This window comes from Niabella pedocola (assembly GCF_021044425.1).
GTDB classification, from domain to species: domain Bacteria; phylum Bacteroidota; class Bacteroidia; order Chitinophagales; family Chitinophagaceae; genus Niabella; species Niabella pedocola.
In genome coordinates, this window is the sequence record NZ_JAJNEC010000001.1 from 115,343 (window position 1) to 173,013 (window position 57,671).

Below are 57,671 nucleotides of genomic sequence, written 5' to 3' on the forward strand. Positions count from 1 at the left end.
CGATCTCATCAAGGAAGAGCGTGCCGTTATGAGCTTCCTCCAGCAAACCGGCCTGGTCTTTTACGGCGCCGGTAAAGGAGCCGGCCCGGTGACCAAAAAGTTCGCCTTCCAGCAGTTCGCGGCTGAACGCAGCACAGTTGATGGCCACAAAGCTTTTGTTCCGGCGGTCGCTGGCCTCATGTATGGCTCTTGCAAAAACCTCTTTGCCGGTACCGGTTTCTCCGGTAATCAACACGGTGGCATCGGTAGGGGCTACTTTTTTACCGAAAAGCATGGCTTGCTGAATGACTTCAGATGTGCCGATGACGGTGTCGAAGGAATATTTGTTGCCCAGTTGCTGCTCCAGTTGCTGTACTCTTTTGTGAAGGGTTACTTTTTCTATGGCCCGGTTCAGCAGCGGGATGATCCGGTTATTGTCATCGCCTTTTGTAATATAATCGAACGCCCCGTTTTTTATAGCCTGTACACCGTCGGGAATATTGCCATAGGCGGTAAGCAGGATCACTTCCGTTTGCGGAGCCCGGGCTTTTATTTTTTTTACCAGCTCCACACCGTTTTCGTCCGGCAGTTTTACATCGCAGAGCACGACATCCGCCGCGGTTTTCTCCAGTTGTTTCAGTCCGGAGCGGGCGTCTCCCGCCTGGAATACCTCAAACCCTTCGAGGGTAATGATCCTGGAAAGGAGCTGTCTTAATTTTTCCTCGTCGTCGATGATCAGTACGCTGTGCTTCATGCTATCAAACTTGAAGCAAAAGTAGTGGAATAATTTATGGGTTGTTTTTTAGAAAAAATAATAGGTTTGCGGTGTAACGCACTTCAGGAGCAACTATAAAATAATTGTTTTATCTTTAAGTTTTGCATATATTAGAATTGTGAGCGAGTCAATACCAACAATAAAGGAGATCGCCAGGCGGCTGAACGTTTCTGTATCGACGGTGTCGAGAGCGTTGAGCGATCATCCGCGGATCAGTACAAAGACAAAAGAAGCGGTAAAAGAGCTGGCCAAGGCGCTGAATTATGAGCCCAATTCCAAAGCGATCTTTTTTAAGCAGAAACGGAGCTTTGTGATCGGGGTGATCGTACCGCATATTTATGAAGACTTTTTTTCCAAAGGGATCAGTGGTATTGAGGATGTGGCATTGGAAAACGGCTATACGATCTTATTTGGCCAGAGCCACGACCGGATTGATAAGGAGCGCCAGGTAGTAGATGCGATGAAGAACCAGCGGGTAGACGGGCTGATCATTTCTTTGTCAAAGGAAACCAATAAAAGCGACCATCTGAAAACGCTGGATGCATATAATATACCGGTGGTGTATTTTGACCGGGTGCCCTCCCTGGCCGGTGTAAACAAGGTATTTTGCAATTTGTTTGAAGGTACGGTAGACATGATCGAATGGCTGTTCAAGCAGGACCGGAAACGCATTGCATTCATCAATGGTCCGGGTGCGATCATTGCCTCCAAGGAACGGCTGGATGGGTATATAGAAGGAATCTCCCGGCGAAAGCTGAAGGTAGATATGCAGATGGTAGAACAAACCGACTTTTCAGAAGAGGGTACGCACAAGGCTGTGGCCCGGTTATTGGCGCTCAAAAAGCCACCGGATGCCATTATCAGTTTCAACGACTATGTGCATATGGACGCCGTGAAATATGCACTTAAGGAACATGTAAAAATCAATGAAGATATTCTGTTTGCCAGCTATGCCAATATCTCTGTGAACAAACACACCGCTTACCCGCCCGTTGTTTCCGTGGACCAGTTCCCGTACAGCCAGGGTGAGGCCGCTATGAAAATGCTCATGGATATTTTACAGCACAAAACCGATGAGGATACCGCTGCGAAGGCGTTCCTGCACAAGGAAATTCCCGTTGCGCTGGTTTACAACTCATAAAATCGCTTACAGGGCAAACGTTTGCACCGGGTTTTGAAAAAAAACTTACACTTTATTTTATACATTTATCCCTTTAAACCAAATTATGGATAAAGTACTTGCCGGTTATGGATTGACGGCGGATCATTGTTCGGTAAAGCCTTTTGGCAGCGGGTTGATCAATCATACATGGGAGCTTCGTAACGGAGAAGGACGATATATTTTACAGAAAGTAAATCAGAACGTATTCCGGGAACCGGAGGCCATTGCATGGAACCTGGAGTTTATTAATACGTACCTGGAGCAGCAGGACGGGGCCTATTTTTTTGTAGCGCCTGTTAAAACGGTTTCCGGGGGTACAATGTTGCATATTGCGGATGATGGATATTACCGGATGTTTCCTTTTGTAAAAGGCAGCCATTCGATAGACGTGGTTGAGGAACCCCGGCAGGCCTATGAGGCGGCAAAACAATTCGGAATGTTTACGAGGAAGCTGTCCGGCATTAACGTAGAGGAGCTGAAGATTACGCTGCCGTCGTTTCATGACCTGGTATTGCGGTACGAACAATTCCTTGAAGCGCTGGAAAGGGGTAATGCTGAGCGCGCGGCTGAGGCAGAAACGGTGATCCTTGAATTAAAGGCGCATGCCGGCATTGTAGACCGCTTCCGGGAAATATTAAAGAACCCTGATTTTAAACGGCGGGTAACCCATCATGATACAAAGATCAGCAATGTGCTGTTTGACGACCATAATAAGGGACTTTGTGTGATTGACCTGGATACGGTAATGCCGGGGTATTTTATCAGCGATGTGGGCGATATGATGCGCACCTATCTTTGCCCGGTAAGCGAGGAGGAGCAGGATTTTAGCAAGATTGTGGTGCGCGAGGATTACTACAGGGCTATTGTGGAAGGTTACCTGGAGGAGATGCAGGATGAGCTGACGGCTGCAGAAAAAGCGCATTTCTTCTATTCCGGCTTATTTATGATCTATATGCAGGCCCTGCGGTTTTTAACCGATCATTTAAATGATGACCGCTATTACGGTGCAAAATATGAGGGGCATAATTTTATGAGAGCCCAGAACCAGCTTACCTTATTAAGGCGGTTACTGGAGAAGCAGGAAGTATTGGGAAAATAGTTTTTTTCTTTCCGGAGTTTTATTTTTCTTTTTTATAAAATTTTCCTTACTTTTGCACCCGCTTAGTTTATAAGCACCGGGAAGTAGCGCAGGCCGGTAGCGCACCTGGTTTGGGACCAGGGGGTCGCAGGTTCGAATCCTGTCTTCCCGACATTCAAAAGCCACTGATTGATTTCAGTGGCTTTTTTATTTTTGATAGAAGTGGAATCATTACTCAGGGCGGTATAGAATAGCGCATGGTGCTTGTGGTACCATCTTGCCTACGTTAAAGGTTCTAAAGTGCCGAGACCATTGTAAATAAAAAATTTACAAGGTTTTTCATTTCCCCATTATCAATATTGAAAAGTAAAGTGTCTTTTGAAACCGTATATGCAATGCTGGGACACATGCTGAAGTAAATGAGGAAACAATCCTGGAGGATATTTCACAGGAGGAAGAGCGTTTGGAGATATTTCAGTTAAATCAACCTGATGAAATACGAAGATCCGCGTGAGGACTGCCCAGGTTTAAGCAGCAGATAGAAGCTTAAGCTGATTATCCTTTCAGGGCGACTTAATTATTATCGGGATGGAAATGATTCAGTCGCCTGGCATTCGGACAAGGACACTATACCCGGCTTGAAAACGGAAATCGCTTCAGTGAGCCTTGGCCAGGAACGAAACTTCGATTTTCGGAATAAGGATGATCATAAGCAGCAATATTCTATTAAGTCGGAGCACGGCTCCTTGCTACTTATGAAACCGGATTTGCAGAAGTATTGGGAGCACCGTATTGCAAAATCAGCAAGGCCAATGCAGGCACGGATCAATCTGACTTTCAGGAAAGTGATTGTCTGAATAGTCTCCCGTGATACAGCATTGTCAGAATAGGAGACCATAACGCCTATGTATCTGAATTTGATGAGCCTGAAATTCTGTTTACTGCCTTTAAACGACTCATATAATATGGCTGGCAATACAATTGTATTAATCGCAATTTTTCATTCAAGGCCAGTCCTGATCGTAAGGGATGATTTTAAAAGGATCGAAGAATGGTCCAAACCTTGCAACAAAAGAATTATGCTATCTCTATCTCAAGCTCCTGTTTGAGAGATTGTAAGAAAAAGATGTTGTAATTAGTTGGTACTGTACCGAAGAAAGAAGAGATTCTGTTGGCACATAAATTGGTCGGCGTCATTATTGTAAGCCCGGTATTTTCTAATCGATGTTTGTAGTACCGTAAGAAGATTATGCAAGCGCAACTTTTGATTGATATCCGAAAAGTCCAAAAGCAACGTGATGTGATCGTGAATTCAAAAAAACACTTGAAGAAAAGTATGCACAGACGAGCCGTTCCTTCCAAAAACTTTAAAGGTCGAGCCGCTCTCAATCCGAGGCAAAGATCTTCCCGCCTTCAGCAGGTATGGGTATACCTGTTAAACAGTTTTTGTATGTTTAAAAAAATAAATAATTTTTTTTAATTTATATAAAACAAATACATTACTTTTACATGACGTAACACTTTTCAAAAACACTGCTTGAAACGCTGCTACAAATCAATGAAAACAAATTAGACACTTATGGCCCCCGCTTACCACTCTCAACTACACAGATGCGTTGTATCGATAAGATATGATTTCAATACCTGTTAACTCAAACTAGAAATATTTTAAGAGAATACCGTTTTTGCTCCATTGCTCAATGGAGCTGATGGGGTATGGCGATGGATAATGAATCCTTTATCGCTGTATAATCTTATGTTTTTTGCCATTTAACTTATGACTTGATATATAATGTCAAGCAGATAATTATATAGACTGTTAACAAACTATTCTAGCATTTATGAAAAGGACTTGCAACCGACTATTGTTACTATTATTGAGTCTAACTTTGACTGAAATCCTTTCTGCTCAAGCGGGCAAAGAGTTAGGAAAAATAACTATCTCATCGCCAACCGCAGCATCACTTGGGAAATATGCTGATATTCCTGTGAACAAAAATACCGGAATTCCAGAGATTTCTGTGCCATTGTATACGGTAACGTCCGGACCACTGTCGCTACCGCTTACACTAAGCTATCACGCGTCTGGACTAAAAGTTCAGGAAGTTTCTGGTTGGACCGGAGCAGGATTTGCAATGCAGGCTGGAGGTGCTATTACCAGGACTGTTCGTGGTTTGCCAGATGATCGTTCAAGTGTAGTGAACCAGACAAAAGCGCACTACGTTGATTACGGGTACAGCAATTATTTATATAGAAGCGGCAGTGATAGTTTGGTTGCGGATGTGGATTTTGCCAATGGCGTGCTGGACGGAGAACCAGACCTGTACTTTTTCAACTTTAACGGCTATGCGGGGAAGTTTTATTTTAATGATGACCGAACCCCGGTTTTAGTACCGGAACAGGATCTTAAAATCGAGGTTGGGATGCAGGAAAGCATTGGAACCATCGAAGGGTTTACTATAACTACGCCTGATGGTACAAAATATTATTTTGGAAAGAATGGCAATACCGGTACGGTAATACCAATTGAAAAAACCTCAGTCTATTCGGCCAAAGGCGGTATTGTAAGCGGGAAGCCTGTCTCCAGTTGGTTCTTAAATAAAGTGTCATCCGCAGACGGGTTGTTTTCTATTAATTTAAGCTATCAGCCCGAAAGATACAGTTATTACACCTTCTCGACGGAACAGGTTGCTGGAACTGTTATACCTCCTGACTTCCCGTCTGGTGTAAGAGACGCTTATCTGGTGAAAAACAGTGTAGAGGGAGTACGGTTAAGTCAGATCAGCTTTCCGAATGGTACAGTTGACTTCATACCATCTTCCATACCACGAGAGGATCTTGCCGGTTATGATGCAAACGATATAAGGGAGTATGCCAATACAGAAGCCAAAGCCTTGCAGGAAGTGCGGATTGCAAATGCCAATGGGTTCTGTAAAAAGTATGTATTTCACTACAATTACTTCACCTCGCTAACCAGTTCTCCACCAGTGGTTCAAAGGGAGAATATAACCGTTACTTCGGATACAAAGCACTTACGATTAGACTCTTTACAAGAGCAATCCTGTGATCTATCCGTCAAATCGGGAATGTATAAATTTGAGTATTTTAATGAAGGAGTACCGAGGTCATTGAGCTTCGGACAAGACTATTGGGGCTTTAACAATGGGTACGCTAATTCGACTATTATTCCAGCCATTACTGAAAATGCACAAACAATACCAGGCGCTGACAGGAAGCCTAGATGGCCGGAAATGAGAGCAGGAACATTGAAAACAATAACCTACCCTACGGGCGGCACAAGTATCTTTGAGTTCGAACCACACACAACCTATGCCAGTTATATAAATTATCGGATTGCCTGGCAAGGTATTAGTCTTGGTGGAGATGGAAATATTTTTCGCTCTGTACCGGATAGCCTAATTTTTGTAAGTAATGGTGATGGCGTTTTTGTAGAGATGAACAATCAATCTACTGTTAATGATGGTCATGTTAATATTTATGATGCAAATGGTGTATTAAGCGGAGCGGGTATGGAATGTCCTAAAGGACAATCGCGGAGCGGATACTTTAATTTAGCGGCAGGCACTTATATTGTTAAACTCGATTTTCTTCAAGCTGGCGGCAACCCGGCTGGACAGCCGCTCACTGTTTCCGTGGGAAAACCTTATGCAGAGCCAATCAACGAAAACGCTATGGTTGGAGGCCTTCGAATTAAGACGATAACCTCAAGCGCATCACCAACAGCAACTCCGATGGTTACGTCCTTCACTTATAATAAATCCGACGGTAAGTCATCGGGTGAATTGTATAACAGGCCCACCTTTGCAATGGTTAAACGAAATGACTTACTAAAACTGGTTAAGGATGATACACCGCTTCAGGCGGACTATTCTCCTCCGTTCTGCAACGAGAATGGATGCAGTGCTTGTAGTTTTAGCTCCTCTCAACCATATGTGAAATCTGGCGGTGATCTGCGTCCGATGGCATCTGCCCAGGGACAGCATATGGGCTATACCGAAGTAAAAGTAAGCCAGGAGGAGAACGGCTATTCTATATATAACTATTATTGGTCAAAATTTTTACAATACCCATATCTGCAAGGCCCCCCAGGTGCAATCGCCAACGTTCGTGTTGTTACAAACTCTTGTGACGCCAATTTGCCCAATTATCCCACTACACCGTTACCATTTGAATACCAGAAAGGACTTCCGCAATTTGAGGGCCATTTCGATCAGAGCGGTAATCCGATTAAAAGCATCCAGTATAATTATTTATTTCAGGAAAACCCGTTTACAACACCTGGGTACATCGTTGTTAATGATCAGTATCTCTGGGGGTCATTTTATACGCTTAATACGGGGAGAAAACTGGAGGAGCAAGCAATTGAAGTTACCTACTCAGCTGCAGCAAACGATACAATTTATAGGGGCTCGATTTATGGTAGTCCCTATCATAATCAGCCGACGAAAACGTCAATGCTTTCTTCTAAGGGAGATTCTATCATTAGCAAATTGCGATATTCCTTTGACTATCGCGTTCCTGCTTGTGAAGCTATTGGAAGTGGCGTGAGCACGTATTTAGAAAAGGAAGTTCAAGCCAAAAATGATTTAGATCAGGCGATTCTGCGCGCCGATCAGTTTAACCAGGGTAACCGCTGGATCGCTGTTCAACGGTATAAACGTGCTTTGGCCAACGCAAGGGCCGAGTTTATTAGCTATCGAAGAACTAATTTCTCAAATGCGACCAATAACTTTAATACGGCTCATAATGCAGCAAAAGCATCAGCAGGAACGACTTGGAAACCAATTCTGCAAATGCAGGATAATTTCCAAAATCAGCCTGTGGAAGTGACCGACTGGAAGGGTGGAAAACTTGTAGGGGCTGCTTATACATCATATTTAATCAGTGGTACGACTACGGTATATCCCAATAGTAGCGATCTTCTTGGACTTGTCGTTCCTTCGCCGACATTTGATAGCTCGAAAGTTTCTGGAAGTGACATTAGCCGGGATCTCCGATACCGATTTGACAATAGTATTACCTTTGGCGATGGCAATATTGTAGAAACAAAAGTTAAGAAGTTTGCCCCAACTGCCTATCTATGGGGATATAATGGACAGTATCCTGTAGCCAAGATCGTAGGCAGCAGTTATGCAAACGCGAGCGCTGTGGTAACACAAGCACAGATTAATGCAGCGGTTACAAACGATGCGACTTTGCGAACACTACTTCAAACACTTAGGACAGATAGCAGAACAAAGGCAGCCCTTACCTCATCTTTTACATATAACCCCCTCGTTGGCATCACATCAGAAACCGACCCGAGTGGAAAAGTGATTTTTAGTGAATACGATAACTTAGGGAGAATGATTACTCAGAAGGATGAGAGAGGCAATATCACTACTAAGATCTGTTACAATTATGTCGGCCAAATAGTTAACTGCAATACAGGTGAGGTAATTGATCCAGCGCCAAACTGGAATCCAACTGGCAACGTTCGATGTGCTAAAGATGGTGCCGATAACAATACGGGAAACCAAGAAAGGGAGGAGCGCGACATTAACGCAAACAGCCCAACTTATAATCAGTTTAGGTGGGTGGACATTGGTCAAAACTTGTCGAGTTGTCCACTGCCAGTACCATCGGTGAATGTCACATTGAAGAAAACATCTTCTGGCGCGGCAGACGGCAATCTTCTAAATAAAAGCACTGGTCAAAGCTTTAGTATATCAGCAATTAGCTCAGCTGCAGCTGGTTCGCCAAACGGATACATTATTTCAGGTGTTCCTAAAGGCTCATATACACTAAGCATCTCGCCAATTCTCAGTTCAGTGCCGCCGGGAAAAAGTTTTATATTTAATATAAACGGTGATATTAGACAATCAAATAGTCCTTTTAGTGTAGACGTTTCAATTCAAAATAATTTCACAATTACGATGTCAATTAGTCCGTAAAGAGAGCGATTTTGTGTATTTCGGAAATCATAAAATATGTTAGCCATCGTATAATATAACTAATAGCACTATGCAAATCTCAAATCAACCTACCCTGCCGATAACCTATAGATTTATCTTGCTTTCGGTATTATTTGTTCTGCCGCTTACAATGCTTAGAGCACAGATAACACCATCTAATGATCAGAACTTTATTTATACACGGAAGATCATAAAAGAGGGCGTGAAAACTGCAGCAGACCTCTCGGCTTTGCCAGTGGATAGTATGCGGGCAGAGATTCAGTATCTCGATGGGCTGGGGCGGTCGCTGCAAAGCGTGGCTGTGCGTAGTTCCCCGGATAAGAAAGATATAGTTATCCCTGTTGCGTATGATGCCGTCGGCAGGCAGAACAAAGTCTATTTGCCATATGAGGCAACTAGCAACAATGGCATCTATCAAATCGCAGATGTGACATCGCAGGCGTTGTTTTATAATAGTGCTGGCGCAGGCTCGATTTCCAAAATAGCTGCCAACCCTTTCACCCAAACTTTATTTGAACCTTCCCCATTAAGTCGCGTACACGAGGTAGCCAACCCTGGCGCCAGTTGGAAATTAGGTAATGGACATACGACACGTATAGATTATGGTGTGAACGGGGCGAATGAAATAAGACGATGGGAAGTGACAATTCTCGGGACGAGTTATATTGGGGCAACAAGCCCAAGCTACTATGGAGCAGGTCAGTTGTCTAAAACTACAACCTGGGACGAAAACAGAAATCGGGTGATAGAATACAAGGATAAAGAGGGAATGCTTGTTTGCAAAATGGTCCAGGATGGTGGTGACACCTTGTCAGCACCGACCTTTACGGTTACTCAATATATATACGATGATTTTGATCAACTAGCATATGTACTTCCCCCTGCTTTGCAGGCAACTACTAGCTTTACTGAAACAAGTACTGATTTTTTAAACTATATATTCGCATATCACTTTGATAGTCGGCGTCGTATTATAGAGAAGAAGATGCCTGGCAAAGGATGGGAATACACAGTGTATAACGCTAACGATCAGCCCGTTCTCAAACAGGATAGCATTCAGCGGGAGAGAGGCGTTTGGGTTTTCATGAAATATGACACTTTGGGACGACTGATAATGACTGGAGAAACAGCAAATGCGGATTCCCGGGGTAACCTTCAGGCCAACGCCGATGCCAGGACTGTATTGTTTGAGGTAAGGGACAATACTTTGTTTTGGGGGTATTCCAACCGAGCAATCCCCACTACCATATCTAAAATTCACACCGTAAACTTTTACGACGATTACAGTTTCCTTAGTAGTACTGTTAATCAAAATCCTATACAGCAGTTATTAAAAGTGCCAGCTGGAACGGATACAGAGACTAATAGGACACACGGGCTTCCTACAATAACCATCACTAATGTGCTCGACAGTAACAAGTATCTCTATGCTGGTACCTATTACGATGAAAAGGGCCGCATTACAAAAGTGGTAAGTCAACATTTGTTAAATGGGGCGGACGTAATATCAAACGCATTGAATTTTGCGGGGGAAATAACATCAACTACAAGGGCACACTATAAGGATAATTTTGCGTCACCTGCTTTATCTGTAGTAAGAACCCAACAGTATGACCACGCGGGTAGAATAGTCCGAGCAATCGAAACGATAAACGGACAACCGGCTGATACCATTACATACACCTTTAATCAGATTGGCCAACTTGCTCAGAAAAAGGTTGGTAACCAGATAATTAAGATGTTTTATAATGAAAGGGGGTGGGTAAAGAAGCAGGAATCACCGCTGTTTACAATGGATTTAAAGTATGATAGTGCTGCAGTCGGCAATAAGCAGTTCAATGGAAACATTGGTCAGCAGCTGTGGAAGAGTGGAAGTGGAGTTCAGGTGCAGCACACATACAGCTACAATTATGATAGAGCAAACAGAATCATAAGTGGAGTAAGTGATGAGGGATATAACGAACAGGATATTACGTATGATAATATGGGGAACATTAAAACTCTGACACGTTCCAAGGACAGTCCTATTGCGATCAGTTATGATTATGGCACAAAAGGCAATCAACTTCAAGCAGTTACGGGAGGTTACACGAGATCTTACGTTTATAATGGCAACGGAAGCGTGTCGACAATTGCAGGTACTCAGCCTTTGACAATGATTTATAATGAATTAAATCTACCCAAGCAGATAAGCGGTAGTACAACCGTCGATTATGTTTATGACGCAAAGGGTAGTAAATTAAAAAAAATTACTCCATCAGAGACACGGTGGTACGTTGACGGGATAGAGTATTTGTCGAATACATCATCGCCATCACCAACAATTGACCTTTTGAATACAACGGAAGGGGTCGCGCGCAGGAGCGGTGGTGTTTATAATTATGAATACTTTTTAAAGGATCATTTAGGTAATACGCGTATTGTGTTCGATAAACTAGACGCAGTTTTACAACAAACTGATTATTATCCGTTTGGTATTTCGATTTTAAGAAAAGTTTACAACCAGAACAAATACCTCTTTAATGGGAAAGAGCAACAGCAGGAGTTGGGCGGCGGAGACAAGGGACAGTATGACTTTGGCGCACGTTTCTACGACCCAGTAATCGGAAGGTGGCAGGTTATAGATCCGCTGGCCGACTTGAGCAAAAAATGGAGTCCTTATAGTTACGCATATGATAACCCACTGCGTTTTGTAGATCCCGATGGAATGGCCGCTGAAGATACTGTTATTACAGTTACCAAATCAGAAGTGACCTTAGACAAAGTGTCAAGCAGCTATGTACCAGACAAAACAAAAAAAGGCAAGACTGCGCCAACCGGAAATGATGTTGTTACGGAAGAGACTACAAGAAAGGAAGAGGCTACCGTAGAAGTCTTCGATGATGAAGGTAAATTAGAAAAGTCCTTTAAGGTTAAATATACGAAACATACAACTACGACGGTTGTCGTAAATAGGGACGGAGAAGTCGTCTCAGTCTCTCAAAAAGAGACCGAGATACTGAATTCTCCAGGTAAAGTCGATAGAAATACTACTGAAAAATCATTTAGTGAGAATAATTTGATTGGAACTCTAAAAGATGCCGTAAATTACGTCAAACAAGTAAAAAAAGAGACCGGATACAGTCCTAGTCAGTTGAGGGGAGAACGTGAGAAGGAGATTATAGGATTTTTTGGATTGCCTGACTTAACATTGGGTGGAGCCGCTCAATTAGGGCGTAAACAGGTAGAAAGGGCATTGGGTTCGTTTGTTGGTAGGGCATTAGGCCGAACGTTTTGGATAGTTGGCGCCGCTGCGACAATAGCGACGGCGACGGGAGACTTCACCGGTCGAACAATTTGGTACAAAAGAATGATAAATGGATGGGATAGGAAATAGAATTGTTTAAATCTAATCAAGGCTTTTTATTCTATGTTTAAGAAAAAAGTATCAGGAAGTGATCTGTTAATGGTATTGTCTTTGGTTTTTCTGCTGTTCTTCTCCGTTGCCTTCGCTCTCGAATATAGACAATACCACAAGCCATTTAGTAGTCTTTCGCTTACGTTAGCGCTTATATCCTATATCTCTGCGTTTGGAGCTAATATTTTGCAGATATTGAAGGGACAAAGGAAACTCAAATTTACCATTAAACGTTTTCATCTTGTTCTCACCGGGATTGTCTTAATAATTATAGAAAACAACGCTGATAGCTGGTTTATTATGTCGAAGGTTGGACTTGCCATTGCAATAATTATAACAGCCATTCTAACGCCAGATAACAGGCCTACTTAAGGATGAATTGCGGCGTGGAAGGGAGAAGCAACTCTAATATTTATATTACATGGTTTTTTCTGAAGCCTCTGCGATATTTCATGTGAACATATCGGGCTGTGTACTACTAGGACGTATAAAGTCGTTTACCAGTTTCAAGGAGTACAGAGCATGCCTCATCCGAATTTTAGTTCGAATCCGCAAGGTTCTCCGCAACTTCGTGACTTTGGGTGTTTGATTAATGTAGAAAAGAAGGCGCGGTGATACTTTGCACGCCCTCAATGGAAAAGCCGGTCCGGGAGATGATAGCCGCGACTGACAATACCCAGGCAAGCGGCGTCCATCCCGTATTCGAGTTCTTCAATGGTCGCAAGATATTGAGGGACCCGCACCATCGAATTGATCTTTTTGAAGGTGCCAAACAGTCACGCGCAGGGATTATCCTTTCTGTATCTGCCGGAAGAAAAGCTCATTTATGAAGGTGATCTGCTGTCCATGCCGGAAGATGGAACTATTACACCTGCTTTTCAGGTATCACGTGAATTTTATCAATTTATCCAAAAGCACCAGATCACCTACAGACAGATCATAGGACATCATGGACTGGCGAGGATTACACCGGAAACTTTTCAACAGACAATTGGTTTGGCCGATACGATCAATCAGAAATAGGAAGCACTCAACGAACTTCCTAAAGCTAATTTAGAATCTGCGCAACACAGTAGTGGAAGGAGCATTAATTGTTAGCCAGGTATTGAGCGAAAAGTTTGAAGAAGCTGGCGTAATTTTACTTTGAGATAATTTGAGTAAATTTGTAATAGTTCTTAGAAAAGTGTACCATTGAAGTAAGCGGTGAGTTAATCCGTGAGTTTTTTCGGCGTTACGCTATAAAGAATTGATATGCATTACAATACAAGGGTTGTTCGAATCCTGTCTTCCCGACATTCAAAAAGGCTCTGATGATTCAGGGCCTTTTTTTATGGATGGTTATCAACGATGTTGTATCCATTGAAAGGGAATCGATGACGCAGCGCTTAGAGTACCATCTTTCCGGCTTTTCAGGATTTAAAATCCAATAAGACCCTCACCATATTTTGATTTGTAAGGAACCGCATTGAACCCGGCGTGGCGTACATCGGTTACTTATATAATGATAGATGGTTACTCAAAACTGTATAGTCGTATAAAACAGGAGGCCGTCTTAAAGCTACCTCCTGTTTTAGTTCCTGATACGTAAATTGCGATGATTTTCTGTTTCCGGGGCAGATCGGTTTTCTGATTGCCACCAGATAATCTATTTAGTTCTTGTTGAATCTGTTTGCAAATATTGATACCCGCACCATCTATCGTTGAAATCACGGGTATGGTTTGCATTTCGAAAGCGCAGGATAAATACGCTTCCCACAATAAAACCCACCAGGATCAATATGGATGCAATTTTAGTAAGCGTTACTAACAGGGGTTTTGTTGAAAAATTTCCAAATACATAACCCAGGATTAAAACAAGGCATGCAATGATTATGATCCTGGAAATGATAAATATTAACACTGGCATAAGAATAATTTTAGCGTTTATAATTTGACTGACGTTTACTTGATTTGTTTTAAAAGGTTTTCTACTTCTGTTTTTCCCCAGTGCGGTGCGATGTTTGCGTCGGTTTCCTGCTCTAATAACTGGCTTGCTTGCACGAGTAATTCTTTCGCTTTCGTTTTATTACCTCCCCAGATTTTAGGTGTTGCAAATTTTTGCCAGCCGGCCAGGTATAATGCTCTTGGATTTTGCGGATTTGCAGCCTGGGCCATCTGTATATACCGGAATGCCGCAGGGCCGAACTTTGCTCCATATGTTTGCGGGTTGATGAACACTTTGTCCTGGTTTACCATCGCCATAATGCAGTAAATTTCAGAGAGCTCCTTCTTTTGACTGGCGGTGTCGATCAGGGATAAAGCCTTGTTGATCTGCTGCTCGGCTGTATTGGCGAAGGGCTCTATTTTTTCTCCATCCCGTTGATACATCCATCCTGTTTGTGCATTACAAAAAGCCGCGTAATACCAGGTTAACCAGTTGTTGCTGTCAGTTGCTGTTAGTTGCAGAAAATCCTGAGACAGGATTTCGTAGTCTTTTGCTGCGCTTGCATTGTCCAATTTTGCAACGGTAGCTTCAATACCGCCGGAGTTTGTTTGCGCACTGGTCACCTGCAGCGTGGCTGCCAGGAACGTCATTGATACGATTAACTTTTTCATTGTTGTTTTTTTAATTGTTATAGATTCTGATTGATAATATCATCTCTTCTGTCTGTGCCAAGGCTCATAAAAAAGCCGATATAATAAAATCGTGTGGCAGGAAGCGTTACCGGAGTTTTATTATTACCATCGTAGCTGAAGTTGTACCCGAATACCTGTTTTGTGCCCAGCACATTGTTCATTCCAAAGCCTATCCCAGAGAAATCCTTCCATTTTTTTGAGATGTTGAACAGGTAGGCGAAACTTACGTTCAGACTCTGATAATTTTTCGTAGTACCTGAATATTGGATAACCGGACGCCCATCGCTTTCTGTCTTTATATTATAATAGGGCCTTCCGGTAGTAAACCAGTAAGCGGCATTGGCCATAAAATTCAGGGCAGGAAAGAATCGTTTAACAGCCAGCGAAAAAGTATGAGGTGTTGCATACGTCGGGTTTAGTTGATAGGGATAATTCATGAATTTTCTTTTGGTATCCAGATAGCTGTAACTTACCCAATAATCCAGATCCCTGACGGAGCGTTTGTCTCTAAAGAAAAGTTCAAAACCTTTAGCATACCCATCACCGTTGTTTCCTATTGCGGAATCAGTACTAATAAGATTTTTATAGGCTTTGTAGAAGAGCTCTGCCCGCAAAAAACGGTTAGAAGCATTACGCTGGTAATTGATAATATAATGTGTTGCCTTACTGAAATTGAGACGTTTATTTTGCAGGAGGTATTCGCTGAGAGGTTTTTGGTAAAAGATGCCGTAAGCCAAACTTAGTTGGTTTTTTTCCGAAAGTTTATAGGCGACGCTTACCCTTGGGGTGATATTTATTTGTTGCAACAGGCTTGATTGCTCCGATCGCAGCCCAATTCTCGCAGCCAGTTTCCTGTTTAACTGGAGATCTGTTTCCGCAAACATAGCAGTTGCATCTTCGATATAGGCGCTTCGGCCTTCTACATTGGGTTCCGATAAGCTGTTTGTAACATCCTGGTGGATATACTCTGCGCCAAATCTAAGCGTTTGTCTTCCTTTAAACCGTTTACTCAATACAACCTTGCTGTTTAAGAAATTATGTTTGCTGGTATAGGAGCCGTTCTTTTCACTAAAAGGGTATCGATTGATCAAAATTTTTTCATTTTCAGCATTGTGCAGGCTTTTTTCAATATCCTGGCTGCTGTAATTATAGCTGACGGCGGCATCTATTTTCCAGTTATTCCGAAGCGATTCTCTGTAAGAAAGATTTGAATAAAGATTATTTCCTTTGGTTTGGAAGGAGGACTCAAGATCGATGCTGTCAATATCCGCCTGACCTAACCCGGTATTATTATAACCATAGTTGGCATAAAATTTCAGGATGCCTGTTTTACTTGTCTTAACTCTGAAATTGAAGTCGCTGCTGATATATTCAGGGCCATGAAAATAGCCGGCTGCCTGCTTCACTATTTTATTATAAAAAATACCGGCATTGCTATAATTTAAAGTAACTCCCATACTGGTTTGTTTATTTTTCGCAAGATGCTGAAAGCCCAATCCCTGGCTTGTTGGGAATAAGTGCAGACTGGCTTCAGATTTCTCCGGCAGGTCAACCGTTTCAAGTATCAAGGCACTGCTTAATGCATCACCATATAACGCGGAATAGCCTCCTGTATTAAATAGAATTCCCTTAAATAAAAAAGGGTTTACCCTTGCCGGCTGCATGATCCCCGGTACCGATGCATAGTTTGGGTTTGGGAATGCCACTCCATCAATGAATTGTTTTGCCTCATCGCTGGTGCCGCCCCTTACAAACAAACCTTCGGATTCGCCAACCTGTTGCACACCTGGCAACGCCCGCATTGAATTGGCAACATCGCCACCCGTACCTGCAACGGTAACCGCATCCATCGGTGTTAGCGATGCTCCTTTAGCCTTATCGCTTGCGATAAATGTGCCAGCACTCATAACCACCACGTCGCCCAATACTTTTGCTTCATCCCGTAATATGATCACTATTTGTAATGCAGCGTCCTCCGGATGCACCAAAACACTTTTCGGTTCGTAGCCAACACAGGAAATGATTAATGATTTTGAGCCTTTTTCAGGTACGATGATCTTGAAATTCCCGGCGCTATCGGTGGTGGTTCCGGTACCGGATTCTTTAATATGAATGCTTGCCGATTGAAGCGGTTCTTTTTTCTGATTGCTGACTTTCCCGGTAATCATCGTTTGGCCCTGCGCTATAGCTGCCATAAAAGTGATAAGGATCGTTGCTAAAAACAGTTTCATAACCATTGTATTTAGATTGACAATCCAAAGCTATGGAGCGATGAAAGCGTTGGCCGGAAAGAATAGACAAAGAGGGCATATGAGTAGAGCAAAGCGGCGTTTACTTCAGGGCAGGTTCATAAACGGCGGTTGTTTATCTGAAAAACAGCAAATAGAATGTCAAAGCAAGAATTTGAAAAGCAGCAGAAAGGAGTAATAGCCTGTTGCTTTAATAAAGCTGCGGTCAAAATGCCGCCAGCCCAATGAAAAAGTTAGCAACTGGTCCTTCCGCAGTTATTTTGTGCTGTACATTGGCTTCAATAAGGCTTTGCACTTCCTTTGCCCGGATGGAATGATTATTGTAAGATGCTTCATGGAGCTCTTTAACGAGGATACATATTTGACAAGGTTTAAATTGCCCTGCTGCAAAGTCTGTTTATACAACATCCGGCGACTGAACTTAAATGAACGTTGATGAATCAGATTTATTTCAGAAAATTATACTGGTGAAGCAGTTGGCAGGATATTTATTTTATTCTTCACTAAATAAATAAAAATCATGAAGCTCAGTACACTTTTAAGCATCGCCTCCGTTTATATGGTTTTAGCCGGGCTTGGATTTATTTTATTTCCGCAGGCATTTGGCCGGGGAGCGGTACCCTCAGATGCTTCCCCGGCTTTGATTGCCTATCTGCGGCTCATAGGAAGCCCTATGCTAGGGATTTCAGTTCTTAATTGGATGTCCAGAAAGGAAGGTCCATCTACAGCCCGTAATGCAATAATAATAGGTAATACCGTTGGCTTCGCAGTAATCGCCGCCCTGGATATTTGGGGACTGTTTAATGATGCAAGGCCCGCTACTAAAGTATTTGTGGTTATACACCTGCTCTTCACGCTTGCCTTTCTCATCCTGGGCCGAAAGAACATCTTAAAGGGATAAGCGATACAAGAGCAGCACGAAGATGCCCGTATGGGTTTATGCCGCTGATTTTAAGGCTTCTTACGGTGTTTTATATAAGGCCGAAAAATAAAAGGTGCCGTTTTTTAAAAAGAAATCATCTTTAGCAGTCCCGTTTTAAAGTTGTCGCTCAGCGGCAATTCAATAGCGCCAAGATTAACAAGGTCTCTTTTTACAGACGCTATTTTGTCTACTGCTACAATGTAGGATTTGTGTATCCGTACAAAACGGTAGGGCAATAATTTGTCTTCTATATGGCGCATGCTCATTTTAGTAATTACAGGCTTTGCCGTTGATATTAAGAATATTTTGATATAGTCTTTCATACCCTCGATATAAAGAATGTCTGCAATCGTAATTTTTACCTGTTTGTATTCTACATATACAAAAAAGTACCCCGCCAGCTCTTCCTTGTAGATGGCTTTTTGTTGCAGGGCGAAAATATCCTGCGCTTTGTTACATGCTTTTAAGAAACGTTCGAACGAGACGGGTTTTAGCAAATAGTCAATCGCATTCAGCTCAAAGCCTTCGAGCGCATGCTCTTTATAAGCAGTTATGAAAATGACCATCGGGGGCGCTTTTAATGTTTGCACAAATTGTAAACCGTTCAATCCCGGCATTTGAATATCAAGAAAAATCAGGTCTATATTTTCTTTATGCAGGATATCGGCGGCTTCCATCGCGTTTTTACACCGGGCTGCCAGCTTCAGAAAAGGTACCTGCTGAATATTGTCTACCAACAGATCCAGGACTAGCTTCTCATCGTCTACGGCTATACAGTTTATCATATAAGGGTGAGTTTTAAATGAACAGCGAAGATATGCCCGCTGTCGGTAATCACGAGTTCATGCCTGGCCGGGTATAAAAGTTGTAACCTGTTTTTTACATTGGTTAATCCTATACCGGAATTTTTATCCTTGCTGCCGCTATTTTCAGAATAATTGTTAGCGATGTCAAATGTTAAAGCATTTTCTATTTCAGTAAGTTGAATCGAAATAAAAGCATCCTCAACCAGGCCGATACCATGTTTAAAGGCATTTTCCACGAAGGGAATCAATAGCATCGGCTCAATCTGCCTGTCCGTATTATTGACATTGATCGCTACATTTATTTTCACATCATTGTCAAACCGCAGCCTTTGCAATGCAATGTAATTGTGGAGATGATCCGCTTCATTTGGTATGGATATCCGGCTGTTTTGAGAATCATACAGCATATAGCGCAGTAGGTCTGATAACCTGATCAGGGATGGCTCCAGTATATCCGATTTTTGCCGTGCCAGTGCAACCATATTCGTCATCATGTTAAATAGAAAATGAGGGCTCATCTGAGACCGCAGAAACTTCAGTTCCGATGATAATTGCTGTGCCCGGGCTTCTTTTTCCAGCCGTTCAAATTTTACCCGATCGCTGATGAGCCTGAATAAAATACCGGTTAGCAAAAAAGGGATTACGGCAAAAAATATAATCCGCCGGTTTTCTTCTGTCAATAAAAAAGCAGGATTCTGCTGAAGAAATAGCAGTTTAACCTGGTAGGAAATAATGACAGTGGCAAAGACACAAACTATATACAGCCACCAGCGTTTTCGCGTAAGCAAATAAGGATACAGAACATATACATTCAGGTAGAAAATGCCGATATGAAAAAGATTGCTTATTGGGAAATACCCTCTGGGCAGCCCGCCAAAGGGTTCTCCCGCTATGGTAATAAAGGGGATAATGTAAAGTACCGTCCACACCAACAGGTGCATGCCGGGTACAAAATATTTTTGTGCTCTTAAGTTCATGGTGCCTGCACTAAGTTACTGCAAGATAGGCAATAGAATATTTTGGCAGCAAGAGTGTAGACGAAGGAAGTAAATGAGAAGACAAAATAATTGAATAGTTCCGGTTGTAAAGGTTTGTGTAAAACCGTTTTCGGGTGGTGCGGATTGGTAGCACCCGCACGAACCCGATATGGCTTACATTGAAATACGACGCGAAAGAATATCGGTGTGCGATTCATTGAGTAGAAATATTAGGTCTTTGTAACGCCTGATAAAGAACATGTTGGATAGGATGTTCGAATCCCGGGGAGTATGCAGGCGGCGGATGTTCAATGGCAACATCACTGGTATGAGCTGGCGGGGCCAAAACAACAGTGCCCCGATCCGGCGGTACGGCCATTTCTCCTTTCGGTGATTCGGCAGCCAAAGAAGGCAAAAATACCATAAGCAGATCGGAGCCCTGGTTGAACGACCGTATACCTCAAAAGCCCTGTGTTGCGGTAGGGGGCTTTTTAAGAGCTGATTTCAAGCTTATAGCCTTTGCCACGTACAACAACGATCTTGATGTTCGGATCAAATTCCAGTTTTTTTCTAAGTTTGGATATGAACATATCCAGGCTGCGCCCCACAATAACACCTTCGTCTTCCCATATCTCTTTTTGCAGCCGGCTTCGTTCTATAACCTGGTTGGGAGCCAGCGCGAAAATATGTAGTACACGGGTCTCAGTTCTGGTCAGCTCTATGGCTTTTCCATTTGACATGAGTTTACGAGCCTCCGCATCGAACGAAAGGGACCCCAACGGGAGCGCACCAACAGGCTGACTGTCGGGCAAGGCCTTCCGCGGCTTAACAGATCTCAGAAAAATAAACCCCACAAATGCCAAACCCAACAGGGAGCCTAAAAAATATTTATTCGTTACCGTACCTATACCCGTTGGCTTAAACTTAATATTTATCATATAACATGCTAAGGGTTGCTTTCTTCCTAAACAGGCTACAATATCATCTTTCTTATTTTTTGATATAGCATATCCATAAGCCACTTTGGCGTTGGTACAATTCAATACGTTAACAACATAATCACTGGCAAGCGGGTCTTTGGATAACAAACGCTGGGTAGTATGCACCAGGGAGTCGGGCTGAAAACTAAAAGCCTTCTCAAAACTGATCTGGTATTCATTTTCGGTAAGCTTTTTTACAGGAAGCACCCTTGAGGTGCTGTCGCCCGACTGCAGGAGCGTTTCATGTCCGATCTGGCGGAGTAAAACTTCCCTCCGGGCAACGTCATAATCATCATTTCCGGTCATGCTGAAAGCCACACAGATGATGGAGGTAAACGAGAGCAATACCAACGCGAACAGGTACTTACGTTTCCCTGAGAGGAGATTTTGGCTATCAGACATACGATTTACAATTTATTTACAAAGGTTACATTTTTATTTACAATCCAAATTTCCAGGCTGAAAAACTGGAGGATAATTTCGCTGCATCCACTTTGATAGGATAGGTAAACAACGAAAATGCCTTAGTGTTTACTAAAAAATGAAAGAAACTTCATTGACCGCTATTGGAATCGTATCTCTTTTACCCAAAAAATAAAAAATGATGAAAAAAGTTATGTATTTGCTGATCTTACTGCTGGTGGTGGTAAGCGGACTGGTATTTGCTAATCGCGAAATTAAAAGTGAACCTTCTAAAAAACCGGCTCCCAAGCCACCCACTGCTGCCGAAATGAACGCCGGATTGAAACAATGGGAGGCTACTCCTGAGGGTATAAAGTTCAAAAAATGGGAAGCCGCTCCGGAAGGAAAAAAAGTGCTTGACGGTGCAGCTAAAATACGCAGGCAAATAAATGCGGTGACCAATATGGAGGCGGTGGTGACCGCTCTTTCGCTTCCGCCCGGCTCACGATTGGGTTTCGGAGTGATGGTCCGGATTGATGGTGACGATTATATACTCAGTTTTGGGCTGGAAACAGCGAATGAATTTCAGCAATTGCGTAGCCTGAAAGTTAACGACAAACTAATTATCAGAAGCCATAGCGTATCGTACGCGCCCAAGTATGCATATCCAATTGTACAGGGCGACTATGTGGAACGCGATCGTAAAATAATGTATAAACGTGCCCCTCGCAAAGGCGGTTGCTAAGTAAACAATGCAATATTGAAATCATACCGATGGCGGATAGCAGCAATGATCCACGTACCAGGTTTTTTGGGGCATTAAAGCCGATACCGGACCAATGTTACACCGGATGAGAATTTTTCCATTTCCATCAATTCGAGCTTGTGGCGGTGCTCAATGTTTTGGAAAAGGGGCGTTCCCTTCCCCAAAATCACCGGATGGATTGCAAGTCTCAGTTCGTCAACCAGGTTCAGATTGAGGAGCGTGCCAGCAATTTTTGCTCCTCCGTAAAGCCAGATATTTTTTCCCGGCTGCTGCTTTATGTGGTGTACCTGCTCCTGAATATTTGAGTTGATAAAAATCGCATCCGTTCCGTCGCCCTTAACGGTCTTTGAGAAAACATATTTGGTCATGCTGTTCAGCAAATGGAAAGCCCGGCGGAGTTTTTCATTTGCATTTTTCTCCGGCTGCTGGTTGCCCCACTTTTCGTAGGCGACCCTGCCATAGAATATCGTGTCTTTATCGCTCAGGATATCCATCAAAATATCGGCATAGTCGAACGCGTCGTCTTTTACAAGCCAATCAAGCTCCCCGTTTGGTCCTTCGATGAACCCATCAAAACTGATGGCAAGGTTTAAAATGATTTTTTTCATGGGTATCGGTTGAATTACCATAACAAATACAAAGGATTCCCGTGCTGTTTCGCTGACAACCAAACCAGCACACCTGTTGCTTATTTTAGTTACAAACACCCCGCCAATCTTTCAACGAATGCAGTTGATCATACCAAATACAAAGGTGTTCTCACAATTTTGAGACGGTCTTTCTGGTTACGCCGAAGACAGGTTACTGTATACAGCGGAAATATATCAGAAAATACTTTAGGCCGGATAGGGGAAATTGCTCTTAGCAACGTACTTATAGTAAGATACGTTTAATGAAATGATAGCGATCTGTAAACCGGTTGCTGAATTGGAAGCTGCTCTTTTCCAGCTTCCGGTTTCATCCCGGTATAGCATTAACTAAATGCAGAAAGGAGCGTTCGGCTGCTTATCAGCGCTATTCATTTATGAAAACGCAGATCAATTTAAACCTTAAAAAAACGGTATATGAGAGCTAAAACCTATCTGTTAGTGGTGTTACTTTATGCTGCGCTTGGCAGTTATGCGCAAACGGTAGCCGGTGTCAGTGATATCGGAACCGGGTATTACAACGGCCATATTTTTGCTACGTTTAACAACATTACGGGAACACCGCCCGTACTTACCGGAAGTTTGGGCAGTAATCCCTTTACGATTAATTTTTCAGGCAATACACATCCCCTGTTATTTCTATCGGGTAATTATGGGCCTAACCGTCCTTCAAACAGCGGAGATTTCTCTGTACCCACCGTTGAGCTGGACTATTCACAAGTGCCGGCAACAAGCACCATTACGTTTACAAATACGCTTCAGCCGCTCGATCAAATGACGGTAATAGATATCGATAATGAAGAAAGTGTAGTATTTGAGTTTTTAAACGCAGCCGGTAATCCTGTACCCGTTGCCGGTAATGTGCGGGCCTTATCCATTTCAAGCATGTCGCCCAGTTCTTCGCTCAATTTTCCTGATGCCACCAGCATTGCCGTTAATACCGATCCCGGCAAATCAAACGATAACCTGGCCGACCAGGGATTTGCATTTGTAATGCTTACGAACGTAGTTAAAACGATCCGGTTTACACAAACTGCACCCTCTGTTTCCGGTTCATGGAATTTTACATTTTCAAAAGGTACCCCTGATTTCGGAGATGCGCCGGTCTCTTATGGCAACGCCATGCACCTGCCCTTAGCGGCTATGCTTAAAATGGGGGCCAATGGTCCCGATGCGGAAGCCACCTCAAGCGCTAATGCAACCGCTTCGGGTGATGATGTGGTTTCCGGCTCCACTGTAATTGATGATGAAGATGGGGTAACAAGCATTCCGGCAATAATCAATACCGGCCTGAAGGGACAGGTGATACCCACATATACAATTACCACTACGGTTACAAACAATACCGGTATGAGCGCCAATGTGGTTGCCTGGATCGATTGGAACGGGAACGGAACATTTGAGGCCTCGGAAGCGGCTACCGTAAGTAGTGTGCCCACAGGCAGTAACAATGTGTCCCGTACCTTCACCTGGAGTAATCAAATCCTTACGGGAGCTACAGGGGCCACAAGAACCTATTTACGAATAAGAACAACAACAAACGCGTTGACATCCGGTATGCCCACCGGTTTTGCAACGGATGGAGAAGTAGAAGATTATGCCATTCCTTTTACTATTGCGCTTCCGGTTCAATTCGGGGATCTTTCCGCCGTTAGTAAAAACCATTCCCTTTCTGTAAACTGGAGTACATTAACGGAGTCCAATACCGATCATTTTGAAATAGAAGGTTCGAAAGATGGGGTTCATTTTAAAAAAATAGCAACGGTAGGCAGCAAGGCTGCCGGCGGCAATGCTTCCGGAAAATTAACGTATGCCTATGAAACTGATTTCGATACGGCCACTGCTGTACTGTTTGGCTTTCCGGCGCTGCTGGCGTTAAGTCTGATCAGTATGAGAAGGCGGTATAAAATATTCGTTACCTCCCTGCTTATCGGTTGTATTACGATCGTTCACGGTTGCAGCGATAAGGAAATTGCTGATATCGATAATAGTGATCTTTTTATAAGAATCGTGCAGGTTGATAAAGACGGGGGGCGAACAACCTCAAATGTGGTTAAAGTGGTAAAAGAGTAATCCGGAACCATTCGGAAAATATTTAAGATTTTTAAAATAGCGCAAGATGCAACAGCACGTTTATTCGTGCTGTTTTTTTTGCTGCCTACCTGTTGGAAACCGTATCCTTTTATAGCATAATGTTAAATCCGAAAGAATGTATTGTCGTTTCCCGGAAACCACTGGTTGTGTATCAGGTCATTGACTATTCCTCCGGGTGGAGCCGTTCATAAATTCATACAGCCGGTTTACGGGTTCCTGTTAATTTATGTATCTTTCATTAGTAAACAATTTAATACGAATGATTGATGGGCTAATTTATGTACGGTAAAATAATACAACACACAAATCTGGTATTGGCGTTATGCCTGTTTGGGTGCGCGGGTTCATCTGTTTCAAGGAAAACCAATGTGCTGGGGAACGGCAGTGGGGATCAACGCAAGGAGGCCGGTCACCCGGAGCAATCAGGCCAAACAGCTGCTCAAACCCCGGTTCCGCAGGGCTCCGCAACGGTGAATAAGCAAACAGTATCCTATAAACCCTTTATTTCTAAAAATACCAACTGGACTGCTGAACGTCTTGTTTATGGAAAGCCACAATATTATTTGTATAAAACAGATAGTCTTCAGAAGGCATATGCGCGCAGGATCTATGCTGAAAACATTAACAAGATCATCGACCAGATCTCCGGGACCCCGGATGATCAAAAGAATCCTGCGGTAAATGCCGATAACTGGTATGCCGCTATTGATTTTAATATCCGGAAGCCCCAGTTTATCATCTTACATCATACATCCCAGCAGAGCGTGGAGCAAACGCTGTTCACGTTTTCTGTCCGTAAAACCGACGAAACAAGCGCACACTATGTAATTGGCCGGAACGGGACGGTGTACCAGATGTTGAACGATTATGTACGGTCTTATCATGCGGGTGCGGGAAAATGGGGCAATATCGTGGATATGAACTCCTGCAGCCTTGGTATTGAAATAGACAATGATGGAGAAAAAGAAAAGTTTACCCCGGAGCAGATCGATGCGCTCCTGAAACTTCTTTCATATCTTAAAGAAAAATACAGCATCCCCACCGGTAATATTATTGGGCACTCCGATTTTGCCGTGGGAAGAAAAGATGATCCAAGCGTGCTTTTCCCCTGGGCGCAGCTGGCGGCAGCGGGATTCGGATTTTGGTATGATAAAAATCATTTAAAAGAGCCTCCTGCTAATTTTGATCCGGTTTTGGCCCTGCGGATCATCGGTTATAATATCGACGATGAGGGAAGGGCCATTGCCGCTTTTAAACATCATTTTATACAAACGGATGAATCCCAAAATTTAACGGCTGCTGATAAAAGGATCCTTTACAATGTAATGCTTCATTACCGGTAGCAGTGTTGGTTGCTCATCCGGGATAAAAGGGCATGAGCTGCTGGTACATGCCCGGTGATGCACAACGGTTTTTTGTCAAAGATAAATTTGTTCATAATCCTGGTAAACGAATTTACATTTTTGAAACGGGCCGGAAAATCTTCATTTTAATACAGGGGAAATAGGGCCGTAACCTGCTGCGGCCGTATTTCACATCGCAGTTTCCATTATATTTGAAATGCTGTTTCCCAAAACGGTGGTTGCCCTTTTGTTACCGGTACTTGTCAAAGGTTCCATCGGGTGCAGTTATTTCAAACAGAAAAAAACAGGCATGCAGGATCATCATAAAATTTCCCGTCGCAACTTTATCAGTCAGAGTAGCCTGGCCGGGGCCGGACTAGCCCTTACAGTAACCACACCGGCCTGGGCCGGCGTACTGCAACCCGGCAACGGCGTTCAAAATACCGGCCCCGCAGGTACCACGTGGATCCGGTCTTTATATGAGCGCGCCACCGTGACCACCTATCTTAAATCAAAGAATGAATTAACATACATCGGGATGTCGGTGGGGGGGATCAATGCCGGCGGATTGTACCTGGGCGGCGATGGAAAACTCTGGCTCTGGGATATCTTTAACCTGAACCAGGAGGGGATCAATCCCCTGGATGTGCCCTGGAAGGACCCGGTACATGAGGGCCAGAAGATACGTTCGCGCGACGGGGGCAGTTATGTGGCACCGCCCAGAGCCGGCGATGTCCGGTTATTGGAACAAGGCTTTGCGTTGAAACTGGAGTATGCAGATAAAACGGTTATCCGGAAGCTTGATGAAAAGGATTGGGAGGAAGTGCGGTTTGAGGCCACCTACCCGGTGGCTACGATTACGTATACAGACCATGCATTACCGGTGGATGTGGTGATGCAGGCGTTTAGTCCGTTCATTCCGCTGGATACGGACCGTTCCGGTATTCCTGCTACCATTTTCAATATTGAAATCCGCAACAAGGAAACACAGCCGGTAAAGGCAAGCCTTGCCGGATGGCTGGAAAATAAAGTAGCGCCCTATACCGGGATGATGAACCGGGTGCAGCGAAAAAGCACCGCATTTAAAGAAGGAAGCGCCACCGGCGTCTATTATACCCTGGAGAAAACCGCTTTTGGAAATCAACAGGCGGAAAAGAGTTTTGATTGCGGCACACTTTGCCTGGCCACACTCGGCAGCAACGCTACGGTAAATGTAGCGGTGGACGACGTGGAGGGGGCTGCCTTATTTGTTGCCGGTGAGGCATCTGAAACCGTAAAGGCGGCCCAGCAAAAATTGGTGGGCACTGTGCTTTCGGTAGCTGAGGTAAGCGCGGGCCAATCTGTAACCCTGCCCTATATCCTCAGCTGGCATTCGCCCAACCTGGCAATCGATAGCGGGAATGTATTGCCGGCCGCCGATCGTGGCCGTTATTATGATAACCAGTTCCGCAATGCGAGAGAAGTGGCCACCTATGTGGCCGCAAATTTTAAAGAGCTGTCGGAGCTTACCCTGCTTTGGAAAAACACCTGGTATGATTCCACATTGCCCTATTGGTTCCTCGACCGCACATTTGTCAATATCGCCGCGCTGGCTTCCACTACATCGCACCGGTTTAAATCGGGCCGGTACTGGGCATGGGAGGGCGTAGGCGCCTGCCAGGGAAACTGCACGCATGTATGGCAATATGCACAGGGTACGGCACGGCTGTTTCCGGCAATGGAACGGGATAACCGGGAGCGGGTAGACCTGGGTATTTCGCTGCAGGAGGATGGAGGCATCTGGTTTCGCGGGGAATATGATAAGCGTCCGGCCATTGACGGACAGGCCGGACGGGTGCTGGGTTGCTACCGCGAGCACCAGATGAGTACGGACGACCGGTTCCTCCGGCAGAACTGGGATAAAATAAAACGGGCGACGCAGTTTATCATCAACCAGGATAAGAATAAGGATGGGATGGTAGACACGCCGCTTGAAAATACACTGGATGCGATCTGGGACGGAGAGATCGCCTGGATCGTGGGTTTATGCATTGCCGCCGTTAAAGCAGGGCAGCTGATGGCCGAAGAAATGAAGGATGCTGCCTTTGCGGCCACCTGCCGGGAATATGTACAAAAGGGAAGCCGCAACATGCAGGACCACCTTTTCAACGGCGAGTATTTTATCCATCGCCCGGATCCTGTAAAGGGCCGTAAAAATGTTGGCTCCTATAATACCTGTCATATTGATCAGGTGTTTGGACAAAGCTGGGCCTTCCAGGTGGGGCTGGGCCGGGTCATTGATCAAAAGCAAAGCCTGTCTGCATTGCGGGCATTGTGGAAGTACAATTTTGTAAAAGATATGGGCCGGTATGCCGAAACACATAAGGGCGGCAGGCCCTATGCCCTGTACGGAGAATCGGGTATGGTGATGAACACCAATCCAAAAAATGAGCCGAAGCCTTATGGCGATAGTGCCACCTGGCAGATGGGGTATTTTCATGAATGCATGAGTGGCTTTGAGCACCAGGTAGCCAGTCATATGATGGCCGAAGGCATGACCGATGAAGCGTTGGTGCTTACACGGGCCATACACGACCGCTATCATGCATCCAGGCGCAACCCGTTCAACGAAATCGAGTGCAGCGATCATTATGGGCGCGCTATGGCCAGCTATGGTACGTTTATTACCGCCTGCGGGTTCGAATATCATGGGCCCAAAGGCGATATCCGTTTTGCACCCAAATGGCACCAGGAAAACTTTAAAGCGCCTTTTACCGCCGCAGAAGGCTGGGGGAGTTATACACAAAAAAAGAACCAGGGCCGGCAGGAAGCGATCCTGGAAGTGAAATACGGGAAGCTGCTGCTGAACAGCATTGGCCTGCAAGCGATACCGGGCGTAAAGCCCCGGAGTATTTCGGTTATGGCCGGCAATGAAAAGCTGGTTGTAAAAGCCGAAACCAGCGTAGGTACGCTGCGGATCCGTTTCAGCAAACCGGTAACGCTTTTGCCCGGGGCGCCTTTAACGATCGTGCTGGGCGCCTGATAGACGGACCTTTATAAATAATAAATCATGTTCCAATTGTATCTCCGGCAGTTTTTATTGCTGATCATGGTAGCGTTGTCCGCTGGTGTACGGGCACAGCATAACGTTCCCGGAAAGCGGCCCAATATCCTTTTTATCTTTACCGATGATCAGCGGAGAGTAGGCACCTTCCTTTCCCCGGATCTGCTCAAAACCCCGGTGCTCGACAGCCTGGCACACAGCGGCATCTCCTTTCAAAATTCCTATATCATGGGTGGTACCAGCGGAGCTGTTTGTGCGCCCAGCCGCGGAAGCATGTTTACCGGGCGCAGTGTGTTTGAGATGCGGGGCAACTATGGCCAGGTGATTCCGGATTCCCTGATCTTATTGCCGCAGTACCTGAAAGCAAACGGGTACTATACCTGGATGACGGGGAAATGGCACAACGAATATGCGCCTTTTGTAAGAAGTTTTAGCGGTGGTGCGTCGATCTTTTTCTCCGGGATGGGGCCACAGTATGCGTTCCGGGTAAATGATTTCCGTGCGGATGGCCAATATACCCAGGGAAACAGCCGGCCGGCTCCGGAGGGCGTACATGCCACGGATCTGTTTGCAGATGAAGCCATCCGTTTTTTAGAAAGCTATAAAGAGGATGATCCGTTCTTTGCCTATGTAGCATTCAAAACGCCGCACGATCCGCGAACCGTGGCGCTGGCCTTTCAGCATCTGTACGATCCGGCAACCACAAAGCTTCCACCCAATTTTTTACCGGAGCATCCTTTTGACAATGGCGATCTGCGGATCCGGGATGAGCAACTGGCCGCATTCCCGCGCGATAGCACGGAGATCCGGAAGCATATTGCCGATTATTATGCCATGATCACCCATATTGATCAGCGCATCGGCGACATCCTGAACGTGCTGAAGCGTAAGGGCCTCGATAAAAATACCCTGGTGATCTTTGCATCGGATAACGGACTGGCCGTAGGCCAGCACGGGCTCATGGGCAAACAAAATCTCTATGAACATAGTGTAGGAGTACCCCTCATCTTTTCAGGGCCCGGTGTATGGCCGCATCAATCGGGGAAGGCGCTGACCTATCTTACGGATATTTTCCCCACCCTGTGCAATTACCTGGGGCTGCCTGTACCGGCAAAGGAGCAAATGATGGGCGAAAGCCTGTTGCCGGCATTGCAGGGAAAGGTTTTTTCCGGCAGAACTTCACAGTATTATATTTACGCCAACTATCAGCGGGCCCTGCGCAAAGGACCGTATAAACTGATCGAGTACCTTGTTAAAGGCACCCGGCATACCCAGCTGTTTAACCTGGATACGGATCCCTGGGAAACCCGTGATATTGCCGGCGCAAAAAATATGCAGCCGGTTATCCGGCAATTGCGTGCGGAAATGCAGCGGTGGCATCAGCGGACCCATGATCCAATGCCGGTGTTTTACGGAACGGCCGTTTCAAAGTAACAGATCGTAAGGTGCCGGATGAACGGTTGCTGTTCAGGCGCCGGCCATGGAAAGATGCAGGCATCTTCCTCCCAAACGGATTCCGTTTTAAATAGATTTAAAAAAAGATGCGTACCGTTTAGGGGATTTATATCCGGTACTGACTCCTATGAATAAGGGGGTACCGGACCGGCCCCGGAAAGGAGGATTCAGAACTGAAGTGCAAAGTTTCCTGCCGGTTGGGCTTTTGCCACTTATGCGTTTAATGATTGCAAGGCTTGGAACAGGATATAAAAATACAGTTATTGGTGGAGCAGATCGCCGTGCTGGACGACAGCAAGGCATTTGAAAAGCTGTTTTATTTGTATTACAAACGGCTGCTCCGTTTTGCCGATGCCATTGTAAAAGATGCACAAGCTGCAGAAGAGGTGGTTTCGGATGTGTTTTTGAATCTATGGCGTAACCGGAGCAAATTGCTGGAGATCGAAAACCTCAACAGCTATCTGTATGTGGCCACAAAAAACCTCGCCATAAGAAGCCGTACCCGGTTACAGAACCGCAAGCCGTTAAATATAGAGGAGATCGAAATAGAGCCGGAGCATTTTACAAATCCTGAAGAAATTTTATTAAACAATGAACTGGTAAAACGGTACGAAGCGGCTGTGAGCAGGCTTCCTTCCAGGTGCCAGACCATTTACCGGCTTGCCCGCCAGGACGGATTGCGGTATAAGGAAATTGCCGCCATTCTGAATGTATCCGTAAAAACGGTGGATGCACAAATGGCCATCGCTTTAAAACGGATCACCCAGGTGGTGCGGTTTATATATGATGAGAAACGGTTGTAACACACACTATGGAAAATAATATCAACAACAGGTTTATGCACCATGCAAGAATATACCAGCTAAGTGCGCGTAAATTAACGCAGGATGCAACGCTTGAGGAGCTGCAGGAACTGGAGCAGTTGCTCCGCGAACATCCCGAGCTGGCATCGCAACTGGAAATGCACGGGCGCTTTTTTAATATAGAAGCAACGCAGGAGGCTGCAGATGCAGAAACCGGCGAAGCCTGGGAACGGCAGGAAGCCCTTATGCGCGCCCGGTTTCCGGAGGTCTTTGGTAACAGGCTCGGGCATACAAAGAAAGGCGCGCTGTTAAAAAAGATCGGGTGGAGTATTGCTGCCGCCTGTATGATCCTGGCGCTTACATTGGGCTATTTTTTTAACAGCCGGAATAATGCAGTTATAAACCCGGCACCGCCTACGGCCGCCGCTGCTATTGAAGCCACCAGCAGTAAACATGAGGTTACGCTGCCGGACGGATCCCGGGCCATCTTGAATAAAAACAGCCATCTGTATTTAAGCGAAGGCTTCGGAAGCGTTAACCGCAATATCCGCCTGGAAGGCGAGGCCTTTTTTGATGTGGTCCATAACGGGCAATTACCGTTTACGGTTCAGGCCGCTACGGTACAGGTAAAAGTATTGGGCACCGCATTTAATGTGCGGGCTTATAAGGATGAGCGGGAAGTAGAAACCTCCCTGATCAGGGGCGCGGTGGAGATCACCGATAAGGTGAACAAGGAACTGAAGATCTTAATGAAGCCCAATGAAAAGGTAACCATCCAGCTCGATGAAAAAAACCTTCCTGATATTTCCCGGGAGGTACGGATGCTGTATAAGATGGAGGAACTGAAAAAAGAAGAGGTGAGTGGTATGATTTCAGAAACGGCATGGGTGCAGGATAAGCTGGTTTTTAACAGCGCCCCTTTATTGGAAGTGGTCCGGAAACTGGAAAAATGGTATAACGTATCCATACGAATCGAAAACGATGCATTGAAAGAAGAACGGTTTACGGGTGTGTTTGAAAAGGAAACGATCAACGAAGCATTGACGGCCCTGCAGCTCACTTATCCGTTCTATTTCGAAATTGCCCCCGGAGGCAATCTTGTCATTATAAAATAAGCGGTTGCCTGGCCGGCACTGCAAACAGCAACGCGGCTGCTATATATGGTACAAACGACTTACAAAAAAAGGAGATGCGGGAACATCTCCTTCGGAGTAACAACAGATAAACCATTATTACTCACTTTAACCAGTATGCAAGTTATGCAAAAATCAAAACCTAAAAAAAGCAGGATTTCATGGCGGGCCTGCGCAAAATTGTTTTTAATTATGAAAATTGCTGTGGTGTTGTTAACGGCTGTGTGCCTGCAGGCGGCTGCTACCGGGCATTCCCAGGAAACGATTACCCTGTCTTTAAAGGATGCCAGTTTTTACGAGGTGCTTACAAACATTCAAAAGCAAACGGCCTACCGGTTTATTTATCATGACAATGTCCGGCTTAAAAAAGAAACGGTAAACATTCATGTAGTCAATGCATCGCTGGCTTATGTGATGGATGCACTGATGCGGAACTCAGGGTTTTCCTATTCCGTGCTCAACAACGGGCTGGTTGCCATAACGGCCACCGAAGCGCAGGCGCGGATCATTACCGGTAAGATCACCAATATTAAAGGTGAACCGCTGGCCGGAGTATCCGTACAGCTCAAAAGCGGCAAGGCCGGAACGGCAACAGATGTTGCCGGGCAGTTTACGCTGAATGTGCCGGATGGAGCCGTTTTGGTGATTTCGGCCGTAGGGTACCAGACCAAAGAGGTGGTGGTAGGAGCAGATAACAATATCGACATCTTACTGGAAGCCATCGAAACCAAACTGGATGAAGTAGTGGTAGTGGCGTATGGTGCAGAATCGCGGCAAACGCAAACCTCGGCGGTTGCCAGTATAAAAGCATCCGATATCCGCAATATTCCTACAGCGGCCCTGTCTACAAGTCTTGCGGGCAGGTTACCAGGCGCCATCATTATACAGAATTCGGGTTTTGTAGGCGCCAATGCCTCCATTGCTGTCCGGGGATCGAGAACGGCCGCGCTCTATGTAATCGATAATGTGGTGAGCGATAAATCGCAGTTTGATGTGCTGGACCCGGGCGAAATTGAATCCATCAGTATATTAAAAGATGCCGCCGCCGCCGCCATCTATGGGGCACGCGCTTCCGGTGGCGTTGTGGTTGTTAAGACAAGATCGGGTAAAAAGGGAAAGACCGCTTTTAATTATCGTGGCATGCTTTCCACCAACCGTACCATGTATCCCCTGCAGAACTGGACGGCGGAGCAGGAGCTCATCTTCCGTAATGGAGTGGCCACCAATCAAAACCGGTTAAGCGCCAGCCCCAATCCCAATTTTCAGGTACCGTTTAACCAGGAGGCGCTGGATTATGCAAAGACCCTGAACTACCAGAGTCTTAATGATATTTTATGGCGAAATCCTTCTTCCCAGCAGCATAGTATCGATGCTTCCGGCGGCAGCGACAATGTAACCTATTTCTTCTCGGCCAACTATAACAGCAATAAAGGGAGTTACGACAATACCAATTTTGATAAATATACCCTTCGGGCAAAGGTAGATGCCAATGTGTCTAAGAACCTCAAGATAGGGACCAATATCAGTTACAACCGGCGTTATACCGATCGTTTTTACTGGCCTTATGACGGTGATAACGGCGAAGGCTTTACGGTGGCGGATTTTTACCGTCCTACGTTTAATTTATCCCGCTTATATCCTTTTTATTCAAAAGCAGATGGCTCGGCCACCACTGCAGATGATCCGGCCCGCATCGCCACTATTATGCCGGGATGGGGTTTTAACCCGGCTCAAACGGTAAACTCCGTAAACTACCGGCATATCCTTTATAATACGTTTAATGCTATTGTAACGGGTGAATTAAAAATACCGCAGATCAAAGGGTTGTCATTAAGGGTACTGGGCGATTACCGCCAGGATAATTTTTTCAGGAAGGATTTTGTAGGAGAATTTAACGTAAGCTACCGGGTACAGCCTGCGGGTGCTTCCGGCATCAACCTGTTAAAGCTGACCCCGCTGAAATTTGATGCGGCCAGTACCGTGGTGAATAACTATGGTAAGTCCTATACAAGTATCGATCAGTTCATGTATATGGATGAGCGCTATCAAACCAACGGCTTCCTGGATTATACCAGGAGTTTTGGCCGGCACAATATCAGTGCTTTTGCCGGTTTTGAGCAATACCAGTTTATGCGCAAAGCCATGAACGGTACCGCGCAGGATCTGCTTACCTCAAATATCGACCAGATCCTGGTGGCCAATACAGATGCAGCGCGTCGCGGCTTTGGCGGTTCGGAGCTCAACCAATCCCGCCTGTCCTATTTCGGCCGTGCTAAATATGATTACGATGCCCGGTATATTGCCGAATTCTCTTTCAGGGAGGATGGTTCTTATATCTTTCCCCAGGGAAAACAGTTTGGTTTCTTTCCCTCGGTATCGGCAGGTTGGGTAATCAGCAGGGAACGGTTCTTTACCATAAAACCCATCAGTACCTTAAAACTAAGAGCCTCCTATGGTACCACGGGGTATGATGGTGTAGATGGTACCACCACCAATATTGCGCCGTTCCAGTTTCAGAACAATTATAGCGTAACAGGCGGCTATCTCTTTGCCGGAGGCAATATGCCGGGGCTGGCGCCGCAGAGTGTATTGCCCAATCCGAATATCACCTGGCAGATCAATAAAACGATGAATGGCGGTATTGATATGGGTTTTCTGGATGATGCCCTCAGCATGAGCTTTGATTACTTTGTTACCAACAAATCGCATGTACTGGCATCAACCGTTGATCTGATCCCCGGCACGCTGGGTACCGGGTTGCCCACCACCAATATCGGAAAATTAAGATCAAACGGGTTTGAACTGGTGCTGGGGTATGGTAAAAGTAAAGGCGCCTTCAGCTATAACGTGGGCTTTAATATCAACTATGCTATTGAAAAGTACATCAGCTGGCCACAGTTATCTACATTGGCCGATTTTCAAAAACTGATCGGACGGCCTACCAATGGTATTGTTACCGGTTATCTGTCTCAAGGGATCGTAAAAGACCAGGCGGTTATTGATGCACTGCCGGCAGGCTTTAAGCAATTTGGACGGCCGGTGATACTGGGCTCGGTATTATTAAAAGATATCAACGGCGCCGGTTATGCACCCGGGCCCGATGGTAAGGTGGATAACAATGATGTAGCCATACTATCCACAAATGCGGTGCCCAGGACTACGTTTGGGGTACCCGTAGACCTGCGCTGGAAGAACCTTTCGCTGAACATGCTTTTCCAGGGCGTGGGCAAATATGATAAGTTCGTTCAAACCATTAACGGCATCGGTGCCTTCCAGCAGGCAGACCGTCCCTACTTCGAACTCTGGACGGATGCTTATTCCCCGGATCTGAATCCGGGTGGCAAATATCCCATGGCCAGCGGCTCCTTTAGTGATCCTGACCTGATGGGCGGTTCTTCTTCCTTCTGGGTACGGAACGGCGCCTATGCAAGGCTTAAGAATGTAACACTGGGTTACTCCCTGCCCAAAAAATGGATCAGCCAGGTGGGCTTTACCGGCGTGCAGCTGAGTTTTAATGCAACCAACCTGTTTACGATCACCAGGTTTAAGGAATATGATCCGGAGCAGTCGAGTATCGATTCTTATCCCTTGTTCCGTACCTATGCCTTTGGTTTAAACATATCCTTATAAAACTCATAATTCATATAGCTATGCAGCTTCACATACATAAAAAATATTTATTGCTTCCAGCCCTGGTGGCGCTGATGCTTTCCTGTAATAGAAATGTACTGGATGTAAAAAATTTAAATGCGGTGGAACCGAAACTTACCTGGACGGATCCCAAGCTGGCCAATGCCTTCCTGGCCAACCTCTACAACCGGGTGATGCCCAACGGATGGCCGGCACGAAGTGCGGCACTATACGGCGGCTTGCCGGTGGATGAAAAAAGAGGGGTCATCAACAGTACCACCATACAAACTACGTCGCATCCCTGGTCGGGTTCCTTTGAAGACAGCTATGCCGATATCCGCCAGGTCAATATCCTGCTGAAAGAGATCGAATCCGGTACCCTGGATGCAGCAACAAAAGACAAGATCGTGGGGCAGGCGCTGTTCCTGCGGGCGTACAGCTATTTTCTGATGGTAAGGGTTTACGGAGGGGTGCCTCTGCTGCTGGAACCGCAGAATTTAACCGATAGTTTAAAGGTGCCAAGGGCCAGTACCGCGGAGGTTTTTAACGCCATCAATACAGACCTGGATAAAAGCATCCAGCTATTACAGGGGCAGCCCTTTGTAGATGGCGATAAAGGCCGCATCGGGCTGGGCGCAGTGCTGGCATTAAAAGGAAGGGTGGCCCTGTACAAGGCAAGCCCCTTGTTTAATCCGGCGCATCCTTATGACAATGCTTACTGGCAGGATGCATACAACGCCAATGTTACCGCCAAAACACAACTGGATGCGATGGGCTTTGGATTGAATGCAGATTATGCCGGCATCTGGTCAACCGGTAATGAGGGAAACAAGGAAGCCGTTTTAACCGTTAAGTTTACAGCGCCTACCAAAACAGACGGCCGGAATGAACAGGGCGCAAGGCCGCTTTCGCAAACAGCCAATGCAACGGGTGCAGACAACCCCGTATGGTCTATGGTAAAAGCCTATACCATGAAGGACGGTTATCCGGCCGGCAGCAGTCCCAACTATGCATACAGCGATCAAACGTTCTGGCAAAACCGCGATCCCCGCTTTAATGCGTCCATTGTATGGAATGGCTCCATTTATGAAACCGGGGGTATTGCCGGAAGAAGGCAGTATACGGATGACATACTGGCCACAGCCACCGATTCGTATTCTCCCAATCCCTCCACCAGTAACTGGAGCTTTACCGGCCTGTATGCCCGTAAAGGCTTACAGCCGGAGCTGAAAGCAGCAGAGGTAGCACAAAATTCGGTAGACTGGATCGAGATCCGCTATGCGGAAGTGTTGCTGAATTTAGCTGAGGCCGCCAATGAAACCGGTCACACTGCCGATGCCATAACGCTGCTGAGGCAGCTCCGGCAGCGCGCCGGTATTGAGGCGGGTGCCGATAACAGCTATGGCATTACCACCACCAACCGGGATGCAGTGCGGGGCCTTATCTACAACGAGCGCTTTGTGGAGTTTATTTTTGAAGGGCAGCGGTTCTGGGATCTGAAACGGGCGCGTACACTTTTAAGCCTGAACGGTACGGTGCAGCAGGGGGTGGCTTCCACGCTCAAACCTTCGAACCTGCCGGTGGATAATGCCAAAAAGAATGCATATGGATATGTATCGGAAGATTTTAATTATACCATCAATACGCTTTACCGGACCACGGTGGATAATGTAACCTTTACCTTAACCGATAATGTATACTTTGCGCCCATTCCTTTAGCCCAGATCCAGAAAAACCCCAATTTAAAACAAACCCTGGGCTGGGGCGATGGAACCTTTAACCCAACACTGGAGTAGTTCCAATAAAAATTTCCAAAGCAAGGTTGTCAGGTCGCTGCGAAGATTTGCCGGCCTTGCTTTCCTGTTCTGTATTGCATAAAAAACGCAGGATGGTAAACCGTGCGCTTGCAGGCAGCCATTGTAATACGGTTTCATCCGGCTAAAAAATAAACAGATGCGCTATAAAATTTTATCAGCGGTATGGATCTTTCTTTGGTGTAGTATGGCTTCTTTTGCCGCCACACCGGAAACCGCTGCTTACGGACTTATCAAACGGATGGTACCGCAGATCGCCGGTCATTTTTTGGTGGAAACCATCGCCGGCGAAGGGCAGAAAGATGTGTTTGAAATAGCATCGGCGGGTAACAAAATTGTTTTACGTGGAAACAATGCCGTTGCAATCGCCAGTGCCTTTCATTGGTATTTGAAGTATTACTGCAAGGCACATTTTTCATGGAACGGTAAGCAGCTCAACTATCCCCGGGTATTGCCACCGGTAAAACAGCAGCTGCGGAAGGTGATCCAGCCGGACTACAGGGTTTACATGAACTACTGCACCCTTAGCTACAGCGCCGCCTGGTGGAATTGGGAGCGCTGGCAATGGGAAATCGATTATATGGCGATGAACGGCATCAATATGCCGCTGGCCGCTGTAGGCCTCGAAGGTGTTTGGTACCACAGCCTGCTGAAGATCGGTCTTACAGATAAGGAAGCGCGATCCTTCCTGGTAGGGCCGGCTTATTTTGCCTGGCAATGGATGACCAATATTGAAAGCTTTGGCGGCCCCTTACCAAAGCGCTGGATTGATGCACATATTGTGCTGGGAAAAAAGATCATCGATCGCGAGGTGGAGCTGGGGATGAAGCCCATCCAGCAGGGCTTTTCCGGGTTTGTGCCGCGTCTGTTTATGCAAAAATTTCCGGGTGCAAAAATAAAACGGACCAATGGATGGGCGCAGTCCTTTAGCGGAGTGGCCCAGCTCGATCCGCTCGACCCGCTTTTTGCAACATTCGGCCGCATCTTTTTAGAAGAGCAGCGGCGATTGTTTGGCGCCCATGGCTATTATGCGGCCGATCCGTTTCACGAGGGCGCACCACCACAAACCGATGAAGCCTATCTCCGTTCTGTAGGCGAACAGATCAATAAGCTCTTTATGGATTTTGATGCACACTCCAAATGGGTGATGCAGGCCTGGTCCATACGAAAGCCCATCGCCACCGCCGTACCTAAGGACCGGTTGCTGGTACTGGATCTGAACGGCGGACGGCACAAAGGCCTCGAAGGATTTTGGGGATATGATTTTGTGGTAGGCAACCTGCATAATTTTGGAGGCCGTATCAATATGCATGGCGATCTGCAATTGGTAGCCGCAAACCAGTATCAGCAAGTCCGGAAAAATTATCCCAATGCAGTGGGGTACGGACTGTTTATGGAAGGCATTACGCAAAATCCGGTGTATTACGATCTTGCTTTTGAAATGCCTTTTCACAGCGATAAAGTGGCATTGAACAACTGGCTGCATGATTATGCCCTCCGCCGGTATGGAGGTGCTGATAGGGATATAGATACCGCCTGGCAACTGCTTTTAAACGGACCCTACCGGCCCGGCACCAATGGCGTGGAAGCCAGCTCCATACTGGCCGCCCGGCCGGCATTGGATGTAAAAAAATCGGGGCCCAATGCCGGTTTTATTATGCCCTATGAACCGCTTGCGTTGCAAAAAGTATTAACCCTGATGCTGAAACAGCAACGCAGGTTTGCTGCATCAGACGCTTATTTGTTTGACATCGTGGATATCGAGCGGCAACTGTTGTCGAACCTGGGACAGAAAATGACGAAGGCCGCAGCCGATGCGTTTAAAGCAAAGGACCGTCCGGCGTTTCAAAAACACAGCGCCCGTTTTTTAGCATTGATGGATGATGTGGACCAGCTGGTAGGCACAAGACCGGAGTATAGTTTTCATAAATGGGTAAGCGATGCCCGGAGCTGGGGCACCACACCTGCGGAAAAAGCATTGTACGACTGGAATGCGAGCATGCTGGTAACCCAGTGGGGAGGCGACAGGGGCGATAGTCTTTATGGTATTTTTGATTACAGCTGGCGCGAATGGGGCGGCCTCATCCGGGGTATTATAAACCCCGGTGGCAGCTTTTTTACCAGATGCTGGACCGGCATTTGCACAATGGAACAACCTATAACGAAGCCGGGCTGCCGCAGGTACATGGCCGCGAAACAATGCGGGCCAATGCTTTTTACGGGGGTCTTACAGATTGGGAGAATAAATGGATCGTCACGGAGAAAAAACCGCAGCCGGTAACAAAGGGGCAGGAATTAAGGATGGTAAACACGTTGTTTAAAAAGTATCAGCCTATATTAGATGCGTATTATCAAAATGCCGGAACGGCCCGGGAAATGCGGGTTATGCCGGTGGCTACCGGCATCCGTTAAAGGCGATGAATAGTTTTATGTAAAACCCATTGGGGAAAAATGAACGATCAACACATGAAAAAGATTTATTTGATGCTGCTTATTTGTTGCTGCACGGGCGTAATTGCCGCGCAGGAACTGGTGATAAAAAATGACAAGATCCGGCGGGTGCTGCAATTCGACGGTAAGCGGTGGCGTACCACAAGGTTTCAAAGTGCAGATGGCCGGGTTACCTTAAAGGTGCAGAGCGATGAATGGCATATATTACCCATGGATAGCGACGCGGGATTAACGGTCGCCGATTTTACGGCGGCGGCGGCGCCCAAACAGTATCAGGTAAAAGATACCAGTTTCTGTACGATCAGCTACCGCCCGGAGGCCGCCGCATTAAAGAACGATGCCTGTCCGCAGCAGTTGCTGATCACGTATTTTGCCGTAAAGGGGCAACCATTCATCCGTAAAAAACTGGAGTTGCGGTTTAACAAGCCCGCAACGATCGACCGGCTCGAGGTAGAGCGCTTTGTAAACGGCGATGCACAATCCGGCGGGGGAAGAGGGGAGCCTGTTTTTATAAAGGACCAGTGGTTTACCGGGTTGGAATATCCCGCGGGCTATAGCCGGCGCAGCAACGGCAACCTGCCTGCAAGTTATGGCCGTTACTACGACAGTGTGGGCAATTATAGTTTTATTGATCTGGAAGGCCGTGATGTGGAGCCCCATGCACAAGAGGGCATGGTACGCCTGATGCATTTCCCGGGGTATGCCGTACCAACCGGCACCCGGTATGCCGTTCAAAGTAAAACGGCCGTAACCGGTTATGCGCGCTCCGGTGCAGATGTTCGCCAGGCCTTTATGCAATACCTGGAAACGATCTGGAAAAAGCCCCGCTCTTTTGTAAATTATAATAACTGGTTCGACCGGTCGGCAAAGGATCTGAAGGGCGATGCGTTTGTAAATGTGTATAAGAAATACAAGGCAGCTATTGAACCCTACGGCATCCGGATCGATGGAATGGTGCCGGATGACGGATGGCAGGACCGGTACAGTATCTGGAAACCGGCTCCCAAACATTTCCCGGAAGGAGATCCGGACCTGGTAGCGCTCAGCAATAAACTAAAAGCCGAAGGTACACACCTGGGCCTGTGGCTGTCGGTCAATAATTATAACGGGAATATCGACTGGGGTATAAAAAACGGTTATAGCGAGGCAAAACGCAATGCGTATTTCAGTCGCTATGGCCGCTACTATAGCCTGTCTGCAACAAAATATAAGACCGAGATCCTGCAACGCGTACCGGAGCTTGCAAAGAAAGCCGATCTCATTTATTTTAAACACGATTTTAATGACCTCTGCGATATGGGGCCGGGCAACAACCATCCGCCCACGGACCGCCATGGGCATGAAGCCAATTTAGATGTGGCCCTGCAGGTACTTACCGCAACACGGGAGGCCAGGCCGGGTATCTTTCAGAATTTAACCAACTGGATCTGGTTCTCGCCCTGGTGGCTGCAGTATGCCGATTACCTCTGGATGCTGGCCGGTGATGATGGGATGAACGGCAATACACCAGAGCTTTCACTAAAGGCCATGTTCACTACAGACCGGGATACCTATATCTGGCGGATGTTTGGAAATGCGGCCGACCGGCCGCTGGTACCCGTATCGCGGTTAATGACGCACGGAATCCTGCAAACCGCACCAAAGGAAAAAGATATTTCCCTGCAGGACTGGACGGATTATGTATTGATGCATTATGGCCGGGGAACGCTGCTGAAAGAATGGTATATTTCTTTAGATGCCATGCGCCCGGAGCTATGGGCGGCGCTCAGCGCGGTGCAAAAATGGGCCGACCGGCACCAGGCCGCCCTGAACCATACCGTATTTGTAGGCGGGCGCCCGGATGAGGGCCATGCCTACGGGTACATGGGTTGGGATCAAAACAAGGGCATCTTAACCGCGCGCAATACCGGCCCCGGGGAGCAAACGCTTCGGATTCCTTTTAATAAGGAAACCGGTTTTTATGGTCTGCCCGGTGCGGCGTATCATGCACGGGTTACCTATCCGTACCAGGAAGCCCTTGCCCAAACCTTTGCCTCCGGAAAGGAAATCACCATCCGGATACCGGGATATGCCACCCTGGCGGTGGAGTTTGAAAAGGGCGCGGCGGTAGCCGGCCGGCCCTCCGTTCCGCAGGCCATCCGGTTTCAAACCGTACCGGTCGATGCTGCGTCGGTAAAAACTACGGTTACCTTACCCGCCGATATACAGGGGCGCTGTGAGCTCCTCGTTATCGGGCATCCCCGGTTACCGTCGGTTACCATCAACGGGCAGGCCGTAGAACCGCAAAAAACAGCGCAGGCTCGGTTAAATCATTTTGCCAGCTATGCCGTTGCAGGTATGAAAAGCAACAAAGCCTCCGACTGGAATATGGCAGGATATAATCTTATGCCCTATTTAAACAAAACCATTGAAATCACCTGTTCAGGAGCCAAGGAAAAATTTGATTTGTATATTTTAACGGAGAAGGAAGAAGCAATGCGATCAATGCAGAGTAAAAACGAGTTGCTGCCTGCCAATAAAGGCACCAGGCGGCAAACAACAAAATTGTATTAACAGCAAGCGGATTATCTTATAAGCATGAAAAAGTTGATCTTACCGGTCCTTATAGTCATTCACAGCTTTGCGTTATTTGCCCAGCAAGCAAAAAAGCGGGTAGTGCCAAACGCGGCGCAGCTTGAATGGGCTGCTGCCGAAACCGGCGCTATTATTCATTTCGATTTAATTAATTATGTGCCTGGTTACAACTGGCGCAACTGGGGCACCCACCCGCCTGCAACGGTTTTCAATCCCTCAAAGCTCGATACAGACCAATGGGTACGCGCGGCAAAGGCCGCAGGCGCCACCTATGTTGTGTTGGTTGCGAAACATTGTTCGGGGTTCAGCCTGTGGCCCACCGGCGCCCATCCCTACAGTGTAAAAAACACGCCCTGGAAAAACGGCAAGGGAGACATTGTAAAAGATTTTATTGCCAGCTGCAAAAAGTATCATGTTAAACCCGGCATCTATGCAAGTGCCTCTGCAAATGGGTATTGTTATGTTGATAATCCCGGCCTGGTACAAAAAGGAGCGCCCTTTACGCAGGCCCAGTATAATGATATTGTGATAAAACAGCTTACAGAGTTATGGACTCATTATGGAAAGCTGTTTGAAATATGGTTTGATGGTGGTGTGCTGCCCGTAGAAAAAGGCGGGCCGCCTGTTGCTGCTTTGCTGAAGAAATTACAGCCGGACGCTGTCGTATTCCAGGGGCCTGTAAAGGCGAAGAACCTGGTAAGGTGGGTGGGCAACGAAGAAGGCACTGCTCCCTACCCCAACTGGAGCACATCCGACACCACTACCTCCGCTACCGGCACAATAAAAGTAAATGATATGCATGGTGATCCTGATGGAGCCATATGGTGCCCGGGTGAAGCTGACTTTCCTTTACGCACTGGTTGGCAGGGAGGATGGTTCTGGAAGGCGGAGGGGCAAAAAATGCTGTCTTTACAGCAACTCCTCAAGGCCTACAATACCAGTGTGGGCCGGAACGCCAATATGCTGTTAGGTATCGTGGTAGATACCAGTGGCCTGGTACCGGCTGAAGATGTGGAAAGGCTCACCGAATTTGGCAAAGCTGTTAAAGAACGGTTTGCCCATCCCGTATTTACCGGAAAGGTGAAGGGAACGGGAACACAGCTGACGATCGCTCCAAAGCCCGTTGCGGTGAACTGCATCGTACTGCAGGAAGATATAGCACAGGGAGAACGCATACGCCATTATGCAGTGGACGCCTGGGTCAATAATGACTGGAAGCAGATCGCTGAAGGCATCTCCATAGGACATAAGCGTATACAGGAATTTGAAACCGTTCATACAACGAAAATAAGATGGCGGGTAACTGAATCTGTAGCTCAGCCTGTCATAAAAAACATGGCCCTGTATCACATAAAAATGTAACGCGTAAACGATGCTCGGCTTCACCATAAAAAGAAATGAACAGGTAAACGATATTTCACCGCTTTACCGGCTAAAATAACCTACAACGCGATCTCTGTCCGGATACTTCAAAAACAGCATATGCCATTTAAACTTAAAATTCTAATCCTCGTTGTTTTAAATATAACAGTCGTTTCTTTTGTTACGGCCCAGGATCTTGATCAGCAGGCAGCCGAACGCCTGATCCGGCGGGTAGTACCTGCGCATGTTCAGCAATTCAAAGTAACCGCCATACCTGCAGACAACGGGAAGGATGTATTTGAAATTGAATCAGACAACGGGCGGGTTGTATTGCGGGGCAATAATACCGTTTCGGTTGCTTCGGCGCTTAACTGGTACCTGAAATATTTTTGTCATGTGCAACGCAGCTGGTGCGGCAACCAGATGCGATTACCGGCCAGGCTGCCGGTGGTTTCGCAAAAAGTGCGGCAGGTAACACCTTATGCAAAAAGGTCCTACCTCAACTATTGCACGTTTAATTATTCAATGAGCTGGTGGAGCTGGGAGCGCTGGGAGCAGGAGATCGACTGGATGGCCATGCACGGCATCAATATGCCGCTGGCCATTACAGGGCAGGAAGCCGTTTGGCAAAATACCCTGCGCAGGTTTGGAATGAGCGATGAAGAAATACGCGCCTTCCTGGTAGGCCCGGCCTACCAGGCCTGGCAATGGATGACCAATATTGAAAGCGTTTACGGACCGTTGCCCCAGCAATGGATCAACCGCAGCATTGTACTGGGTAAAAAAATTTTAGAGCGGGAACGGGAGCTTGGGATGACGCCTGTTTTACAGGGCTTTACCGGTTATGTGCCCGTGGCTTTGAAAAAACGCCAGCCACAGGCCGATATCATAGAAAAGCCTATATGGTTCTTTGTGGGAGGTTCAACGGCGCAGTTGAATCCGATAGACCCGTTGTTCAGCGAAATGACAAAGGCGTTTATCGAGGAGCAAACGAAGCTGTTTGGTACCAATCACATTTATGCGGCAGATCCTTTCCATGAGGGAAAGCCGCCGGTGAGTGGTGATGATTACTTAACTGCCGTAGGAAAAAAAATATACGAAGCTACTACTGCCGTCGATCCCCGGGCGGTGATCGCCATGCAAACCTGGAGCATGCGCAAGCCCATTGTAGAAGCCATTCCGTCTGACCGCATCATTATGCTGGACCTGAACAGCCAGAAATGGAAAGGAAGCGAGGCCTTTTGGGGCCGTCCCTGGCTGGCGGGCATCATTCACAATTTTGGAGGCAACACGGCAATGGGCGGAAATTTGAATGAAGTACTGGCGCGGTTTCCCCGGCTATTAAGCCACAAAGAGGAAACCCGCAATTTATCAGGCATCGGTATGTTCCCAGAAGCCATCGGGCACAACCCGGTCATTTATGAAGCGGCCAGCGAAATGGCCTGGCACCCGGAGCAGCCGGATACCCAACAATGGCTGTATGGATACCTGAGGGCCCGCTATGGCCAGTTGGAGCCCGCTGTACAGCAGGCATGGGATCTGCTGCTGCAAACGATATACAGCGCGCAAACAGGCGTAGAAACCTTCCGGGAATCGGCTATATGCGCCCGCCCGGCTCTTACCGTATACGGCGCATCACCCAATGGTGCGCTGAACAGCCAGAAAAACTATTCCTTTGCAAGCCTGTGGACAGCGGTAAAATTATTGACGAAGGCCGGTACAGCCACAAAAAACGCCGATACTTATAAGTACGACCTGGTAGACGTTATGCGGCAATGCCTGGCCGACCTGGCCATACCGATACAGGCACGGATGGGAAAGGCATACAGCAATAACAAACAGGACAGCTTTGCTTTTTACAGCCAGCAGTTCCTGGATCTGATGAGCGATTTTGATGTGCTTTTAGGAACCCGGGAAGAGTTCCTGCTGGGAAAATGGCTGTCGGATGCCCGGGCTATCGGGGAAACCACTGCTGAAAAGGATCTTTATGAAAAGAATGCAAGGGGCCTCATTACGATCTGGGGACCTTATGATTCCAGCGCGATCCAATACGATTATTCTGCCCGCCAGTGGAATGGGCTGGTCCGTACTTTTTACAAACCACGCTGGGAAAAATTCATTACCATGCTGAATAGTGAATTTAAAAAGCAGCCGGACCAGCGGTACCAGGAAGTGAACATTAACCACCGGTTCCGGCGGCCCCGGAACAACGCCAATGATTTTTACCGGATGATCTCCCGGTGGGAATCGGACTGGGTTACCCGGCCCGGGCTGATCACGCAAACCCGGCCTTCGGGCAACGAGCTGCGCACCGTGCTGCAATTTTATAACAAATGGTACCCGGTAGCACAGGCGGTCTACCGCTAACACCGGGTACTCCCTTACCGTTCTGTAAAGCAGTAACGACAATGATGGCGCAGGCGATATTTAGCTCCGCCAGGTGCTGTAATGGTTCAGGACATACAAAGCCCGGATGCAGCCGTCGTATCATCCGGCAACAATGGTCCTGCAGATGAGCAGTGCTACCCGGATACCCGTCAAAACAGAAGGCTATTCCCGTACAAAACGGGCTGCACCATTGTAATAAGCAAACGGGCGCATCAGCCAGTGGCTGTATTACCCCATTGGTTCTACGAAAGGCGATCGCCAGCTTACAGGCAGAGGGCTTCAATGCTTATGCAGTTAGCAATAACCGGTAGATCCCCGTAATTCTTTTTTATTGTCAATCCTCTAAGACCGGGCCGCCAACACTTTAAAAAAATCCGGTCCTGTTTTGTAAAAGCGCCGGTCACCGGATGCCTGTAACATACCTCACGGCCCTATGCATCCGGGGCTTTTGCGGCACATCGATATTACAGGTTCCCAAGTACCTGCTTTGTGGTGACTTTGTGGCTTATAACGATGCGGTGAAGAATTGATCATCCTGAGTATTCGATTTGCGTTGTAAAAACAATATGCCTATGACATGATATACATTCGTCACCCTGAGCGCAACAAAGTGAAGCCGAAGGGTCTCCCGATTTTCGAACTGCCTGTTATTAAAGGAATGCTTCCCTGCCGGCAGGCAGGGGCTGCGCTCTGCTGCACGACGGTGGTATAATGTTTTCGGCATGCGCGGAGTATCTGATAGAGAGCCTAATCAAAATGGCGATGACACTATATGCTTTCGTCACCTTGAGCGGAGCGTAGCGAAGTCGAAAGGTCTCACGATCTTTGGACAGTCCGTAAACTTCTTTTTCCACTTTTTCTTGGCAAAAAGTGGAGCAAAAGCCAAGGTCAAACGAATGCTCCGCCGTTTGACCGGCCACGCACTGCATACCCGGATCGAAAAGTAACAGTATCTTTTTTTCGAAGGAATAAGTTGAAGAACCTGTTGCCTGCTTGTTGTACAACACTTACGGCGCTGTTTTTTTACGAAGATGATCACTTTTGGGAAAAATATATACTACGTAAAAAAGAGGCGCTGCGTCACTTACTGATGGTGGTAGTCGCTATTTCGTTTCAAGGTAATTATAGAAAGAACCCGCCCGATGAAAGTGAAATAAAAAAGGTGAACGTGTTCTTTCTTAGAAGGAAGTCCGCCGGGCAGTGAAAAGGGAAACCAAGCGGAATGGCGGCGGCGGAGGACGCGGGAATGAGTGTGGGCCGTCGCCAGTGCCTGAAGCGCCGGTTTTCCTGGTCCCGCCCCCCGGCGAAGAACAAACAGGCGGGATTCACCTCCTGGCGGACGAGATTTTTGCTCCACTTTTCATCGCTGGAAAAGTGGAAAAGAAAAATGCATAACCTTTCATTATCCTGATTTATAAAGAACCATTGTCATCTTTGCATTGACTAATTGCAATCACTTCATTGATTTCGCCGCTTAAACAGCTTACTCGACACTACGGGCGCATTCTGCAAAAGAAACAGTAACATTAACGGTTTGGACTATAAATTGATGGCTATGGCGCGGATGGGCGCGGGGAAAGCTGCTACTGTACGGTTTCCCGTAAAAATAATCCCTGGCATGACGATACATTTGGAGGAAATAATAAATAAACCGCCTCCAATATTTTAGTTATGAATTGGAAATACCGACCAGACTTTCAGGCCTTCCCGGGTGTAAAACTTTCCTATGGAAAGCAAGGAATTAAAACAGACATCGTTCCAGCTATTAGTACTGCTGACGAGGACGCCGCCATAAGTAAAGAAAAACTGATGAACCGGCTTTATAAGCCCTATGATCCGCAACATGAAATAAAAAGTGGCGCTACCCATTCGCTCACATCTGATCATCTGAAAGAGTTTAAAAGACTGCTGTTGAATGCTTCAGATGTACGGGAAGAGACAGCTGCGCTGTTAAAACAAAGGGAACAGCAGTACGGTGCAGTAAGCGGCAAACTAAACAGGCTCAGGAAAAGTCTTTTTAAATCATTTTATAAAAAGAAAATTACCCGCCTCGAAGAGGAGTCCGGCACGCTAAATGAACAAAAAGAGGAGTTGACCGAGCAGCTCCGTTTGTCCGTTATTAACCTGGAAATTGATACGGAAGATATTTATTTTGAAAAATACCAGAATATAAAGGAAGCGTTTCAACTCCTGAAACGTTCTAAAAAGAAATGGGATTTTACCAGCTCACGCGCCACCAACAGGGTGGCGGAGCGTACTTCTGCTGCCAACACCATTACAAGATCAGAAATAGAATTAACGGAACGTACATTGCCCATATTGAATGCGGATGAGCCGGCTTTTTGTATTCATAACGTAAATGGCGGGGATATTTATTTTTTCCCGGCATTTATGATTGTATATGAATCGAAAGAGCATTTTGCACTCATCGATTATACGGATGTGACGATTGATTTTTTGATTACAGAATTTATTGAAAGCGGGCAGGTGCCGGATGATTCAGAAATTGTGGGACGTACCTGGGTTAAGGTAAATAAAGATGGCTCTCCAGACAGGCGATTTGCCAATAATTACCAGATACCGATCGTGGAATATGGCCAGTTGCGTATTCAATCAACCACGGGCGTTAATGAGCTGTATTGCTTTAGCAACAAAGAATATACTTCCTTGTTTTATAAAGCGGTTTATGATTATATAGACAGTTTGAAGACCGCAAAGAAGCTGTTAGCAAATTTTTGATTTGACACTGTTGCCTCTGGTTGAATTTAATGGGCATTCCGTATCTTGCGTAGGCCTCCCGGCCTGTGTAGGGGTATTACTGAACCTAAAGCCATTTTGATATCCGGATGCTGAATTTTTAAGATTCATGCAGATGCAAATCAGAGCAACGACCAAAGGCAAGTCAGCTGTTTGATTCTACGTAGATGCTTTATGAAACAGTGTTCACAAATCAAGATAAGTAAAGAAACGATTGTGGAGGCAGAAGATTATAATCGTCTTTGAGCGATTTGGGATGTTTATACTTCCGTTGATTCTTTATTTTAATAGCGAAGCCTTCTTCTTTATTGGAAAAATACTGGAAAAAGTACTCTCTAGTTATTCCTGAAAATTCTTGTGTTTCATTCCATAATTCCTCTAACTTGCTTTTTAGAATAAAATCAATTTCAAATTCACCAATAACTTTTTGCACAGGAGACGACGCATAAACTACAACTTTCTTCACATTGGTATTTTTAAAAATGGATCTTCTGAATTCAAAAAGCTTTGTTCCTTCAAATATCTTGTTAGCAAACTCTGGTTTAATCGACAATAAAACTTTCATTACTCTTCGTGTCTTTTAATATTAACTCAAATTGATCTCTTGTAATTGACTTAAATCCTCTCGGGGCATCATCAACACCTTGTAATACCTCTAATTCAATTAGCCGTTGCATATTTATGCGATGAGGGAAAGAGTAAACATATAAAAATCTTACGACAAATGGCCTTGAATTTTTGTTATAATTCCACATTGCCTTCAATTCCGTTTCAGGAAATACACTGCCTTTCCTACACTGCTTGATGAAATTACTCTCTGTTTCAATATTATAGATCACTTCCTGAACCAAACCTATTGTAGAAACCACGCTTTTATAATAGCCGCCAGTTCGGTAAAAAACCAACAAATCGCCGGTTTTTGGATGCGGCAGGATTGCCCTTGAAACGTACACTTTACTAATGCCGTTGCGGTGCGGAAAATCCTCAATAAACTCTAAGGGGGATTCTGTGTTTAAAATAGAGTCAGGAAGTAGTTCTGTGTGATATTGCTCATAAATGGGAACAATGTAAATGCTTCTATTACTTGAGATGTAAGGATAGTTTTTTTTTAAGTGATTAATATCGAAATTTGGCAAAAAATTTCTTACATATACTCGCTCACTTCCCTTCATCCCCCAGAAAGAAAAGCCCCATTGTTCCATCAAATCTATTAATCTTCTTTGCTCTTCCCTATGATCAAATATGGTTACATAAATTTCTTGTACATGGTTAGCTAATGCATTATCAAAAATAATTTTCATAAAACGTTCGCCCAAACGGAATCCATTATTGATGACCTTAAAGGTCCCGACTTTTAAACGTTTCTTAGGCTTGAGACCCGGCGCTATATCGGAATAATTTTCATTTTCTGACTCTATCTTCAAATACAGGAATGATAATATTAAGTTGTTGTCTTTATTTACTGTGACATACGCTATGTCATCTGATTTTTTTATAAACCACCGCTCAAAACCGGGATAATCTTCTTTCAGGCTATCAAAAAAATGATCTGCGAGGTTAATTTGACCAAAATGTTTTTTACTGACGTTTAGAACTTTATAATCGACTAGTTCGGGATGCTCCGAAAATATTTTTTCAAGAAAGGAATCGATTTTAAATACCCGATCTTGTATGTTAAGCACTTTGGCCTTTGTATGAATTTTCTTGTCTTCCGAAATTAAAATATCAACGCGATCAGAAAATACTTCATTTAGTAATAGGGTATCATTAAGGTCATTTTGATTGGTGTCATACTTGTCTGAGACATTCTTAACTTGCTGCTGTAGTGGAGAAAGGAACTTTATCTGCTCATAACTATCAAGCTTAGTCATAAACGCTTGCACCGTTGCCTGATTGGGGTTTTTCTGGATCTCGCTAATTGTTATTGGATGTATGCACTTCGTATATTTGGCTCGATCCAGCCATCTAAAAAGAATACCTATGTCTTGTTCTACAACGCGCCCGGCTTCTCTATGTATAATAATGTTGGTATCTAATAAAGCTTTCATGTTTCTTTATTGTTTACTTTTGGTGATCATAGGTGGGTTTAGCCTTTTTTTGAACAGTTGAGTTTCGGCCAAAGGAAATATAGTAATGTACCTATGGCAATCAACATAGCAATGAGAAGTTCGATTGGTGTTTGTTTCCAAATCGGAGTTTTATTATTAATCCCTGCTCTAAAGCTGGGCAAGAACAGTAAAATGCCGGAGATCATATTTATTAAAATTGCCAGAATATATTGACCTGGTCCAATTCTCTCTTTTGTGTATATTGAAAAAAAAGAAAATGATTCCGAATCTTTCTTCTTATTAAAAACGACTATTAGCTCGTCATTCTTTACTCTTTTATCTCCAAGGTATTTAGTGAAAGCTTCATATTCAAGAGTTCTCACACTCTTTAATGAATCATTTTCAAAGAATACAATATCATAGTCGTTGGGAATAATAAAGAAGCAAAAACATGCCTTGATCTCACAAAAGTTTTTTTGTGAAAAAAGATCAATCATTTGGTCGGGAATGTTTCTTCGTTCGTTCACCTTTATGTCATAAACGATAGTAGATTTGCTGATGCCCTTTTTATGCATTGATATAGTGGGCATTTGCGGTGCGATAGAAAATCTGAAATAGATATTTGCATTTGATTCGGAGGTTCTGTAATGCTGAAGGTTAATTGTCAATTCAAGAATATCGTTCTGCTTTCTTGTAATTGAAACAGGTAAAATGCATAAATGATCTCTATTAGCGAAGTCGTGAATAACACCAAGCTTATTTCTTCCTCCGTCTAATGATTGAGTTTGTTTTATGGAATCGTTAAAGATAAACCTACTGTTTTCAGAATTGCTAAGTTTCTCATATAAATCTTTCTCTCCGGTTGACTTAGAAAGCCAGGGGATAAATACATTAATTATCAATTGATCTTGTGGGAGAGAATTTTTATAAATTTCAAATCCAAATTCTACTAAAGTACTGTTGTTCTTAAATTCCCATAGACATACATGTGCTCGCTCAATTACCACAGGATTATTTGTAGTAGCATCCGTGAAAATAAAAAATGAATTATCCATTTTTAGCGCTAGAATTGGTTTTGAATAATAGGGTTAGGGATAAATCAGTTTTACTTCCGTTCAATCAACTTCTCCAACCTCACCATCATTTCATCCTTCTCCTTCAACATCCTTTCATACAGCGCAATCTTTTCTTCATGAAGCTGAACTAATTTATCGATAGGATGAAAGGTCGGATTTTCATTTCGTTGATATCCGATACCATGATCTCCAAATGTATTTGCAATCACATTCACCGCCTGTTCCTCGTCAAAATTCTGTATCGCCTCCACCGGTATTTTCAGTGCAGCGGAAATTTGTTGCAGCAGGGGCGTATCAATGGTTTCTTTGGCTTCCAGCAGGGATATTTTCTTTTGGTTCCAGTCATCGCCCAGTTCATAAGCCAGGGTTTCCTGTTTAATGCCCAGCATTTCGCGGAAACGCTTTACATTCCGGCCTTCGTGTATCTTTTTCTCCATAATTGCTGTATTTATCAATGGTTCAAATTTAGGGCTTTATAAGCAGTCAGCCACTGGTATAAAGATAGCTAAAATATCCTGCAAACAGTATAAAATATCCGGCAGATAACTTGCATATCCATGGGTGGCAGAGGTACTTTGTGGTGTTCTTATGACTCAAAAAACACTAAAACCAGAACAATGAAAAACAAGGATCCCTTTTGTATGCGGGGCTGGGGCAGGGAAGGCATTACAGACCCCATCGAAGTATTTGCTGAAATTTTTTCTTATATGGATATGGGGGGCTGGCGGAGGCTCATAACAAAAATGGCAGCGCATGCATTGTCCGGCAGCATATACCGCCGGCGCGCACCCGGCGATGTATTGGTGGATATGAAAGTAGTACGGTCTGCACTGATGGCGGCATATGCGCTGCAAGGCGCCACCGGTAAGGATAGGGCTGCTACCGGGCAGGATCTGTGTTGTCCGGGGTCGTATGGCACAGACAAGGACCAACGCCGGCACTGGGACGATTTCCCGCGTAACCTGTCGTTTAAAGAGTATGGTCATCCCTACAGCGTATTTAAAAAACGGTTCCGGAAGCGCCCGCTCAGTCATTGGATCAATGATTGGGAGCAACTGGTAACGGCCGCGCTGAACCCCTGCAACCTGGACGGGGAACGGTTGGTACTGCGTACCCGCACCGGTTTATTAAAACTGCTGGAAGCCGCACATGTGGCATGGACGCGGGATGGAAATGGCGGGTTTATAAAACAGCATATCGCCCAACAACCCAACGGACAAACGAAACCGGCACCCGCTTCTTAACCCTCATAAAACAACCATTATGGCCATTATTGCAACCATGAAAAACAGTCCGGCCCCTCCAAAACTGCGCTGGTTAAAAGTGTATGAAAGGATCGTGAGCTACAATGCCGGTTACCTGCGCAATACCGTATCCCGTTTCCCGGAAATACGGTTGATGGGCAAATGGCTGGCAGATAGCGGCTTTATGCCGGGCGATGCGATACGGGTTTCCGTAGAAGCCGGTAAGCTGGTGATTACGCGGGATGCGGATGGGGAGGAGGGGATGGAAGCCCCGGCGGGCTGACCAAAGGCCTCTTATAGTCGTGCCGGGGCATTTGCATAGCAGCATCAATAGGGCGATGACAATGCTTGCTTACGGTCACCCTGAGTTTTTCATTTGCGCTGCAAAATCGATGAGGCAATGATAAAACACGCTTATAGTCATCCTGAACTTGTTTCAGGATCTATTAGAACGATCCACATAGAAGCTGAAACAAGTTCAGCTTGACAAAAGTATAATTGATCAATGCATAGCAATATCTGTCATTGGCAGGGCGATGACATCATGTGCTTTCGTCAGCAAGCCCATGACAGATGAAGCTTTCGTCACCCTGAGCGAAACAAAGTGAAGCCGAAGCGTCTCTCGATCTTCGGACAGTCCGGTATTACAGGGTGCTTCGGCTGCGCTATGCTCCGCTCAGCACGACGCTTGTATAATCCTTTCGTCAAGTTGAGTATTTGATAGTGAAACCTAATCAATGTGGCAATGACATCATATCCTTTCGTCACCCTGAGCGAAACAAAGTGGAGCCGAAGGGTCTCCCGATCTTCGGACAGTCCGGTATTTCAGGGATGCTTCGGCTGCGCTATGCTCCGCTCAGCATGACGGTATTGTGATTGTTCTTCTATACCTGACGTGATCTATCATTGGCAGTATTTGATAAGGAAACCTGGTCAATGCGGCAATGACATCATATGCCTTCCTCCTGATCCCGGTCCGGCAGCATACCCTAACCGATACAGAAAGGATATACGAGCGATACAGCTAGGATATAGAAAGGATACAGAAACGATATACAAAGGATATACAAAGGATATACAACCGATATACAAAGAGGTCAGTAGGGATCAGAAGGGGTCAGAAGCGGTCACAAGTGATCAGAAGGGATCAGAAGGGATCACGAGGGATCAAAAAGATAAACCGGCGCATAAAACGGCCAACTTTATACCAGCAATATTGGAAGCTGACGTTGCCGCTGATGGGTTTCTGCGTAATCCGCGCGAAAGATCAGCAAAAAGCTGCGGGAGCTATAGAACCGTTTAAAAAAGTAAAAAGATAAGAAGAACCGGTGTTCACCGGCAGCTCCTATTATGTAGGAACATATGATGCCGGCGGGTTTAATACCGGTAGGAGGGGCGGTAGCGCGGGGCCTCGTGCTTATTTGTATAACTATTTGTTCTTTAGTTGTTTGCGATTTGTATTATCATCCTGGTACTGCAGCGTTCCGCAACAGTGAACCACCGGGTGGGTGATATGAAGACAGATAATGTATACATACATTGGGATGAGGAGGTTGCTTGTACGGACCGTTTTAATGACCGTAAATCATTGATAAACAATGCATACTTCTTTTTTCATAAAAAAAATTTTGTTCCTGAATAAAATAATATGTATCTATGTATGTACAATTGATTTTTTATTTAACCTTTGCCGGTCATTATGAACAAAAACTTACTAAGCTTGCTGAAGAAAAAATATGTGTATTACTGTATGCTCCTGTTGCTGGGAACAGCCGCCTCCGGGCAGGACGTCCTCAAAGTAACGGGAACGGTATCCGACACAAAGGGGCAACCCATCCCCGGGGTAAACATCACCATCAAACACACACAAACCGGAACCGTTACCGCCGCCAAGGGCACTTATGCACTGGATATCCGCAGCGGAAAAGACACGCTGGTGTTTTCCTATGTGGGGTATGTTTCAAGGGAAGAACCTGTAAATGAACGGCAGGTGCTGGACCTGGTATTAACGGAAGATAAGGGCGACCTGGATGATGTAGTAGTGGTGGCCTATGGCCAGCAGAAAAAAGAAAGCATGGTAAGCTCCATCACAGCCATTAACCCGAAGGAGCTGAAGGGGCCTACCAGTAACCTCACCACCATGCTGGCGGGGCGCATCTCGGGGCTGATCTCTTACCAGCGCAGCGGGGAGCCGGGTGCCGATAATGCGGCATTCTTTATCCGGGGCATTTCTTCATTTGGCTCCGGCAAACTGGATCCGCTGATCCTGATCGACGGGATGGAATCCAGCGGAACGGAACTGGCCCGTGTGCAGCCGGATGATATTGCCGGGTTCTCCGTTTTAAAAGATGCCGCCGCTGCTTCCCTGTATGGGGCACGGGGCGCCAACGGTGTGATCCTGGTAACCACCAAATCGGGGAAAACGGGCGCTACCCGTATGAATATCCGGTTTGAAAATTCCACTTCTTCCAATACCCGTAACTTCCGGCTGGCAGATAATATTACCTACATGCAGCTGGCCAATGAAGCGGCCCTTACCCGTAACCCGCTAAACCCGTTGCCCTACGACCGGAATAAGATCGACCATACCATTGCCGGCGATAATCCTTACCTCTATCCCAACAATAACTGGATCGATGCGCTGATAAAAAAGTATACCAACAACCAGCGGCTGAACCTGAACCTGACGGGCGGCAGCCAGCGGGCACAGTATTATGTAGGGGCTACGGCCAACCAGGACAATGGCGTATTAAAAAGGCAGCAGGGTACAAACGTAAACAATAACATCCAGCTGCGTAGTTATGAAGTGCGTTCCAACATCAACCTCAAATTAACCACCACCACGGAAGCCATTATCCGTACCTCCGGTAATTTTGATGATTACAACGGGCCCATCGGCGGTGGTGCTGCTATCTTTTCAAGTGCGTTAAATGCCAACCCTGTTCTTTTCCCCGCAATCTTTCCGGCATCGGACCTGCCCCTGGTAAAGCACCCGCTGTTTGGCAATGCCGCAAGGGGATCCAATGGCGAAGTGTATGCCAACCCCTACGCATCCATGGTTTCCGGGTTTCAGCAATACAATACCTCTACGCTGAACGTTCAGGCAGAGGTAAAGCAGGACCTGAAGTTTGTAACACCCGGTTTGTCTGCACGGGTGATGATCTATACCAAACGGTATTCCTATTTCAGTCTGAGCCGGCAATACAATCCTTTCTTTTATGCGGCCAGTCCAAGGGTGATCGATCCCAATGCCTACCAGCTTACCTTACTCAATGAAAATACGGCCACCGAATACCTGAACTACAACGCGGGGCCAAAGATCGTAAATACCACTACCTATGCCGAGGCCGCGGTGAACTATAACCGCACGTTTAATAACGTACACAATATCGGCGGATTGCTGATCGGCATCCGGCGCAATTACCTCAATGGTAATGCCGGTGATCTGCAGTCTTCCCTTCCTTTCAGGAACCAGGGCGTATCCGGCAGGTTTACTTACGGATACAATAACCGGTACCTGTTTGAAGCCAACTTCGGGTATAACGGCTCGGAACGTTTTGCAAAAAACAACCGCTATGGTTTCTTTCCCTCGGTGGGCGTAGCCTGGAACATCAGCAATGAAAAATTCTTTGAGGACCTGGTGCCGGTAGTGTCTAAATTAAAATTGCGCGCTACCTACGGTTTGGTGGGCAATGATCAGATCGGTAATGCCAACGACCGTTTCT

35 protein-coding genes, 1 tRNA gene and 1 pseudogene (2 of these 37 running past the window's edge) are annotated in these 57,671 nt (G+C 45.8%); 26 read left to right on the top strand and 11 right to left on the bottom strand.

Translation table 11 applies throughout. The features are described from left to right. Positions 1-733: the 5' portion of a sigma-54-dependent transcriptional regulator gene (locus LQ567_RS00495; protein WP_231002047.1), read on the bottom strand. The gene continues 611 nt to the left of window position 1, outside the view; only the first 733 of its 1,344 coding nucleotides appear in the window; its start codon is at positions 731-733; the stop codon falls past the left edge of the window. 139 nt (positions 734-872) lie between these two features. Between LQ567_RS00495 and LQ567_RS00500 the strand changes: the two genes are divergently transcribed. The 7 genes from LQ567_RS00500 (at position 873) to LQ567_RS00525 (ending at position 13,389) form a co-directional block, all read left to right on the top strand. Further along, positions 873-1,895 carry a LacI family DNA-binding transcriptional regulator gene (locus tag LQ567_RS00500; protein WP_231002050.1) on the top strand — a complete coding sequence of 341 codons (1,023 nt, stop codon included), beginning with the start codon at positions 873-875 and terminating at the stop codon, positions 1,893-1,895. An 85-nt stretch (positions 1,896-1,980) separates the two neighbouring features. Further along, positions 1,981-3,015, top strand: coding sequence for a phosphotransferase enzyme family protein (locus LQ567_RS00505; RefSeq protein ID WP_231002052.1), 1,035 nt, complete (start codon positions 1,981-1,983; stop codon positions 3,013-3,015). A 77-nt stretch (positions 3,016-3,092) separates the two neighbouring features. Further along, positions 3,093-3,166 (top strand) — tRNA-Pro (locus LQ567_RS00510). A 385-nt stretch (positions 3,167-3,551) separates the two neighbouring features. Next, positions 3,552-3,851, top strand: coding sequence for an alpha-ketoglutarate-dependent dioxygenase AlkB (locus LQ567_RS26245; protein WP_394800341.1), 300 nt, complete (start codon positions 3,552-3,554; stop codon positions 3,849-3,851). 1,032 nt (positions 3,852-4,883) lie between these two features. Further along, positions 4,884-8,948 (top strand): hypothetical protein, encoded by a 4,065-nt coding sequence (locus tag LQ567_RS00515; RefSeq protein WP_231002054.1) that lies wholly within the window; start codon positions 4,884-4,886, stop codon positions 8,946-8,948. Between the two features lie 70 nt (positions 8,949-9,018). Further along, complete coding sequence (locus tag LQ567_RS00520; RefSeq protein WP_231002056.1) at positions 9,019-12,345, top strand: DUF6443 domain-containing protein; 3,327 nt, start codon at positions 9,019-9,021, stop codon at positions 12,343-12,345. A 780-nt stretch (positions 12,346-13,125) separates the two neighbouring features. Further along, positions 13,126-13,389 (top strand): hypothetical protein, encoded by a 264-nt coding sequence (locus LQ567_RS00525; protein ID WP_231002058.1) that lies wholly within the window; start codon positions 13,126-13,128, stop codon positions 13,387-13,389. A gap of 918 nt (positions 13,390-14,307) precedes the next feature. On the opposite strand, the gene LQ567_RS00530 is transcribed toward LQ567_RS00525, so the two are convergent. Then, positions 14,308-14,961, bottom strand: coding sequence for a hypothetical protein (locus LQ567_RS00530; protein ID WP_231002060.1), 654 nt, complete (start codon positions 14,959-14,961; stop codon positions 14,308-14,310). 17 nt (positions 14,962-14,978) lie between these two features. Further along, positions 14,979-17,213: a TonB-dependent receptor gene (locus LQ567_RS00535; RefSeq protein WP_231002061.1), complete on the bottom strand. Its 2,235-nt coding sequence runs from the start codon at positions 17,211-17,213 to the stop codon at positions 14,979-14,981. 538 nt (positions 17,214-17,751) lie between these two features. On the opposite strand from LQ567_RS00535, the gene LQ567_RS00540 reads away from it, so the two are divergent. Further along, a complete protein-coding gene (locus LQ567_RS00540; RefSeq protein WP_231002063.1) occupies positions 17,752-18,132 on the top strand; it encodes a hypothetical protein in 381 nt (126 codons plus the stop codon). 104 nt (positions 18,133-18,236) lie between these two features. On the opposite strand, the gene LQ567_RS00545 is transcribed toward LQ567_RS00540, so the two are convergent. The 3 genes from LQ567_RS00545 to LQ567_RS00555 all read right to left on the bottom strand — a co-directional run bounded on the left by LQ567_RS00545 (position 18,237) and on the right by LQ567_RS00555 (position 21,318). Next, a complete protein-coding gene (locus LQ567_RS00545) occupies positions 18,237-18,938 on the bottom strand; it encodes a LytR/AlgR family response regulator transcription factor (RefSeq protein WP_231002065.1) in 702 nt (233 codons plus the stop codon). After that, a complete protein-coding gene (locus LQ567_RS00550; RefSeq protein WP_231002067.1) occupies positions 18,935-19,936 on the bottom strand; it encodes a sensor histidine kinase in 1,002 nt (333 codons plus the stop codon). Before LQ567_RS00550 ends, LQ567_RS00545 begins: the two co-directional genes overlap by 4 nt. A 491-nt stretch (positions 19,937-20,427) precedes the next feature. After that, on the bottom strand, positions 20,428-21,318 hold the full coding sequence (locus LQ567_RS00555; protein ID WP_231002069.1) for a winged helix-turn-helix domain-containing protein: 891 nt from the start codon (positions 21,316-21,318) through the stop codon (positions 20,428-20,430). 199 nt (positions 21,319-21,517) lie between these two features. Here LQ567_RS00555 and LQ567_RS00560 point away from each other — a divergent pair, with 199 nt between their 5' ends. Further along, entirely contained in the window at positions 21,518-22,063 is a 546-nt protein-coding gene (locus LQ567_RS00560) for a hypothetical protein (RefSeq protein WP_231002071.1), read from the top strand. A gap of 74 nt (positions 22,064-22,137) precedes the next feature. Here the strand turns inward: LQ567_RS00560 and LQ567_RS00565 are convergent, their stop codons facing one another. Next, positions 22,138-22,692, bottom strand: a complete 555-nt coding sequence (locus LQ567_RS00565) for a dihydrofolate reductase family protein (protein ID WP_231002073.1) — start codon at positions 22,690-22,692, stop codon at positions 22,138-22,140. A gap of 456 nt (positions 22,693-23,148) precedes the next feature. Between LQ567_RS00565 and LQ567_RS00570 the strand changes: the two genes are divergently transcribed. From LQ567_RS00570 to LQ567_RS00630, 14 genes and pseudogenes are all read left to right on the top strand, one after another. Next, positions 23,149-24,804, top strand: coding sequence for a GEVED domain-containing protein (locus LQ567_RS00570; RefSeq protein ID WP_231002075.1), 1,656 nt, complete (start codon positions 23,149-23,151; stop codon positions 24,802-24,804). A 299-nt stretch (positions 24,805-25,103) separates the two neighbouring features. Then, positions 25,104-26,168, top strand: a complete 1,065-nt coding sequence (locus LQ567_RS00575) for an N-acetylmuramoyl-L-alanine amidase (protein WP_231002076.1) — start codon at positions 25,104-25,106, stop codon at positions 26,166-26,168. Between the two features lie 310 nt (positions 26,169-26,478). After that, positions 26,479-29,190 carry a GH116 family glycosyl-hydrolase gene (locus LQ567_RS00580; protein WP_231002078.1) on the top strand — a complete coding sequence of 904 codons (2,712 nt, stop codon included), beginning with the start codon at positions 26,479-26,481 and terminating at the stop codon, positions 29,188-29,190. A 27-nt stretch (positions 29,191-29,217) separates the two neighbouring features. Then, the gene (locus LQ567_RS00585) at positions 29,218-30,645 is read left to right on the top strand and encodes a sulfatase-like hydrolase/transferase (protein ID WP_231002080.1); all 1,428 of its coding nucleotides are present in this window, start codon (positions 29,218-29,220) and stop codon (positions 30,643-30,645) included. A gap of 257 nt (positions 30,646-30,902) precedes the next feature. Further along, on the top strand, positions 30,903-31,469 hold the full coding sequence (locus tag LQ567_RS00590; protein WP_231002081.1) for an RNA polymerase sigma-70 factor: 567 nt from the start codon (positions 30,903-30,905) through the stop codon (positions 31,467-31,469). A gap of 8 nt (positions 31,470-31,477) precedes the next feature. Next, positions 31,478-32,584 carry a FecR family protein gene (locus LQ567_RS00595; RefSeq protein ID WP_231002083.1) on the top strand — a complete coding sequence of 369 codons (1,107 nt, stop codon included), beginning with the start codon at positions 31,478-31,480 and terminating at the stop codon, positions 32,582-32,584. Between the two features lie 210 nt (positions 32,585-32,794). Beyond that, a complete protein-coding gene (locus LQ567_RS00600) occupies positions 32,795-36,232 on the top strand; it encodes a SusC/RagA family TonB-linked outer membrane protein (protein ID WP_231002085.1) in 3,438 nt (1,145 codons plus the stop codon). A 20-nt stretch (positions 36,233-36,252) separates the two neighbouring features. Beyond that, positions 36,253-38,028: a RagB/SusD family nutrient uptake outer membrane protein gene (locus LQ567_RS00605; RefSeq protein ID WP_231002087.1), complete on the top strand. Its 1,776-nt coding sequence runs from the start codon at positions 36,253-36,255 to the stop codon at positions 38,026-38,028. Between the two features lie 205 nt (positions 38,029-38,233). Further along, a pseudogene (locus tag LQ567_RS00610) lies at positions 38,234-40,458 on the top strand (alpha-N-acetylglucosaminidase). A gap of 54 nt (positions 40,459-40,512) precedes the next feature. Continuing rightward, positions 40,513-43,050 (top strand): alpha-amylase family protein, encoded by a 2,538-nt coding sequence (locus tag LQ567_RS00615; protein ID WP_231002090.1) that lies wholly within the window; start codon positions 40,513-40,515, stop codon positions 43,048-43,050. Between the two features lie 24 nt (positions 43,051-43,074). Further along, positions 43,075-44,433: an alpha-L-fucosidase gene (locus LQ567_RS00620; protein WP_231002092.1), complete on the top strand. Its 1,359-nt coding sequence runs from the start codon at positions 43,075-43,077 to the stop codon at positions 44,431-44,433. A gap of 120 nt (positions 44,434-44,553) precedes the next feature. Then, a complete protein-coding gene (locus LQ567_RS00625) occupies positions 44,554-46,800 on the top strand; it encodes an alpha-N-acetylglucosaminidase (RefSeq protein ID WP_231002094.1) in 2,247 nt (748 codons plus the stop codon). Positions 46,801-47,228: 428 nt separating this feature from the next. After that, a complete protein-coding gene (locus LQ567_RS25975) occupies positions 47,229-47,351 on the top strand; it encodes a hypothetical protein (protein WP_262909519.1) in 123 nt (40 codons plus the stop codon). A 1,141-nt stretch (positions 47,352-48,492) separates the two neighbouring features. Next, positions 48,493-49,560 carry a hypothetical protein gene (locus LQ567_RS00630; RefSeq protein ID WP_231002095.1) on the top strand — a complete coding sequence of 356 codons (1,068 nt, stop codon included), beginning with the start codon at positions 48,493-48,495 and terminating at the stop codon, positions 49,558-49,560. Positions 49,561-49,771: 211 nt separating this feature from the next. On the opposite strand, the gene LQ567_RS00635 is transcribed toward LQ567_RS00630, so the two are convergent. From LQ567_RS00635 to LQ567_RS00650, 4 genes are read right to left on the bottom strand one after another with little or no spacing between them, the layout of a single operon-like run. Continuing rightward, positions 49,772-50,143 (bottom strand): hypothetical protein, encoded by a 372-nt coding sequence (locus LQ567_RS00635; RefSeq protein ID WP_231002097.1) that lies wholly within the window; start codon positions 50,141-50,143, stop codon positions 49,772-49,774. Further along, a complete protein-coding gene (locus tag LQ567_RS00640) occupies positions 50,121-51,626 on the bottom strand; it encodes a PIN domain-containing protein (protein ID WP_231002099.1) in 1,506 nt (501 codons plus the stop codon). The genes LQ567_RS00635 and LQ567_RS00640 overlap by 23 nt, the downstream gene beginning before the upstream one ends. A 38-nt stretch (positions 51,627-51,664) precedes the next feature. Next, a complete protein-coding gene (locus tag LQ567_RS00645; RefSeq protein ID WP_231002101.1) occupies positions 51,665-52,681 on the bottom strand; it encodes a hypothetical protein in 1,017 nt (338 codons plus the stop codon). Between the two features lie 50 nt (positions 52,682-52,731). Further along, positions 52,732-53,139, bottom strand: a complete 408-nt coding sequence (locus LQ567_RS00650) for an XRE family transcriptional regulator (RefSeq protein WP_231002103.1) — start codon at positions 53,137-53,139, stop codon at positions 52,732-52,734. Between the two features lie 180 nt (positions 53,140-53,319). Here LQ567_RS00650 and LQ567_RS00655 point away from each other — a divergent pair, with 180 nt between their 5' ends. From LQ567_RS00655 to LQ567_RS00665, 3 genes are all read left to right on the top strand, one after another. After that, positions 53,320-53,946: a hypothetical protein gene (locus LQ567_RS00655; protein ID WP_231002105.1), complete on the top strand. Its 627-nt coding sequence runs from the start codon at positions 53,320-53,322 to the stop codon at positions 53,944-53,946. A 19-nt stretch (positions 53,947-53,965) separates the two neighbouring features. Beyond that, positions 53,966-54,229 (top strand): SymE family type I addiction module toxin, encoded by a 264-nt coding sequence (locus LQ567_RS00660; protein WP_231002107.1) that lies wholly within the window; start codon positions 53,966-53,968, stop codon positions 54,227-54,229. 1,416 nt (positions 54,230-55,645) lie between these two features. Then, a protein-coding gene (locus LQ567_RS00665; RefSeq protein ID WP_231002108.1) for a SusC/RagA family TonB-linked outer membrane protein crosses the window boundary here: on the top strand, positions 55,646-57,671 show its 5' portion. Its footprint extends 1,118 nt past the window's final position; 2,026 of the gene's 3,144 nt are visible here — the first part of the coding sequence; it begins with the start codon at positions 55,646-55,648; the stop codon falls past the right edge of the window.

Bases quoted from the DNA above. Each gene is read 5' to 3' on its own strand.
- LQ567_RS00620 (WP_231002092.1), top strand. From the start codon at position 43,075: ATGAAAAAGTTGATCTTACCGGTCCTTATAGTCATTCACAGCTTTGCG.
- LQ567_RS00605 (WP_231002087.1), top strand. From the start codon at position 36,253: ATGCAGCTTCACATACATAAAAAATATTTATTGCTTCCAGCCCTGGTG.
- LQ567_RS00505 (WP_231002052.1), top strand. From the start codon at position 1,981: ATGGATAAAGTACTTGCCGGTTATGGATTGACGGCGGATCATTGTTCG.
- LQ567_RS00635 (WP_231002097.1), bottom strand. From the start codon at position 50,143: ATGAAAGTTTTATTGTCGATTAAACCAGAGTTTGCTAACAAGATATTT.
- LQ567_RS00660 (WP_231002107.1), top strand. From the start codon at position 53,966: ATGGCCATTATTGCAACCATGAAAAACAGTCCGGCCCCTCCAAAACTG.
- LQ567_RS00630 (WP_231002095.1), top strand. From the start codon at position 48,493: ATGAATTGGAAATACCGACCAGACTTTCAGGCCTTCCCGGGTGTAAAA.
- LQ567_RS00645 (WP_231002101.1), bottom strand. From the start codon at position 52,681: ATGGATAATTCATTTTTTATTTTCACGGATGCTACTACAAATAATCCT.
- LQ567_RS00555 (WP_231002069.1), bottom strand. From the start codon at position 21,318: ATGTCTGATAGCCAAAATCTCCTCTCAGGGAAACGTAAGTACCTGTTC.
- LQ567_RS00575 (WP_231002076.1), top strand. From the start codon at position 25,104: ATGTACGGTAAAATAATACAACACACAAATCTGGTATTGGCGTTATGC.
- LQ567_RS25975 (WP_262909519.1), top strand. From the start codon at position 47,229: ATGCCTGTAACATACCTCACGGCCCTATGCATCCGGGGCTTTTGCGGC.
- LQ567_RS00650 (WP_231002103.1), bottom strand. From the start codon at position 53,139: ATGGAGAAAAAGATACACGAAGGCCGGAATGTAAAGCGTTTCCGCGAA.
- LQ567_RS00655 (WP_231002105.1), top strand. From the start codon at position 53,320: ATGAAAAACAAGGATCCCTTTTGTATGCGGGGCTGGGGCAGGGAAGGC.
- LQ567_RS00565 (WP_231002073.1), bottom strand. From the start codon at position 22,692: ATGAAAAAAATCATTTTAAACCTTGCCATCAGTTTTGATGGGTTCATC.
- LQ567_RS00535 (WP_231002061.1), bottom strand. From the start codon at position 17,213: ATGAAACTGTTTTTAGCAACGATCCTTATCACTTTTATGGCAGCTATA.
- LQ567_RS00560 (WP_231002071.1), top strand. From the start codon at position 21,518: ATGATGAAAAAAGTTATGTATTTGCTGATCTTACTGCTGGTGGTGGTA.
- LQ567_RS00580 (WP_231002078.1), top strand. From the start codon at position 26,479: ATGCAGGATCATCATAAAATTTCCCGTCGCAACTTTATCAGTCAGAGT.
- LQ567_RS00545 (WP_231002065.1), bottom strand. From the start codon at position 18,938: ATGATAAACTGTATAGCCGTAGACGATGAGAAGCTAGTCCTGGATCTG.
- LQ567_RS00520 (WP_231002056.1), top strand. From the start codon at position 9,019: ATGCAAATCTCAAATCAACCTACCCTGCCGATAACCTATAGATTTATC.
- LQ567_RS00585 (WP_231002080.1), top strand. From the start codon at position 29,218: ATGTTCCAATTGTATCTCCGGCAGTTTTTATTGCTGATCATGGTAGCG.
- LQ567_RS00640 (WP_231002099.1), bottom strand. From the start codon at position 51,626: ATGAAAGCTTTATTAGATACCAACATTATTATACATAGAGAAGCCGGG.
- LQ567_RS00595 (WP_231002083.1), top strand. From the start codon at position 31,478: ATGGAAAATAATATCAACAACAGGTTTATGCACCATGCAAGAATATAC.
- LQ567_RS00550 (WP_231002067.1), bottom strand. From the start codon at position 19,936: ATGAACTTAAGAGCACAAAAATATTTTGTACCCGGCATGCACCTGTTG.
- LQ567_RS00615 (WP_231002090.1), top strand. From the start codon at position 40,513: ATGAAAAAGATTTATTTGATGCTGCTTATTTGTTGCTGCACGGGCGTA.
- LQ567_RS00570 (WP_231002075.1), top strand. From the start codon at position 23,149: ATGAGAGCTAAAACCTATCTGTTAGTGGTGTTACTTTATGCTGCGCTT.
- LQ567_RS00530 (WP_231002060.1), bottom strand. From the start codon at position 14,961: ATGAAAAAGTTAATCGTATCAATGACGTTCCTGGCAGCCACGCTGCAG.
- LQ567_RS00625 (WP_231002094.1), top strand. From the start codon at position 44,554: ATGCCATTTAAACTTAAAATTCTAATCCTCGTTGTTTTAAATATAACA.
- LQ567_RS00540 (WP_231002063.1), top strand. From the start codon at position 17,752: ATGAAGCTCAGTACACTTTTAAGCATCGCCTCCGTTTATATGGTTTTA.
- LQ567_RS00600 (WP_231002085.1), top strand. From the start codon at position 32,795: ATGAAAATTGCTGTGGTGTTGTTAACGGCTGTGTGCCTGCAGGCGGCT.